We start from the raw sequence: 56,124 nt of genomic DNA on the forward strand, positions 1-56,124 counted from the left end.
CAGTTCCTCGACCTCATTCAGGAAGGCAATATCGGCCTGATGAAGGCGGTCGACAAGTTCGAGTACCGGCGCGGCTACAAGTTCTCGACCTATGCGACATGGTGGATCCGGCAGGCCATCACCCGCAGCATTGCGGATCAGGCGCGCACCATCCGTATTCCGGTGCACATGATCGAGACGATCAACAAGATCGTGCGCACCTCGCGCCAGATGCTGCACGAGATCGGCCGCGAGCCGACCCCGGAAGAGCTGGCCGAGAAGCTCGGCATGCCGCTGGAGAAGGTCCGCAAGGTCCTCAAGATCGCCAAGGAGCCGATTTCGCTCGAAACCCCGATCGGCGACGAGGAAGACTCTCACCTCGGCGACTTCATCGAGGACAAGAACGCGATCCTGCCGATCGACGCGGCGATCCAGTCGAACCTGCGCGAGACCACGACGCGGGTTCTGGCCAGCCTTACCCCACGCGAGGAGCGCGTGCTGCGCATGCGCTTCGGCATCGGCATGAACACTGATCATACGCTGGAAGAGGTCGGCCAGCAGTTCTCGGTGACCCGCGAGCGTATCCGCCAGATCGAGGCCAAGGCGCTGCGAAAGCTGAAGCACCCCTCGCGCTCGCGTAAGCTGCGGTCCTTCCTCGACAACTGAGCGGATTATTACCGCATCATCGGCATTCTTCTACGGCGGGCCTTCGGGTCCGCCGTTTCCATTTCGACGGGCGACTCATTTTGGAACAAGAACGCTGAAGCATCATTGTCCTTGGAGCCTAACAACCAAGGAGAACGATCATGTCGGGTCCTCTGGACGGCAAGCGCATTCTTATTCTGGCGACCAACGGTTTCGAGCAGTCCGAACTCGAAGTGCCCCGCGACCAGTTGCGCGCGGCGGGCGCGCGGGTGGATGTCGTCTCCCCGGAAACGGGAGACATCAAGGGTTGGGACGAGAAGGACTGGGGGCGCCCGGTGCGGGTCGACAAGCCTCTCAGCGAGGCGCGCGAGAGCGATTACGACGCGATCGTCCTGCCGGGCGGGCAGATCAATCCCGACCTGCTGCGCGTCGAGGCTGAGGCCATTCGCCTGATCAAGTCGTTCTTCAATGCTGGCAAGACCGTCGCCGCCATCTGCCATGCGCCGTGGCTGCTGGTAGAGGCAGGGATCGCCAAGGGACGGAAGATGACGTCCTACGCCTCGATCCGTACCGACGTCATCAATGCCGGCGCACAGTGGGAAGACGCGCCGGTGGTGACCGACAAGGGGCTGATCACCTCGCGCAACCCCGGCGATCTCGACGCCTTCTGCGCCAAGATCATCGAGGAAATTCGCGAAGGCCGTCATGAGCGGCGCGCGGCGTGATGCTGGTCTGCTGACGGCATCGGACGGAAAAGGCGGCGCTTGGCCGCCTTTTCTTTTGCCGGTGCATCGGCGTCAGCGTTGCGGCGCTTCAACCAGCAGCCCGACGATACGGCGCACCAGCGGCAACACCGCCAGAAGCGTGGGGAAGGCGACGAGCCACGACAGCGCCCAGGCCGTGGGCCACGTCGCGAGGAACTCCGCGCCGGCCCCGAGGCTGCGCAGGGTCGCAATCGCCGAGACGACGAACGTCATCAGCACAGAGAGCACAAGGGGCATGAGCAAGCCGGCATAGCGAGCCGGCAGCTTGTAGGAGATCGATGAAGGAGAGGGCATGGCCATCCTCATTGGATGGTCTCGGCGTTCCGGATGGCACAGCATCCGCCGGCCGTGACCGGGTTGGATGCGTTGCCTGACGTCGGACGCTTACGGCCGGAGGCGCGGGAGCCGCCAGCGCGCGAAATATAGACGAGGGGCACCGGTCCCGCCAGTGCCCATGTGAGATCATTCCGCCCTAAATCGGCAGGGCCGGATGCGGCGGTCTTGGGCTCATTCGCCCGGAAGCGGGTGGTTGTGCCGGCGCACCTGCTTGGTGCTGATGTCGACATAGGCCAGCGTCCCGGCGAAGCCGCCGAACGCAATGAGCGTGACGGCAAGGAAGATGACGGTTTCCGTGGGCATGGTGTCCTCCTTTGGTATGGAGGAACCTTAGAACCCTCGCACGCAGGCGCCTTGATCCGGATCAAGCGGTGCTCAGGGCAGGCGCATCGCGTCGTCGACCAGAGCGGCGAGGCCGATCAGCGCGAGAAAGCCCAGGAAGAACAGGGCGAACAGCCCGAAGGCGATCCGCCGCGCCAGCGTCGAGAGCGCGGTCAGCCCCAGCGCTCCGGCCAGGAGCGACAGCACCAGCAACCCGACCGCATATTTGAGCATCGTCTTTCTCCTCCTGCCGCACCGATATACGTCGGCACGCGGCGGATGGTTCAGCGATGAGGCGCTGGAGCGTCACGCGCCGTCGGAACGGCCATCCTGCTCGGTGGGATAAGGTTCGTCCCCCGGCGTGGCAGCGGGAGCCGCCGCGGGCTTCAAATGGGTGGCGGGACGCGAGGCGGTGGCCGCCGCCATCCGGGACGGCGTGGCATCGGGCTCGCCCTCAGGCATCGGCACCGTGCCGGTGGCGGCCGAGGCGGCGGTCTCGCCCAGCTTGTCGGCCAGATGCGGCGGCGGGCGATCCCGGAACGTCAGGCTCCACACCACGAACAGCAACAGGAAGGTGTGGGACGCCGCCGTGAACAGGAACAGCGCGCCGGGGCCGTAATGCATCATGCCGAAGGAGGCGACCGAGGGGCCGACCACCGAGCCGATGCCATAGGCCAGCAGCAGGCCGGCTGCGGTCTCCACCGCTTCCGCCGGCAGGGTGCGGTCATAGGCATGGGCGGCAGCGAGGGAATAGGCCGGCAGAGACAGCGCGCCGTAGAACAGAGCCAGGATGCACAGGCCGAGCAGGCCGAACTGGAACACGCCCAGCGCGATGCCCGCGAGCAGGGCGCCGACCATCAGCGCGGCGAGAATGCGCCGGCGGTCCATGCGGTCGGAGATATAGCCGATCGGCCATTGCGCCACCGCGCCGGCGACTACGGCCGCCGACATGAAGGTGGCCGCCCCGTCGGAGGTCAGCCCGCGCCCGATGCCGAAAATCGGGCCGAGCGACCAGAGCGAGCCATTCGTCAGCCCAATGGCGAAGCAGCCCACCACCGCTACCGGCGCCGCCTTCAACAGGTGCCAGATGCGAATTCGCGCGGTTTCGATCGGGGCGGGCTGGCCGGCGCTGGTCATCGCCACCGGCAGGGTGGCCATCGCGAACAGGATGGTCGCGAGCGCGAACAGTTCAAAGCCGCGTACCGGATAGAGCGTGATCATCATCTGGCCGGCGGTGAGCGCCGCGTAGTCGACGATGACGTAAGCGCTCATGACGAAGCCGCGCGTCTGGTTGGTGGCGCGGTCGTTCAGCCAGCTTTCGATGACGAGATAGAGCCCGGCGAAGCAGAAGCCGGTGATCGCGCGCAGCCCGTACCAGACGAAGGGGTCTATGAAGAGCGGATGCGCCATCATCGAGGCCACCACGCCGGCGGTGAGCGCGGCGAAGGCGCGGATATGGCCGGAGCGACGCACCAGATGCGGCACCAGCAGGCAGCCGGTCACGAAACCCAGATAATAGCTCGACCCCAGCAGGCCGAGTTCAACCGCGCTGAAGCCCTCGAAGGCGCCGCGCAAGGGCAGCAGCGTGTTCTGCAGGCCGCTTCCGGTGACCAGGAAGAACACGCCGAGCAACAGCGCGGCGACAGGGCCGAGAGTCTGGGCCATGATGAAACCGGATGGTGTGGACGGGAATCGGCGGGATAGCGCAAATCAGTGCTATCACAACGGTTCGGTTAGACCTGATCCATCGCGATGTCGAGACGGGGAATTGTATGTCGGAACAGCCGGTGAAGCTTGTGTCGAGCCTCCTGAGCGCGGAGGTCAGCCCGCTGGGTGCTGAACTGTCGCGGCTGCGCGACAAGGAGGGGCGGGACCTCTTGTGGAACGGCGATCCGGCGTTCTGGACCGGCCGGGCGCCGTTGCTGTTCCCGATTGTCGGCCGCCTGCCGGGCGATGCGCTGGTGCATGAGGGGCAGTCCTACACGATGCTCCAGCACGGCTTCGCCCGGCGGCGCAGCTTCGCGACGCTGGAGGCTTCGCCGTCGCGCGCTGTGTTCGGGCTGGACTCAGATGAGGAGACGCTCAAGCAGTATCCCTTCGCCTTCGCCCTGCGCGTGACCTACACGCTGGAGGAAGCGACGCTGACCATCTCCGCGACCGTGACCAATTCCGGCACGGTGCCGCTGCCGGCGAGCTTCGGCTTTCACCCGGCCTTCCTGTGGCCGCTGCCCTATGGTGGCACGAAGGCCGAGCATCGCGTGGTGTTCGAGAAGGCGGAGGTTGAAGCGATCCATCGGCCGGTCGGTGGACTGCTTTCGCGCGAGACCGAGCCCAATCCGGCGATGGACGCGGTGATGACGCCCGACGACGCGATGTTCGAGCGCGATGCGCTGATCTTCACCCATCTGCGCTCGCGCCATATCCGCTTCGGCGTGCCGGGCCAGCCGGGGATCGAGGTCGCGTTCCCGGACATGCCGCATCTCGGCCTCTGGTCGAAGCCCGGCGCACCCTTCCTGTGCATCGAGCCGTGGCAGGGCTATGCCTCGGCGGAGGACGGGCCGGTCGCCTTCGCCGACAAGCCGGGCCTCGTCCTCATCGAGCCCGGCGCCGAGCGACGCTTTGCGATGTCGGTGCGCTGGCTGCCGAATTCGGGCGACGATATCGGGGCGTGAGACGCGGCAACGATCAGCCGGCGGCGGAACGGTGCAGCACCCGGTCTCGGCCCTGGCGCTTGGCGGCGTAGAGCGCTGCATCGGCGTCGGCGATCAGCGTCTCGGCCGCAAGGTCTCCGCCGATCTGGGTCGCGATGCCGACACTCACCGTCACGATCCCGCGCGTGGGATGGGGGATGGCGACGGCCTTGAGTTCCGCGCGCAACCGTTCCCCGGCCTCCCGCGCGGCCTCCTCCGTGCCTGAAGGAAAGATGACGGCGAATTCCTCGCCGCCATAGCGCGCGATCACGTCGTCCGTTCGCCGGAAGGCGTGCGGCAGGGTGGTCGCGAGCCGCCGCAGCGCCTCGTCGCCGGCGGGGTGGCCCAGCGTGTCGTTCACCACCTTGAAGTGGTCGATGTCGATCATGGCGAGCGACAGCGGCTCGCTGGTGCGCCGGCAGCGCACCACCGCGCGTTCAAGCGCCTCATCGAAGCCGCGACGATTGGCGAGGCCGGTCAGGGCGTCGATGCGGGTGAGCCGGGTCAAGGCCTGGTTCATCTGCCGCAGTTCGATCTCGTCGACGGCGATGGCGGCGATATCCTCCAGCGCGGCGAGGTCGATCGCCTCGCCATCCGCCGCCGGCTCCCGGCGCAGCACGCAGAGCGAGCCGACCACCAGATCCGGCGTCAGCCGGATCGGCACCCCGGCATAGAAGCGTAGCGGCAGCCGCGGCGCCACGGGATGGCCCTCGAAAGCGCTATCGGTGCGAAAATCCCGGACCACAAGCGGCTGGCCGCTGGAGACGACGTGCTGGCACACCGACTTGCGGCGCTCGATGGACGGGGCAATGTCGGCGGTGGTGACCGACTTCATCCACTGATGGTGCGCGTCGATGAAGCCGATAAACGCGACATCTGCATTGTAGACGCGCTGGGCCAGCCGGGTGAGCCGGTCGAACCGCTCCTCGGGCGGCGTATCCATGATGCCGCAGGCTTCCAGCGCGACCAGCCTTGCCGCCTCGTTCTTCGGGGGCGGGGGAGGGCTCCACATGCGGGTATCCTACGTCTGGAACGAGCGATGCATGGGCCTCTTCACTGTCGCGCCGCCGCCCGCGAATGTTCCGGCAATTCGCCGAGACGATCAACCGTGTGGGCGAGGTCGTCGAGGAAAGTGTCGCACCATTTGTGGATGGTGTTGGCCTCGACCACCGCCATATTGGCCCGCCAGCGCTCCTGCCGCTCCTCCAGCGGCATGGCAAGCGCGAGGTCCAGCATGTCGGCCATGCCCTCGATGTCGTAGGGGTTCACCATGAGTGCCCCGGACAATTCATTGGCCGCGCCCGCGAAGCGCGAAAGCACGAGGACACCCGGGTTCTTCGGGTTCTGGGCGGCGACGTATTCCTTGGCGACGAGGTTCATGCCGTCGCGGAGCGGCGTCACCAGGCCGATGCGCGACGAGCGATAGATCGCCGCCAGCGTCGGCCGAGCCAGAGGCCGGTTGAGGTAGCGCAGCGGCACCCAGTCGAACTCGGCATATTCGCCATTGATCGCGCCGGCCAGTTCCTCCAGTTCGCGCCGCAGGGCGCGATATTCGGCGACCTCGCCGCGGCTCACCGGCGCGACCTGCATCATCGTCACCTTGGAGCGGTGCTCCGGGCGGCTTTTCAGCAACTCGCCAAAGGCGTTGAACTTGTTGGGCAGGCCCTTGGAATAGTCGAGCCGGTCGACGCCGACGGCCAGCGTGCGCCCGGCGAGGCTGCTGTGCAGCCGCTCCATTTCCTCGCCGGTGACGGCCGCCTTGGCATCCTTGACGAAGGCCTCGGTATCGATCCCGATCGGATAGGCGGCGACCCGGAACCGTCGTTCCTTCAGCCCGACCACGCCGCCCGGCGCGATCCAGCCGCGCGCTTCGGAGGAAATATAGGTCAGCAGCGCGCGGACATCGTTCTCGGTCTGCAGGCCGACAAGATCATATTGCGACAGGTCCTCCACCAGGGCGGCATGGGAGGGCAGGGTGAGGAAGACGTCCGGTGTCGGCCACGGGATGTGGTGGAAATAGCCGATCAACCCCTTGAAGCCGAGCTCGCGCAAGGCACTGGCCAGCGGGATGAAGTGATAGTCGTGCACCCACACCACGTCGTCGGGCTTCAGCAGCGGCATCAGCGAGCGCGCGAACGTGTCGTTGACCCGCCGGTAGCCCTCCCAGTCGGTGCGCCGGTAACTCAGGGCGCCGAGCCGGTAATGGCACAGCGGCCACAGCGTGCCATTGGCATAGCCGGCGTAATGAGCGTGCTGTTCCTCCGGGTCGAGGGTCTGGAGCGCGTAGGTCACGCGACCCGAGCGGAAGATCTTCGGCTCGGTGGGCGGGTTGACCTCGGTTTCCCCGCTCCAGCCGAACCACAGCCCGCCCTGACGGCCGAGCGCCTCGCGCAGGGCAACCGCCAGTCCGCCGGCCTTGGCCGCGCGTTCCTTGGGCGATGCCACACGATTTGAAACGATTACGAGCCTCGCCAGAACGCTTCCTCCCAGGTTTTCGACAGGCGCATCGCCGTGTCGATCAGGCCGACCATGGAGTAGGTCTGGGGAATATTGCCCCACAGCTCCAGGGTCTGGTTGTCGATGTCTTCCGACAGCAGGCCCGCCTCGTTGCGGCGCGCCAGCAGGCTGGTGAACATCTCGCGGGCTTCCTCGCGGCGCCCGATCAGATCGAGCGCGCCCGCGTACCAGAACGAACAAATGGTGAAGGAAGTTTCAGGCAGTCCGAAATCATCTTCGCCGGCATAGCGCATGAGGTAGCCGTTGCGCTTGAGTTCGCGGCCGATGGCTTCGACGGTGGCGACATAGCGGGCATCGTCGGGGCGCACGAAGCCCAGTTCCGCCAGCAGCAGCAGGCTGGCATCGAGCTGACCGTCACTGTCGGCGTCGACGAAGCTGCCCATCTTCTCGTTCCAGGCGAAGGAAAGGATGCGCTCGCGGATCTTGCGCGCCTCCTCCGCCCAGTAGGTGGCGCGATCGGGAAGTTCCAGCACGCGGGCGATGCGCTTGAGCCGGTCGCACGCCGCCCAGCTCATCACCGCCGAGAAGGTGTGGATGCGCCGTTTGCCGCGCAGTTCCCACAGGCCGGCATCCGGCTCGAAGGCGAACTCGACCGCGCGTGCGCCGACCCCCTCCAGCAGGCGGAACAGCGCCTCGTCGCCGCGATTGGGCAGGCGGTGGTCGAAGAACATCTGCGCGGCGGCGAGCACCACATGGCCGTAGCCGTCATTCTGGACCTGTTCCGCCGCCTGGTTGCCGACCCGCACCGGCCCCATGCCGCGAAAGCCCGGCAGCGATTCGGCGAAGCGCTCCTCAAGCGGCGTGCCCGGCACGATGGAATAGACCGGCGCGAGCCGACCGGACGGGTCCGAGGCGATCACCGTCGTCAGGTAGCGGATGAAGTCCTCCATCGTGCGGGTGGCGCCCAGCATGTTGAGCGCGCGTACGGTGAAGTAGGAATCCCGCAGCCAGCAATGGCGGTAGTCCCAGTTGCGGATCGAGTGCGGCGCCTCGGGGATCGAGGTGGTGAGCGCGGCGACGATGCCGCCGGTCTCCTCATAGGCGCACAGCTTCAGCGAGATGGCGGCGCGGATCACCGCCTCCTGCCACTCGAAGGGAATGGAGAGATAGCGCACCCATTCCCACCAATAGTCGCGGGTCTTTTCCTCGAAACCGCGCGCGGTCTCGGCAATGCTCGACGCGAAGGGCTCGTCGGGGCCAAGCACCAGCGTCGCCGGCCGGCTCAGCACGAAGGGGCGTTCCTCCGCCACATAGACGATGGGCAGATCCGTCGTGGCGCGGACGGTGAAGTCCTCGCCGGCAAAGCGCATATGGTTGCTGCCGCGCACCGGCTTCGGGCTCTGCGCGCCCCATTGGAAATGCGGGCGCAGGCGGATGGTGACCCGGCAGGTGCCTTCCAGCGGCTCGATGCGGCGCACCAGCATCGAAGGGCGGTAGATGCGGTCGTAGAGCTTGAAGCGCGGGGCGAAGTCGGTCACCCGCAGCTTCGCGCCGTCCGCATTTTCGAGAATGGTCTCGATGATCGCGGTGTTGGGCTGGTAGCGCCGCGTCGCCTTGGTCTGGCCATCGAGCGTCACGTCGAAGAAGCCGCCCGTCGGTTCCTCGCCGCCGAGCAGCGAGGAAAAGATCGGATCGCCGTCGATCCGTGGCCAGCAGCACCAGGCGAGGCGCCCATTCTTGTCGATCAGTGCGGCAATGGTGCCATTGCCGATGGCGGCGAGGTTCAGATCGGCGCTCACGGGGCGACTGTCTCCAGCGATTGGGGAATCCGGGTGAGCCATTCGCGCACATCCTTAGGCGTCGCCAGGCGGAAATCGGCCTGCTGCGTGGCGCGCGGGCCGACCGCGACGGCAAGCCCGCCGCTCGCTCGCGCGGCGCGGAAGCCATCCTCGTCGGTCACGTCGTCGCCGAGGAACACCGGCAGGCGACCCGTGAAGATCGCGGTCTTCATCAGCGTGTCGACCGCCGTGCCCTTGTCGTGGCCGCCCTGGCGGACCTCGATGACGAAGCGGCCCCTGAGGAATTCGACGCTGCCGTCGAGGCCCTGGCCGATATCGGTGACGCGCTGCATGATCTCGTTGGCGGCGTCCGGCACCGCGCGAAAATGTACCGCCAGCGACAACGGCTTGTGCTCGACGAACACGCCGGGCCACGCCGCGAGCTCGCGGTCCAGCGCCTGCTCCAGCGGCTTGCGCCATTTCGGCGTGGGGATGGGGACGGAGGGCGCATCCGGGGCGAGCCGCACTTCCGCGCCGTGCTGGCCGGATGCCGCCAGCCGCGCCGGTGCGAAGCGCTGGTCCATCCAGTCGATGGTGCGGCCGGAGATAAGCGCCACCGCGCCGCCAAGCGCGACCTGAAGGTCGGTCAAAAGTCCGGGCAGGCTGGTGGGGATGGTCACCCCCTCGGGGTGGTCGGCATGTTCGATGAGCGTGCCATCGATATCGAGAAACAGGGCCCAATCGCTCTGGGGGAGTGGTTGCATGCTGTGTCCCGATACCTTCCTCGCTGGCGCCCGTCGCGCCCTGTCCACCATGATCGTGCACGAAAAGGTATCAAGGTAGCCTCTTGCCGCCCACCCTTCCGTTCACCGGTTAACGTGCGAAGCGTCATGGCGTTCCATTACCACGGCAAAAAAATTGGGCGCTCGGCACGAGGCGGCGGTGGGGGCTCAGCCGGGGCCGTCACCGATGCCGGTCGGGTGCAGCCAGATGCCGTCCCGCGTCGTTGCCTTCACCGCGTAGAGCGCCTGGTCCGCGCCGTCGATCAAACGGGTGCGGATCAACGCGACCTCGGCGGTGCGCGGGATGTTCGCGACGCTGGCGACGCCGATGCTTGCGGTGACGATGCCCACGGCGCTGCCGGCATGGGGGATGGCCGCCGTGCGGATCGCGGCCCGAACATTGGTCGCGACCACGATCGCGCCGTCGGAATCGGTGCCGGGCAGCACAATGACGAATTCCTCGCCGCCATAGCGGGCGGCAAGGTCGCCGGGATGGCGGAGCGCGCCGCGCATGGCGTGTGCCACCGCCCGTAGCGCTTCGTCGCCGGCCAGATGCCCGTAGCGGTCGTTATATTCTTTGAAGCGGTCGACATCGACCATCAGCACCGACAGCGGCACACCCGCGCGCCGGCTGCGCCCGATCTCCTGCGGCAGCAGTTCCTCCAGCGCGTGGCGGTTCCACAGCCCCGTCAGCGCGTCGGTCCGCGCGGCCTCGGAAAGCCGGCGATTGGCGTCGCTGAGCTGGGCGTTGGCGGCGGCGAGCCGACATTCGAGCCGCTTCTGCTCGGTGATGTCCGTGAGCGCGACGCAGAGGGCGACAACATGGTCGCCGGTGGCGGGCCGGATCGCCCGCGCCGCCACCAGATGAACCTTGCCGGCAAAGTCCAGCTCATGGTTCGGCACCTGCCCGCCGGCGTCGAAGACCTCGAAATCCCGCTGCATCCGCGCATCGATCTCCGGCCCGCACACGTCGAGCGCGCGGCGCCCGACCAGGCGGGCGCCTGAAAAGCCGATCAGCCGGGCATATTCGCGATTGGCCGCGAGAAAACGTCGGTTGCGGTCGACGAGGCAGGCGGCGACCGGGAAATCCAGACAGAGTGCGCGGAGCTCTTCGGGAGAAATCTGCGACAGCATGTTGCGGGCGGGGTCCGATGCGGATGCGGGTTCAGAGGGTCCGTTTATAGGTATTTTGCCGTACGCGGCTTGACCTATGACAAGGCGTCCGCGACGCGATGCCACCGCGACCGTACCGCTGACCGAGGAGTTGCAACGCTGTGGCCTTGCCGCTGCGGGGCGCGGGGGTTACATAGCGCCCAACCCATTCCCGTTTGGCGGCCCAGCCCGCGCTTGGCCCGAGACGCGCGACCGCGCAGGAACTTCGCACGATGGCTTCGTACCAGTACGTCTACCACATGCATGGCATGTCCAAGGCCTATCCGGGCGGCAAGAAGGTGCTCGACAACGTGCACCTCTCCTTCTACCCGACGGCCAAGATCGGCATTCTCGGGCCCAACGGCTCGGGCAAGTCGACCCTGCTCAAGATCATGGCCGGCCTCGACAAGGACTTCTCCGGCGAGGCCTGGGTCGCGGAAGGCGCCCGCGTGGGTTATCTGCCGCAGGAGCCGCTGCTCGATCCCGCCCTGTCGGTGCGCGAGAACGTCATGCTCGGCGTCGCCAAGCAGAAGGCGATCCTCGACCGCTACAACGAACTCGCCATGAACTATTCGGACGAGACCGCGGACGAAATGACCGCGCTCCAGGACGAAATCGAAGGCCAGGGCCTGTGGGATCTCGACAGCAAGATCGACCAGGCGATGGACGCGCTCGGCTGCCCGGAGGAGGGCTCCGACGTCTCCAAGCTCTCGGGCGGCGAGCGGCGCCGCGTCGCGCTGTGCCAGCTGCTGCTCTCGCAGCCCGAATTGCTGCTGCTCGACGAGCCGACCAACCATCTCGACGCCGAGACCACCAACTGGCTGGAAGGCCATCTGCGCACCTATCCGGGCGCGATCCTCATCGTCACCCATGACCGCTACTTCCTCGACAATGTGACCGGCTGGATCCTCGAACTCGATCGCGGCCGCGGCATTCCCTATGAGGGCAACTATTCCTCGTGGCTTTCGCAGAAGGCCAAGCGCATGGCGCAGGAAAATCGCGAGGACGAGGCCCGCCAGCGCGCGATTGCCTCCGAGGCGGAGTGGATGGGGGCCTCCCCGAAGGCCCGTCAGGCCAAGAACAAGGCGCGTATCCAGCGCTATGACGAACTGGTCAAGAAGGCCTCCGAGAAGGGGCCGACGACCGCGCAGATCGTCATTCCGGTGTCCGAGCGCCTCGGCAACAACGTCATCGAGTTCAACGGCCTGACCAAGTCGTTCGGCGACAAGCTGCTGATCGAGGATCTGTCCTTCAAGCTGCCGCCCGGCGGTATCGTCGGCGTCATCGGCCCCAACGGCGCGGGCAAGACCACGCTGTTCCGCATGATCAACGGCCTGGAAGCCCCGGATGCCGGCGAGATCAAGGTCGGCGACAGCGTGCAGCTCGGCTATGTCGACCAGAACCGCGACGCGCTGAACGACAAGAAGACCGTGTGGGAGGAAATCTCCGGCGGCAACGAGATCCTCTATCTCGGCAAGCGCGAGATCAATTCGCGCGCCTATTGCGGCGCCTTCAACTTCAAGGGCGGCGACCAGCAGAAGAAGGTCGGCATGCTCTCGGGTGGTGAGCGTAACCGCGTGCACCTCGCCCGGATCTTGCAGCAAGGGGCGAATGTCCTGCTCCTTGACGAGCCGACCAACGATCTCGACGTCGAGACGCTGCGCGCGCTGGAAGAGGCGCTGGAAGACTTCGCCGGCTGCGCGGTCATCATCTCGCATGACCGCTTCTTCCTCGACCGTATCGCCACCCACATGCTCGCCTTCGAGGGCGACGGCCATGTCGAGTGGTTCGAGGGCAACTTCCACGACTACGAGGAAGACAAGAAGCGCCGCCTCGGCGTCGACGAAATCGTCCCGCACCGGATGAAGCACAAGAAGCTGACGCGCTGAGGAAAAGCCGGCCGGAGCGATCCGCGCCGGCTTGTGCTTCGCGGGCCGGGGCTGGCGGGATCGGATGATCAAGGCGCTGTCGATCGTGCGGCCGGGCGGAAGCCTGATCGCGACGGGTCGCAAGACCTTGGAAGTGCGCGGCTGGTCGCCGGATCTGCACCCGTCCGAGGATCTGCTGATCGTCGAGAATGGCCGCTTTCTGCATCGCGACGGCGAGGAGGATGAGGACGGCGTCCCGGTCGCCCTCGTCAGGGTCATGCGGGTGCGCCCGTTCACCCTCGACGACATGGCGGCCGCCTGCGCCGGCTCGTTCGAGGAAGGATGGCTGGCGTGGCAGCTCGGCCATGTGCGCCCGCTGCGCACCGACAGGAGGGTGCGCGCGGCGCGGCGCCTCTACGAGGTGGATTTTTCTTCTGTCCCGGACGCGAACAAAGGATAAATTCTCTCCCGGCTGCCGAATGCGGCGGCTTGGCAGTTGTCCCGGCCTCCGTCATGTTCCGCGCGCAACAGGCGAGGCGGCGAGATCATGCGCAGTGCGAATGAAGACTGGAATCCCAACCTCTATCTGAAGTTCGAGGACGAGCGCACCCGCCCGCCGCGCGATCTTCTGGCCCGCATTCCGCTCAGCCATCCCCGCCGTGTGGTGGATATCGGCTGCGGGCCGGGCAATTCCACCGAGCTTCTGGCCGAGCGCTGGCCCGATGCCGACCTCATCGGCATGGACAGTTCGCCCAACATGATCGCCAAGGCGCAGGCCCGCCTGCCGGCCGCCCGCTTCGAGCAGGGCGACATCGCCAGCTGGCAGGCGCCGGAGGGGACCGAGGTGCTGTTCGCCAATGCGGTGTTCCAGTGGCTGCCGGATCATCCGGCGATACTGGAGCGCCTGCTCGCCGGACTGCCCAAAGGCGGCGCTCTCGCCGTGCAGATGCCGGACAATGTGCAAGAGCCCTCGCACCGGCTGATGGTCGAGGCGGCGGAGTCCGGGCCTTGGGCCGACAAGATCGGCCGCGCCACGCGCGAGGAACTGCCGAGCGTGGGCGATTACTACAACCGCCTGAAGCCGCTCTGCCGCCACCTCGACATCTGGCACACCTATTATTACCACCCGCTCGACGGCGCACCGGCGATTGTTGAGTGGTTCAAATCGACCGGGCTGCGCACCTTTCTCGATCCGCTCTCGGCTGAAGAGCGCGAGGCCTATCTCGCCGATTACGGTGCGCGCATCGCACAGGCCTATCCCGAGCGCGTCGACGGCAAGGTCCTGCTGCGCTTCCCGCGCCTGTTCATCGTGGCGGTGCGCTGAGGCCCGTTCGCGGCGCGGGGAGTGCCTCGCGCCGGCAGGCGTGATCGGGCTGGCCGCTCGTTACGGTTCACAGCCTTGCCGGTTTTAGCTATCCCTGAGCCATGGGTATCATGCTTCGCCGCCTCGCCATCCGCTCCGCCGCTCTGCTGGCGCTCGTGCTGGCCCCCGCCGCTGCCCGTGCCGATGCCGGCTTCGATCGCTGGCTCGCCGCGCAATGGCCGGCGGCGCAGGCGATGGGGATTTCCCGCGCCACTTTCGAGCGCGAGACGAAAGGGCTGGAACCCGACTATTCGCTCCCCGACCTCGCCATTCCCGGCAAGCCGAGGAAGCCGGACGGGCAGGCCGAGTTCGTCCAGACCCCCGCGGCCTATGTCTCCGACAAGGCCATCGGCCAACTCGCCGCGCGCGGGCGCAAACTCGCGAGCCAGTACCGTGCCGAGCTTTCCGCCATCGAGAAGCGCTTCGGCGTGCCGGGGTCGGTTCTGCTGGCGATCTGGGCGCGCGAGACCGCTTATGGCGGCGCCAAGCTGAGCCACGACGCGCTGCGCGTGCTGGCGACGCAGGCCTATGTCGGTCGCCGTAAGGACGAGTTCCAGGGCGAATTCCTCGCCGCCCTGAAAATCCTCGACGAAGGGCACGTCGCCCGCGCGCAGATGAAGAGCTCCTGGGCCGGCGCGATGGGGCACACTCAGTTCCTGCCGACCGGCTATCTGAAATACGGCGTCGATCTCGACGGCGACGGCACCGCCAATATCTGGTCCTCCGTGCCGGAAGCGCTGGCCGCGACGGCTAGCCTGCTCAAGGAGAAGGGCTGGCGGGCGGGCAAGCGCTGGGCCTATGAGATCACGGTACCGTCCGGCTTCGACTGCACGCTGGCCGAGCCCGGCTACACGCTGTCCATCGGCGACTGGCTCAAGCGCGGTGTGAAGGTGGCCGATGGCCGGCGCATTCCTGCGTCCGCCTTGAAGGACGAGGCTTCGATCATTATGCCCGCCGGTCCCTATGGGCCGGTATTCCTCACCCCGGCCAATTATTTCGCGCTGAAGAGCTACAATTTCGCGGACCTCTACGTGCTCTATGTCGGCCATCTCGCCGACCGCATCGAGGACGACAAGCCCTTCGCGCAGGGGTGGAAGGACATTTCGCTGGTGAAGACCCGCGACCTCGAATTCATGCAGAAGGAGCTGGCGCGCCGGGGTCTCTATGCCGACAAGATCGACGGCAAGGCCGGCATGCTCACCCGCTCCGCACTCGGCGCCTATCAGAAGGCCAACGGCCTGACGCTGGACTGCTGGCCGGACGCGCAGGTGCTGGAGCACATGAAGCGCGGGGGGTAGCGGCGTGTTCAAGGTCGGGTTTCGCACGGGCCTTCTTCAGGACGAGACGCGGCGCGACTGGTCCGGCAACGGCCCGAGGCCTCTGCGCTGGGCGGCGTGGTACCCGGCACCCGCGGACGCGCAGGTCGGGATGATGGAGCTGCCGCCGCAGCGGCCGCTGTTCCTGATGGGCGTGGTCGCACCCGATGCCGCGCTGGCCGAAGCCGCCGCGCCCTTTCCCGTCGTCCTGCTCTCGCACGGCACGGGCGGCAGCGCGGCGAGCCTTGGCTGGCTGGCCGGTGCGCTCGCCTCCGCCGGCCATGTGGTGATCGGCGTCGACCACCACGGCAACACGTCGAGCGAGCGCCATCGCGCCGAGGGGTTCCTGTGCTGGTGGGAGCGTCCGCGCGACTTGTCCTGTGCGCTGGACCTGCTGGTCGCGCGCGAGCCGTTCGCGGGGCGGCTCGACCTTGGACGGGTGACGGCGGCCGGCTTCTCGCTTGGTGGCTACAGCGTCGTCGCGCTGCTGGGCGCGATCACGCGGATGGACTTGTTCCGCGATTTCGCGACGGCGCGCGGGTTCGGCGACGGGCCGCGCGAGTTTCCCGATCTCGCGCGCCGCGTCGCGCCGCTGCTGGAGGGAAGCGCGGTGTTCCGCACCTCATGGGAGCGGCAGTCAACATCGTGCCGCGACGCGCGGGTCAAGGCGGTGCTGGCCCTGGCGCCGGCGCCGACAGTGCGGGCCTTCACCCTTGAGAGCCTGCGCGCAATCGAGCGGCCAGTGGCGCTGGCAGTGGGCGACGCCGATCGCGAGGCGCCGGCACATGACTGCGCGCACTGGCTTCATCAACACCTGCCCAACGCCACGCTGGAGCGCCTCGGCACGGATATCGGCCATTACGTGCTGCTGGCCGAGGGTACCGCGCTCGGCAAGGAACGCGAGCCCGACATCTGGTGCGACCCGCACGGCGTCGACCGGCGGGCGGTGCAGGCCCGCGTCTCGGCCCTCGCCCTGCACGCGCTGGCGCCCGGCGCCTAACGCGGCATGCGGCTGATGACGCGCGGGTCCTTGCCGGCGCCGATGTCGCGGCCGGAGAGCCAGAACACCTCGCCCTCGCTGTCCTCGGTGTCGAGCCACAGGAAGGGCAGGTGCGGAAATTCGGCCTCCAGCACTTCCTTGCCCGTGCCGATCTCGCAGATGATGCCGCCGCGCGCGGTGAGGTGCGCGGGGGCTTCGGTGAGGATGCGGCGCACGATGTCGAGCCCGTCCGGCCCGCCGTCGAAGGCCAGCGTCGGTTCGTGCCGGTATTCCTGCGGCAGCGACGCCATGGCCTCGGCGTCGACATAGGGCGGGTTGGTGATGATCAGGTCGTAGAGACGGCCCTGCAGCGGGCCGAACAGGTCGCCCTCGATCAGGCTAACCCGGTCCTCCATCGCATGCTCGGCGACGTTCTCGCGGGCGAGCGAGAGGGCCTTGGGCGAGATGTCGACGGCATCGACCTGCGCGTGGGGGAAGATCATGGCGGCGAGGATGGCGAGGCAGCCGGAGCCGGTGCACAGGTCGAGCGCGCGGCCGACCGATTCGACGTCGTCCACCAGCGCGAAGCCCTCGCCGCCGAACAGTTCGCCGGCCAGCAATTCGCCGATGAAGGAGCGCGGCACGATGGCGCGCTCGTCGCTCTTGAACGGCACGCCGCGAATATAGGTGCGGCCGAGCAGATAGGCGGCCGGCTTGCGTGTGGTGCAGCGTGCCTCGATCAGGGCGGCGACATGCTCGCGCTCCTCCCGCGTCAGCCGCGCATCGAGCCAGGGCGAGAGATCGTCGACGGGAAGGCGCAGCGCCTCCAGCACCATGAAGGCGGCTTCGTCCAGCGCGGTGGTGGTGCCGTGGCCGAAGGCGAGGCCCGCCGCGTTGAAGCGGCTTACCGCATGGCGCACGTAGTCGCGCACCGTCTTCAGATCGTCGGTCACCGCCATCGGCCTCTCCCTTGTCGACGAGGCAGCAGCAGCATGACGGCGCGCCGAATGCAAGCACGCGCGTTCAGGAAAGCTGGCGCGGGCGTGGGGGCCTCGTCCCGGAGCAATTCCTTCCCGTTCGGATGTTCCCTCCGAACGGGAAGGGCTCTAAGGAAGATGAGCGAACGATTGCCGCTGGCGGCCGCGCCCCGCGGCCCGCCTCATGAGGAGCGACCCATGGCCGAACGCCCGCGCGCCGAAAAGCCGTCCGACGAAATCACGCTGGTCGTCGACCGGTCGGTGGCGGTGGTGCTGTTCGAATTCCTCTCGCGCACCGTCGATGACGGCGACGGCGAGGTGCTGCTCGACTTCATCGACGACGAGGCGGAAATTCCCGCGCTCTGGGCGCTGCTCGCCGGGCTGGAGAGCGTGCTGACCGAGCCGATGGCCGAGGATTACGAAAAGCGCGTGCTCGCCGCCCGCGAGGCGGTGATGAAGCGTTTCGGCGGCGCGTTTTCCGACCGCGGCGAGGACTGAACCGCGCTTCGGCCTCAGGGTGTGACGGCGGAGGCCGGCGTCGGCACGGTCGCAGGGACGAGCTTGGTTGTGGGCGACACATCCGCCGAGCGCTGCTGGGCCTCGATATTGGCGGTCATCGCCCGGCCGAGATCGCGCGCGAAGCAGTCATAGCCCCAGTCGTTCATGTGGAAGCTGTCCTTCCACAGGAAGGTCTCATAGGCCAGACCGGCGCTTTCGTGCCAGTCGCGCATCAGCGCGTAGCGATGGAACACGCCGACGCCTTCCTCGGCGCCCACCTTGTCCATCAGACGCAGCATGGCGGCGGTGTCGGAATCGGCTGCAACGCGCGGGGCATATTGCGGATCGATGATCAGCATGTCGGCGCCGATCGCGCGCGTGCGCTGCACCGCGTCGCGCAGCAATTGTTCGGCGGCGTTGATGCCGTTCGCGCGAAACAGCGCGTTCACGCCGGCCTGCCACAGCACGAGATTGGGCTGATAGGCGGCGACGTCGCGCTCGAAGCGCGCCAGCATCTCGGGCGCGTCCTGCCCGTTGATGCCGCGATTGACCACAGTGATGGCGGCGCCCGGGAAGCGCTCTTTCAGCACCGCCTGCAGCCGGCTCGGATAGCTGAGTTCGGGCGCTGTCGAGCCCGCGCCGGCGGTCGAGGAGGAGCCAATGGCGACGATGGTCACCGGCTCGCCGGCACGCAGCCGCGCCGCGAGCCGGGCGAGCGGAGCGGTGAGCTTGCTCGTCACCTTGGCGCTGGGGCAGGCGGCGGGCATCAGGCTGGCGGCCGCTGCGGGCGCGGACGTCAGGGCCATCGGGGCGAGCACGGCGAGGCAGGCGGCGAGGAGGAGAGTTTTGTGCATGTCAGCGTGAACCGAGAGTGCGGGCATCGACGCCATCGGTGATCATGCCGACCAGAAGCCGGCCGATGCAGCGATGGACATCCTCGAACAGCGAGGGAGGCGGAGGCGCGGTGTCGAAGTCGAAGATGCCCTCCTGTTCCCAGAAGCGCATGATGTCGTAGCGGTCGAAGAACGGCACCTCGTTGGTGCGGGCGATCCAGCGCAGCGTGTTGTTGTAGGGCGCGACATCGAACGCGAAGGCGGTGCGCGGGCTGTATTGCGGGCCGACCACGATCACGTCGGTGCCGGCGCCATGGGCCAGGTTGATGCCGTGCTCCACGGCATCGGCAAAGGCCCGGCTGTCGGCGCCCAGAATGGTGTCATAGGTCCCGGTCTGCCAGATCATCAGCGCCGGCTTTGCCTTTTCCAGCACCTCCGGCAGGCGCGCGACCACGGTCTCGGCGGTGGCGCGCGGCAGGTTCACCGTGGTGAGCGCGACCTTGCCGTCGGGATAGCGGCTGCGCAGGATCTCCTCGATGAAGCTGGTGAAAGTGCGCGGCAGCCCGTCCTTCTCGGCCGGCGGTGTGGATTTCTTGGAGAGCGTCGCGCTGTTGAGCACGATGATCCGGGTCGGCGTGTTGTCGGACAGCGAGCGGGCCAGCAGCGGCAGGGGGAAGCCGGCGCGCGTCAGCGTCGAGGGCGCGGCGCACACAGGCTCACCTTCGGCCCGGACAGGATCACCGCCCGTCAGGCCGAAGCTTGCCGCTAGGAAAACTGCCAAAATCGTGCGCTTCACGATGAACCGCGTCGTTCAACCAAATTTACGCGCGGCAATTTCGCGCTCGACGCGACCATACCACGACAAGAGGACGGAGAGACCTACCATCAGGACGATGCCGATGACGCTGAGAAAAAGCTGCATCGCCAGCGTCCCGACGATCTCGTTCAATACGAAATGTGCGGCGAAAGAAAGGAACACTCCGAAGCAAAAAACCTCAAGAGAATTCTGCCCGCACAAAATCATCGGCCGCAGCAGCTTCGAGCGCAGCGCGGGCAGGTCTACTGGTATCAATCGTACCACTACGATCGCCAGGGCGAGGAAATGCAGGAGACGCAGCGGCGAGAGGTCGGTTTTGCTGATGGGGTAGATGATGTCGGCGATCAGCGGCGGCACGATACCGTCGAGCGGCGACCACCACCAGCTCACCACCACCAGCAGCGAGACCACGAGATAGAGCGCTGCTAGCATAAGGGCGGCCCGCGACTGCACGATGAAGCCGAGCCGGTCGCTGCCGCCCAGCCCGCACCAGCCGCCGAATACGAACAGGAATTGCCAGGCGAACGGGTTGAAGAACCATTGCCGGTCGTCGGGATAGCCCGTCAGGTTGTAGCCGGTGGTGATGATGAGCAGGTAGAAGGCGAAGGAGGCCGCCAGCGTCAGGTCCGGGCGCTTCTTCAGCGCCCACAGCACCGGCGGGAAGCTGCCGAGCAGCACGATGTAGAGCGGCAGCACGTCCATATTGGCGGGGCGGAACCTCAGCATCAGCGCCTGCACCAGCGCCACGTCCGGCTCGGAGAGGAACTGCAGGGCGCCCATTTCCTCCGCATAGAGCGGGTTGGAGAACGAGCCGATCACATAGGAGATTTCGGCGAGATAGATCACGAACAGGAAGATGAAGGCGACATAGAGCTGCCACGCCCGGCGCAGGATGCGGGCAGAGGTCACCATCACGCCATTGCTGTCGATCTGCCGGCCATAGACCATCGCGGCGGTGTAGCCGGAGATGAACACGAAGATTTCGGTGGCGTCGGAAAAGCCGAAATTCCGGTTGGTGATCCAGTTCACCACATTGTTCGGCACATGGTTCAGGAAGATGAACCACAGGGCCAGCCCACGGAACAGGTCGAGCCGCAGGTCGCGTCCGCTCGGTACCGAGCCACCACCTGAAGGGTGCGCCGGCCGGGGCGGCGAACTGGCCGCGCCGGCCGGAACTTCATGCACGATCGCTTTCGCGGCGGTGGCCTGCCTCACGCAACCTCGCTCAGTGCTTCCTCAGCCCAAGGCCGAGCATCAATATGGTGAAGCCGTTGAAAATGAGGTCGATACCCAGGAAAAGACCCAGTATCCACATCGAATTGATCGGCCACTGCACCGTGATTTCGATGCCGAGGATCATGGCGATCACCGCCGAAAACAGGATCCAGCCCCAGCCCTTCGCCGGCCGCAGCTTGAAGGCGGCGAACAGGCGGAAGATGCCACCGATGATCAGCGAGATGCCGAGCAGCAGCGTCAGTACCGTCGCGGCGAGGTCCGGCTGGGCGAAGGCGAGCGCGCCGGCGGCGAGATAGAGAATGCCGTCGAACAGCCAGAACAGGAACCCGCCCCAGCCCTTCACCGAGAAGGCATGGAAGATCTGCGCGATGCCGCCGACCACCATCATCGCGCCGATGTAATAGACCGAGACCAGAGTGCCGATCACGAGCCCGTAGGAACTGCCGAGCGCGACGGCGCCGGCGATGACCATGATGAGCCCGAGGGCGACGAACCACCCCCATTTGGCGCGCACTTCGTGGAGATGGCTGGCGAGCGAGCCGGCTGGTGTGATGGAACTGGGAGTGGACATCTTGGTCGACCTCGATCTGACTGGCGCCACACCGGCGCAGCTTAACGCCCGGTTCCCCGAGCGGTTCCGGGATACGCCGGTGGCAATGAGGTATCTTAGCGCCGCGGCCTGCGCCATGCAGCCGCAAATCCCGCAACAGGGCGCTTATCGGTCTGGAGAATTGGCATGGCGGAAATGGACGATCTTTTTGGCGTCGCGGCGGAGCCCGCCAGCCGTTTCAAGGCGCGGCTGGCCCGCACGCTGCTGGGCGACGGGGCGGGCTTCATCACGCGTGAGGTCCCCGTGCTTGGGGTGACGCTGGAAGGCGTGCCGGGCGACCGCCATGCCGGTCATGCCCGTCCGGCCGATTCGCGCGTGCCGTGGTACCCGCGCGGCACGTCCATTCGCAATTGCCGGCAGGTGTCGCTGGTCGCGCCGGACGAACTCGCCCGCATCGCCGAGCGGCTCGGGCTTGCCGAGATCCGGCCGGAATGGCTCGGCGCCAATCTCGTTGTCGAGGGAGTCGCCGAGTTCACCCGTCTGCCGCCCGGCACCCGGCTGCATTTCCCCGGCGGGGCGGCGCTCGCGGTGGAGGGCGAGAACGCGCCCTGCCGCCATGCCGGCGCGGCGGTTGCGGCGGGTGCGCCAGATGCCGGCGAGCGTGCGGGGCTGGACCTCGCCTTCATTCAGGCGGCGAAGGGATTGCGCGGGCTGGTGGCGTGGGTCGAGCGCGCGGGCGATCTGGCCGCCGGCGACGAGATCACGGTGCGCGTGCCCGAACAGCGGCTGTGGCGCCGCGCGCGGTAAAGGCGCCGTGGCACCACCCCGCAAATGCAAACGCCGACCGGAGGCGATCCGGTCGGCGTTCTACATCAGGGATAAGGTCGGCCCGCAGGCCGGGCCTGCCGTGCGTCCGGGCCTGCCGTGCGTCAGCGAACCGCGACGCCGGAAGCGGCGGGTGCGCTGACCTGCTGAACCTGCGGCTGTTCATCGATGGGCGCCTCGGCGGTCTTGGCCGGCGCATTGCCCGGCATCACCACCACCTTGGTGCCGACCTTCACCTTTTCGTACAGCGCCTCGACATCCTCGTTCAGCATGCGGATGCAGCCGGAGGACATGAACTGGCCGATGGTGGAGGGCTGGTTGGTGCCGTGGATGCGGTAGATGGTGCCGCCCAGATACATGGTGCGCGCGCCGAGCGGGTTGCCCGGGCCGCCGGCCATAAAGCGCGGCAGGTAGGGCTGGCGCTCGATCATCTCCGCCGGCGGACGCCAGTCGGCCCATTCCGCCTTGCGGCTGATCTTCTCGGTGCCGGCCCAGGTGAAGCCCTCGCGACCGACGCCGATGCCATAGCGCTCGGCCTTGCCGCCGGGCAGCACGTAATAGAGGTAGGTGTTCGGCGTATCGATGATGATGGTGCCGGGCGGCTGAGTGGTCGCGTAATCGACCACCTGACGCTGCAGGTTGGACGGCAGCGCCTTGCGCGGGCCGGTCTCCGGCTGGTCTTCCGGCGGCAGCATGGCGACGCTGGAACCGTTCGCGCCGTAATTATTGTCGAGATTCTGCGGTTGCGCGCCGACCCCGGCGGGCGGGGCGCCGACTGCGGCCCGCGCGGGCGCCGCCTGAGCCGGTGCCGCGCCATAAGCCGGCGTGCCATAGGGCGAGGCCATGCCCGCCGGCGGCTGGCCCGAATAGGCACCCGGCGGATAGCCCTCGGGCTGGGTTGTGGGATTGGAATAAGGCGCATTCGCCACCGCGCCGGTGCCGGGAGCGGTTCCGGCCGGCGGGGCCATGATCATCGGCTGAGCGCCGGCGGGAGCGCCCGGCTGGCTCGTCGACGCATAGGGATCATAGGCGGCAGGCACCTGAGGGTCTTCCACCGGAGCGGAATACGTCGGTTCCGCAGCCGTTTCGGCGGGATAATATTGCGCGCTGGCGACACCGGCCGACGTCAGGACGACGAGTGCAGCTGCGGGAACGAAACCAAGGCGAACGACCATCATATTGCCCGTATGCGAATGTGCTGAAGTGATTGACGCAGGAGATGACGCAGGAACAAGGCGGGTTCAAGACGAGACTGCGCCATAATTGGCGTAGCGCCTCCGGGGATGCGCGAGCCGGCAGGCCGTTGCATTCCTGCAACATAAACGATTATGCCTAAGAAATGGTTCCGCTTAGCCGTTCGTGCGATGCCAGCCGACCACCGCTTCCGGATGGCAGTCCGTCGAGGCGAAGTAAGGCTTGATGTCGAGGAGGGGCGTGCCGTCGAGGCAGTCCAGCCCGCGCACCGAGAGTGTGCCGGCGCCGATCTTGAGCACCTCGACCGCGCTCAGTGCGATCGGGTTCGGGCGGGCGGGACTGCGCAGCGCAAAGGTGCCGCGCCCGCGGCCATATTGCCGGGGCACCTGAACCACGAGGTTTCGCGGCGCGCGGTCCATCCAGTACATCAGCCACAGATGCGTTGTGCCTTCCAGTCCTTCCAGCGCCGGATGGAACGGCGCGTCGAGTTCCACCGTGCAGACCGCATCGGATTCGCGGCCGTTCTTCGGGCATTCCGCGCGGGTCTTCCACGGCGTGCGCAGGCGGCCGATGAAATGCAGGCCGGCGTCGAAGCCTGTCGGCAGGTCCACCGTCACTTCGCCGGGGCGCACACCGAAATCGCCGCTGTCACTGCCGGAACTCACGTCGCCCGCCTCTTGTCTCTGCGCACCACTTGCCTCTGCACGCCACTTGCGCTCTGGTCGAATAAGACATAAAGATATCTTTATATCTCGTGGAGATTTCCCTTGCCCGCCTCGCCGCTCCATTTCGCGCTGCTGCTCGACGGCCTCAAGGCCGCCGGCGAGGACACGCGCCTGCGCCTTCTGGCGCTGATGGGCGAGGGCGAACTCACCGTCTCCGAGCTTACCGAAATCATGGGGCAGTCGCAGCCGCGAATCTCGCGCCATCTCAAGCTGCTGGCCGAGGCCGGGCTTGTCGAGCGGTTTCGCGAGGCGAGCTGGGTGTTCTACCGTCGCGCCACCGACACCGCGGGTGCGGCGTTGACCGCCGCCCTGCTCGACCTGATGGACCTGGACGACGAGGTGCTGCTGCGCGACCGGGAGCGGCTGGAAGCCGTGCGCGCCACCCGCGCCGAGCAGGCGCAGGCCTATTTCCGCGCCCATGCCCATGAATGGGACGCTATCCGCCGGCTTCACGCCCCGGACGACGAGGTGGAGGCCGCCATTGCGAGTGCCCTGTCCTCCGCCCCGATCGGCAGCCTGCTCGATCTCGGCACCGGCACCGGGCGGATTCTCGAACTGTTCGCCGGCCAGATCGAGCGCGGCGTCGGCATCGACCTGTCGTCCGACATGCTGAGCGTCGCCCGCGCCAATCTGGAGCGGGCCGGGGTGCGCAACTGCTCGGTGCGGCAGGGCGATATCTATAATCTCGCACTGCCGCGCGACGCCTTCGACGTGGTCGTCATCCATCAGGTGCTGCATTTCCTTGAGGACGTTCCCCGCGCGCTGAAGGAGGCGGCGCGGGTTCTCAAGCCCGGCGGGCGGGTGCTGGTGGTGGATTTCGACCCGCACGACCTCGAATTCCTGCGTGAGCAGCACGCTCATCGCCGCCTCGGCTTCGCGCCGGAAATCATGGAGAGCTGGCTGTCCCAGGCCGGCCTCTCGCTCGCATCCCATCGCCTGCTCGCGCCCGATACTAATGGAAAGCCGGGCGAGGGTCGGCTCACCGTTTCGCTCTGGCTCGCCCGCGACATGCGCGCGGAGGCTGTGGCCGACAAGACAAGCAAGGAGGTCGCCTGATGTCGTCCGATGACCAGCGCCGCAGCCGCCGCTCCGGCGGGCGGCCCATTTCGGTGTCGTTCGAGTTCTTTCCGCCCAAGACGCCGGAAATGGAAGCCACGCTCTGGAACTCGATCCAGCGCCTCGCCCCTCTGGCTCCGAAATTCGTATCGGTGACCTATGGCGCGGGCGGCTCGACGCGCGAGCGTACCCACGCCACGGTGGAGCGCATCGTGAAGGAAACGCCGCTTTCGCCCGCGGCGCACCTCACCTGCGTCTCCGCCTCGCAGGGCGAGGTCGACGAGGTGGTGCGCGGCTACTGGAACGCCGGCGTGCGCCACATCGTGGCGCTGCGCGGTGATCCGCCGGGCGGCGTCGGGCAAGCCTATGAGCCGCACCCCGACGGCTACAAGACCTCCGCCGACCTCGTGGCCGGTATCCGCCGCAGCGCCAATTTCGAGGTGTCGGTCTCGGCCTATCCCGAGAAGCACCCGGAGAGCCCCAGCTTCGAGCGTGATCTCGACATCCTCAACGCCAAGGTCGATGCCGGAGCGACGCGGGCCATCACCCAGTGCTTCTTCGACAACGACCTCTATTTCGCCTATCTCGACAAGGTGCGGGCCCGCGGCATCGACGTGCCGGTTGTGCCGGGCATCCTGCCGGTGTCCAATTTCAAGCAGGCGAAGAACTTCGCCGAGAAGACCGGCTGCTACATGCCTTCCTGGCTCGCCGGGCGCTTCGAGGGGCTCGACAACGATCCCGAGACCCGCAAGCTGATCTCGGCGGCAGTGGCGGCCGAGCAGGTGTTCGACCTCCTGGACCGAGGCGTGAACGAGTTCCACTTCTACACGCTGAACCGCGCCGATCTCGTCTACGCCATCTGCCACCTTCTGGGCATCCGCGCCCCGCAGGACAAGGGCGCCGGGCAGGGCGCGGGCCAGGCGGCGGCGTGAGTGAGAGGCTGACGAGAGAGCAGTTGACGTGACAGCGGCTATTTCGTCATCCATTTCTGGAATAACGACGTACTGATGAACTTTGATGGGGTTTTGCCGCGCATCCTCGAAGCGGGGCGCGCCAAGGCCTCCACTCCAACCCTCTCCCCCGCGTGGAGAGGGAGCAGGACATGCCCCCATGACCGTCACGCCGACCGAAACGTTCGACGCCCTCAGGGCCGCCGCCTCCCAGCGCATCCTGGTGCTGGACGGGGCCATGGGCACCATGATCCAGCAGCTGAAGCTGGACGAGGCCGGCTATCGCGGTGCGCGCTTTGCGGACTGGCCGCAGGATGTGAAGGGCAATAACGACCTGCTGAATCTCACGGCGCAGGACGCGGTGCGCGACATCCATCTCGCCTATTTCCTCGCCGGCGCGGATATCGTCGAGACCAATACCTTCTCGGGCACCACCATCGCCATGGCCGATTACGGCATGGAGAGCCTGGTCTACGAGATCAATTTCGAGGGCGCGAAGCTCGCCAAGGAGGCCGCGCGCCTCGCGGAGGCGAAGGACGGCCGCCGCCGCTTCGTCGCCGGCGCCATCGGCCCGACCAACCGCACCGCCTCCATCTCGCCGGACGTCAACGATCCCGGCTTCCGCGCCACCTCCTTCGACGAGCTCGCCACGGCCTATGGCGAGCAAGCGGCGGCGCTGCTGGATGGTGGCGCCGACCTGTTGCTGGTCGAAACCATCTTCGACACGCTGAACGCCAAGGCGGCGATCTTCGCCGTCGAGCGGCTGTTCGAGGAGCGGGGCGCCCGCGTGCCGGTGATGATCTCCGGCACCATCACCGACCTGTCGGGCCGCACCCTGTCGGGCCAGACCCCGGCCGCGTTCTGGAATTCGCTCAGCCATGCCCGGCCGTTCTCGATCGGCCTGAACTGCGCGCTGGGCGCCAAGGAGATGCGCGCCCATATCGACGAGCTGTCGCGCCTCGCCGACACGTTTGTCTGCGCCTATCCCAATGCCGGCCTGCCCAACGAGTTCGGCCTCTATGACGAGAGCCCGGAGGCGATGGCGCGGCTGGTCGGCGAGTTCGCCGCCTCCGGCCTCGTCAACGTCGTCGGCGGCTGCTGCGGCACCACGCCGGACCATATCCGCGCCGTCGCGCAGGCGGTCGCCCCGCATGCGCCGCGCGTGATCCCGGACATTGAGCCGCGCCTGCGCCTGTCCGGGCTGGAGGCGTTCGAACTCACGCCGATCATCCCCTTCGTGAACATTGGCGAGCGCACCAACGTCACCGGCTCCGCGCGCTTCCGCAAGCTGATCACCAATGGCGACTACACCGCCGCGCTGGCGGTTGCCCGCGATCAGGTGGAGAACGGCGCGCAGATCATCGACGTCAACATGGACGAGGGCCTGCTCGATTCCGAGAAGGCGATGGTGACCTTCCTCAACCTGCTCGCCGCCGAGCCGGACATCGCCCGCGTGCCGGTCATGGTCGACAGCTCCAAGTGGAGCGTGATCGAGGCCGGGCTGAAGTGCATTCAGGGCAAGGGCATCGTCAACTCCATCTCGATGAAGGAAGGTGTGGAGGCGTTCAAGCACCATGCCCGCCTCGTGCGCGCCTATGGCGCCGCCGTGGTGGTGATGGCCTTCGACGAGCAGGGCCAGGCCGACACCTATGAGCGCAAGGTCGAGATCTGTTCGCGCGCCTATCGCATCCTCGTCGACGAGGTGGGCTTTCCGCCCGAGGACATCATCTTCGATCCGAACGTGTTCGCGGTGGCGACCGGCATCGAGGAACATGCCGGCTATGGCGTCGCCTTCATCGAGGCAACCCGTTCGATCCGCCAGCAATTGCCGCACGCCCATATCTCGGGTGGCGTCTCGAACCTGTCCTTCTCGTTCCGTGGCAATGAGCCGGTGCGCGAGGCGATGCACGCCGTGTTCCTGTACCACGCGATCCACGCCGGCATGGACATGGGCATCGTCAATGCCGGCCAGCTCGCGCCCTATAGCGAGATCGAGCCGGAGCTGCGCGAGGCCTGCGAGGACGTGGTGCTCAACCGCCGCGAGGACGCCACCGAGCGGCTGCTGTCGCTCGCAGAGCGTTTCCGCGGTGGCGCCGGAAAGGAAAAGCGCGAGGCGGATCTGACCTGGCGTACCTGGCCGGTCGAGAAGCGGCTGGAGCACGCCCTCGTCAACGGCATCACCGACTATGTCGACGCCGATACGGAGGAGGCGCGCCTTTCCGTCGCCCGGCCGCTGCACGTCATCGAAGGTCCGCTGATGGCAGGCATGAACGTGGTCGGCGACCTGTTCGGCGCCGGCAAGATGTTCCTGCCGCAGGTGGTGAAGTCGGCCCGCGTGATGAAGCAGGCGGTGGCTTATCTCATGCCCTTCATGGAGCAGGAGAAGCTCGACAACGGCATTACCGAGGATTCCTCCGCCGGTAAGGTGCTGATGGCGACGGTGAAGGGCGATGTCCACGACATCGGCAAGAACATCGTCGGCGTCGTGCTCCAGTGCAACAATTACGAGGTGATCGACCTCGGCGTGATGGTGCCGACCGCGAAGATCCTCGAGGTCGCCAAGGCGCAGAAGGTGGACGTGATCGGCCTTTCGGGCCTGATTACCCCCTCGCTCGACGAGATGGTGCATGTCGCCTCCGAGATGGAGCGCGAGGGCTTCTCCGTGCCGCTGCTGATCGGCGGCGCAACCACCTCGCGCGTCCACACGGCGGTGAAGATCGCCCCGCAATATGTGCGCGGGCAGGCGGTCTATGTCACCGACGCCTCGCGCGCGGTGGGCGTGGTCTCAAGCCTGCTCAACGACAACACCCGGCCGGATTACGTCGCCAATATCCGCGCCGAATATGAGAAGCTCGCCGACGCGCACGCGAAATCCGACCGGAACAAGGTGCGGGTGAAGCTGGCCGATGCGCGCGCCAACGGTGTGGGTCTCGACTTCTCCTCCTATGCCGCGCCGGTTCCCGGATTCCTCGGGACGAAGGTGTTCGAGAGCTACGATCTCGCTGAACTGGTGCCCTATATCGACTGGACGCCGTTCTTCCAGTCCTGGGAACTGGCCGGCCATTACCCGGCGATCCTCGACGACCCGAAGGTCGGCGTGGCCGCTCGCGCGCTCTACGACGACGCGCAGAAGATGCTGGCGCGTATCGTGGACGAGAAGTGGCTGACGGCCCGCGCCGTGGTCGGCTTCTGGCCGGCGAACGCGGCCGGCGATGACATCGCGCTCTACACCGACGAGACCCGCACCACCCAACTCGCCACGCTGCACACGCTGCGCCAGCAGATGGCCAAGCGCGAGGGGAGGGCGAACGTCGCTCTCAGCGATTTCATCGCGCCGGCGGAGAGCGGAGTGAAGGACTATATTGGCGGCTTCTGCGTCTCCACGGGCTTTGGCGAGCATGAGCGCTCGGAAGCCTTCAAGGCGGCGCATGACGATTATTCCTCGATCCTGCTGAAGGCGCTGGCCGACCGCCTCGCCGAGGCCTTTGCCGAGCGCATGCATGAGCGGGTGCGCCGCGAATTCTGGGGCTATGCCGCGGACGAGGCGCTCGACAATGACGCGCTGATCAAGGAGCAGTATCGCGGCATCCGCCCGGCGCCGGGCTATCCGGCCCAGCCCGACCATACCGAGAAGGCAACGCTGTTCTCCCTGCTGGACGCGACGAACAAGATCGGCGTGGAACTCACCGAGAGCTTCGCCATGTGGCCAGGCGCCGCCGTCTCGGGCCTCTATTTCGCGCATCCCGACGCCGCCTATTTCGGGGTCGGGCGCATCGAGCGCGATCAGGTCGAGGACTATGCGGCGCGCAAGGGCATGAGCGTGGAAGAAGCCGAGCGCTGGCTGGCGCCGGTGCTGAACTATGATCCGGTACGCTACAAGTCCGTCGCCGCCGAGTAAGGACCGGGTGTCGCCCCATGAGCGTCATCAGCAGCGATGCATGGTTGGCGGCCAAGCTCGCACTGCTGGTCGTGGTGATCTGGGCGCTGGCCGCCTATATCATCCTGCCGCGGCTATGGACGCATCACGAGCGCCAGCCCAGCATCGCGCATCTGTCGATGGTGACGCAGACGAAGCAGGGCATTCCCGGCGATCCGATCGATGTCGGCCTCGTCGGCACCCGCGAGGACCTGGTGCGGGCGATGTACGAAGCCGGCTGGGGCGCGGCCGATCCGGTGACACTGAAATCAAGCGTCGAGATCGTCGGCTCGGTGGTGCTCGGTCGGCCGGACCCGCAGGCCCCGGTCAGCCCGCTCTACTATGACGGCCGTGTCGAGGATCTTGCCTTCGAGAAGGAACTGGGCCGCAGCGCCGATCGGCGCGACCATGTGCGGTTCTGGAAAGTGCTGGACCGGGGCGCCGAAGGCGCGCCGGTCTGGCTGGGATCGGCGACCTATGACCGGGGCGTAGGGCTGAGCCACTATACCGGCGCGGTGACCCACCATATCGGCCCGAATGTCGACGCGGTGCGCGACCTGCTGATCGGCGATCTCAAGCAGGCCGGCATGGTGCGCACGATCTATCAGGTGACCGGACTCGGTCCGACCCTGTTCGGGCGCAATGGCGGCGGTGATCCCTATTACACCGACGGCGAACTCTGGTTCGCGGTGCTGATGCCGGACGGGCAGAGAAACCCGAACCCCGCCACGGTCATCGCCCCGCCGCCGGCCGTCGGCGCCAAGGATGCGATCTGGAGCGCGGCGGCCGCCCTTGTCGGCGCGGACTGAGGCTCGCTTCAGAACTTGTAGTTCACGCCCAGCTTCAAGGTCTGGACCTTCACATCGACCCGGGTGCCGGCATCGGAATCCCAGTTGATGTCACCGAGATCGGCGTAGAGATATTCCGCCTTCAGCGTCCAGTTGTCGGTGACCGCATATTCGCCGCCACCGCCCACGGTCCAGCCCCACAGCGTCTCGCTGGTTGAGGCCGAGCCGGACAGCGCGGGCTGGTAGGCGCCGTTATAGTAGGTGTCCCAGCGCTCGGACACCTTCACATTCCCCCAGGCGAGGCCGCCGGTTGCATAGGGCAGGAAGCGGTCGAACGCATAGCCGATGCGGCCGCGCACCGTGCCCAAGGCTTCGATCTTGGAATCCAGCGTGCCGAAATCGGTGTCGGTGAGGCCGCCGGAGGTGGTGCTGGCGGTGTAGTCCAGCCGGTCGTCGAGCGAACCGAACTGAAAGTCGGCCTCGATGCCGAGCACCACGTTGTTCACGAGCTGGTAGTTGTAGCCAATCTGGAGGCCGCCAAACCAGCCTTCGGGGTCGGAGCCGCCGGTCGAGCCGTACTGGTCCCAGCCGCCATAATAATAGTCGAGATAGTTGCCCCAGTTGGCCGAGCCCTCGCCCCAGCCATAGCCGGCATTGCCGCCGAGATAGAAGCCGGTCCAGGAGAAGGGCGGGATGATCGCCACCGCGGGCGCTTTCACCGGAAAGGAAAGATCGGCCGCGAAGGCCGGGACGGCAAGCGCGGCGCACGCGGCGCTGCCGAGAAAAAGTGCCCTGATACGCATGCGATACGTCCTTACGACGGTTCTCATGTCGATGACAAAGGTTAAGTCGACAGGCTTAACGAACTATGACCCGCCGACTCCGTGTTCCGCAATGGCGCGCTCCAGGAAGTGGGCGGCGTTGAGCACCGTCTTGTCGCGCGCGAAGCGGCCGATCACCTGCACGCCGATCGGCAGGCCGGTGGCGCCGGTGAGGCCGGCGACATTTATGCAGGGCGTTCCCGCCAGCGTCCAGAGCCGGTTGAACACCGGCGAGCCGGTGGTGGCGTAACCCGCCGGCGCCTCGCCGGGGGCGGAAAAGCTCAGAACCGCGTCGAAGCCGTGCAGCGTATCGGCGAGCGCGTTGCGCGCGCGGCGGGAGGTGCGCCGGGCGGCGTCATATTGCTCGGGCGCGGTGCGTTGCGCCTCCTCAAGATAGGTGGCGAGGGTCGGCGAGAGCTGGTCGCGGTGGCGGTCCCACTCGTCGGCGAAGGCCAGCGCGGCCTCATAGGCCTGCACGATCCCGGAGGCGGCGTCGCCAGCCTCGACTTCGGCGGGTAGCTCCAGTTCGACCACCTGCGCACCGGCGCGGGCGGCGGCGTGCGCGGCCATCTCCAGCGCGGCATGCGCGTCGTCGGAGGCCTGCGCGGCGCGGGCGGTCTTCACAACGGCAAAGCGCGGGGCGGGCGCGTCGGCGTCCAGCGCGAGGTCGCGTCCGGTGAGCGCGCTCATGGCGAAGGCGACGTCGGCGACCCGCGCGGCGAACAGGCCGAGCGTGTCCAGCGACCAGGCGAAGGGCTTGAGCCCCAGCACCGGCAGCAGCTTGAACGAAGGCTTGAAGCCGGTGACACCGCAGAACGAGGCCGGACGGATGATCGAACCGCCGGTCTGCGTGCCCAGCGCCAGCGGCAGCATGCCCGCAGCCACCGCCGCGGCCGAGCCGGCGGAGGAGCCGCCCGGCGTGTGCGAGCTCCGCCGTGGATTGCGTGTCGGCGAGGGCTGCATGAAGGCGAATTCAGTGGTCACGGTCTTGCCGGCGAGCAGGCCGCCCGCCCGCGCCAGCATGCGCACGATGCTGGCATCTGATGTCGGCCTGTAGCCGGCAAACAGTGGCGAGCCACGTTCGGTCGGCAGGTCGGCGGTGTCGATGATGTCCTTGACGCCGACCGGCAGCCCGGCGAGCGGCATCGCGTCGAGCCCGGGGCGGCCGGCCGCCGCGCGCAGGGCGGCAAGGTCGAGCGTGGCGAAGGCGCGGATCTCCGCCTCGCTCGCCTCGATGGCTGCGGCGCAGCGCTCGGCGACATCGGTGGGGGTGAGGCGCCCGGATCGCACATCGCGGGCGAGGGTGGCAGCTTCGAGCATCGCGTTCATGCCTAGGCTCTCGCATGGCGCTTCACATCAGGCAAGCACCGCAGGGGGCAGCGGAAACACGATCTGCCGCCGGACCTGCCGCTTGCGCGCGCGTGTGCTGCGTGGTCGAACAAGGACGCGTACCGAAGCGGAAGGTTCGCTGGGAGTGCGGGTAAGCGATGCGGGATGCCACCTTCCTTCTGATCATTAACGGCTCGATCGGCATTTTCTTCGCTCTTGCCTTCCTCGGACTTTCCTGGCGGTCCGGCATCCGGCTCGGCCTGTGGAGCGCGGGGGCGTTTCTGGCCGCGGCGGCGACGGTGACGACCGAGGCGCTGGCGCCCTCCGCTGTGCCGCCGCGCGTGGCGTCCATTGTCTCGTTTTCGTTCCTGATGCTGGCGCTGACGCTGATCGCGGCGGGCCTTTCCCGCCACTACCGGCCGCAGGCGAATATCTGGCCGCTCTTCCTGCTCGGCGCCCTCGGTCTCGCCTTCCATGTCGGCGTCACCAGCCGGCTGCCGCGCGGTGAGATGTTCTTCGGCCTCGCCTATCAATCGCCCTTCGCCCTCATGATGGTCGTCGCGACGGGCAGCGTGCTGCGCTCCGAACGCCGGGGAGCGGTGGATCGCCTGCTGGCGGTGGTGCTGGTGCTGATCGCGGCGCAGTTCCTGATGAAGGGCGGCGCCGGCTTCATTGTCGAGGACAAGGCGCCCGATGTGCGCGACTATCTGTTCAGCGTCTATGCCCGCTATTCCCAGACCTTCGCCGCCATTCTCTCGCTGATGCTGGGGCTCGCGCTGCTCGGCGTGCTGATCGCGGAGGTGGTGGCGAATGCGACGCTGAGCCTCCAGCGCGACACGCTGTCGGGACTGCTGAACCGTGCCGCCTTCATGCAGCGCGCGACGGCCAGCCTGCGGGCCCTGCCGGCGGGAGCGACCGCGAGCCTCGTGATGATCGACCTCGACTATTTCAAGTCGATCAATGACCGCTTCGGCCATGCTGCCGGCGACGAGGCGATCCGTGCCTTCGGCGCCATTCTCATGGAAGCGGCCACGGGGGCCGAAATCGCCGGCCGCATTGGCGGCGAGGAGTTCTGCCTGCTGATGCCCGGCGCCGATGCTGGCCGCGTGCGCGCGCGCATCCAGAAACTGCAATCCACCTTTCGCGCCCGCCGCTATCGGTTCATTCCGCACGAGACGCGGGTGACGGCGAGCTTCGGCGCCGCATTGATGCGCCCGGGCGAGAGCCTCGACGAGGCGCTGCGGCGCGCCGACAAGGCGCTCTATACCGCCAAGGCCATGGGCCGCGATCGCTTCGTCATGGCCGACACGCCCGGCACGCCCTCCGTGCCGCCGGCATGAGGTCGGCTGTGCAGCGATGCAACACATCGCGCAACATGATGGATCAGCTCAACTAATTTCGTTGGAGCCCTTGCGTCGCGCGCGATATGCGCGGATCGTCATCTTGAGGCTGGGGCGTGGTGCATGAATATCCTGTCGATACAGTCGTGGGTCGCCTACGGCCATGTAGGCAATGCCTCGGCCATGTTCCCGATGCAGCGCCTGGGCCATGAAGTGTGGGGCATCCACACCGTGCAGTTCTCCAATCACACCGGCTATGGCGCCTGGCGCGGCACGGTGTTCGAGGCCGACCTCATCCGCGAACTGGTCGGAGGGCTGGAGGACCGCAACGTGCTGCCGCGCTGCGACGGCGTGCTCTCCGGCTATATGGGCGCGGCCGAGATCGGCGACGCCATTCTCGATACGGTCGGCCGGGTAAAGGCAGCGAACCGCGAGGCGCATTATTGCTGCGATCCGGTGATCGGTGATGTCGGGCGCGGCATCTTCGTGCGGCCCGGCATCCCCGAATTCATGCGCGAGCGCGCGGTGCCGGCGGCCGACCTGATCACGCCCAACCAGTTCGAGCTGGACTATCTGTCCGGCCGCACAACCTCGACCGTGGCGGAGGCGGTGGCGGCCTGCGATGCCGTGCACGCCACCGGCCCGCGCGTCATCCTCGTCACCAGCCTGCATACCGAGGACACTCCGGCCGATTCGATCGACCTGCTGGCTTCCGGGCCGGATGGGCGTTTCCGGGTGCGCACGCCCAAGCTGGACATTTCAGTGAACGGGGCGGGCGATGCCATCGCGGCCCTGTTCTTCGTGCACTGGAAGGCATCGCATTCCACGGCGGAGGCGCTCTCCAAGGCGGCCTCCTCGGCCTATGGCCTGCTCGCCCGCACCGCCGCCGCCGGCTCGCGCGAAATCCTCACCGTGGCCGCGCAGGACGAATTCGTCACGCCGTCCCGCCTCTTCACTCCGGAGAAGCTCTGACCGCCATGGCCCGCCGCTACGTTGTTCTCGACGTCTTCACCGATCGCGCCCTCTCGGGCAATCCGCTGGCCGTCGTGCTGGACGCGGAGGGCCTCGACGGCAACCAGATGCAGGCCATCGCCCGCGAGTTCAATCTCTCGGAGACGGTGTTCGTGCTGAAGCCGGCGGACGAGGCGAACCGCGCCCGGCTGCGCATCTTCACCGTCAATCACGAATTACCCTTCGCCGGCCATCCCACCGTGGGCACGGCGGTGCTGCTGGCGATCCGCGACGGGGTGGAGACCTCGACGGATTTCGTGCTGGAGGAAAATGTCGGCGAGGTGCCCTGCCACATCAATATACGCGGGCCGCGCACCGGCAGCGCCACCTTCACCGTGCCGCGCCTGTCGGAGATCGTCACGGCGGGCGAACTTTCCATCGACGCCTGCGCGCAGGCGCTGGGGCTCGACCGCAGCGATATCGGCTTCGACGGCTACAAGCCGGTGGTCGCGTCCGCCGGCGTGCCCTTCGTGTGCATCCCCCTGGCCTCGCGTTCCGCACTGGCGCGTATCAGCCCGAGCGCGGGCCGGCTGATCGGCGCCTTCGGGGGCGAGGCGGAATCGGTCTACGTGTTCTGCCGCGATGAGGATGGGGAAGGCGACCTGCGCGCCCGCATGTTCGCCGCGAACATGGGAATTGACGAGGACCCGGCGACCGGTTCGGCCGCCGCCGCGCTCGCCGCCGTGCTGTTCGCGGGCGAGCGTCCGGGCGAGGGGTTCCACGTCTTCGACATCCTGCAGGGTGTCGAGATGGGCCGGCCGAGCCTGGTGCGGCTGGGGCTGGAAGTGTCGGGCGGCGCGCTGTCAGCCGTCACCATTGGCGGCGGCGCGGTGGTCGTGTCGGAAGGCACCATCCATGCCTGAGGGCAGGTGCCGGGCGTGAACGCGGCCGTGGCGGCGGACGGCGATATCCGGGTCGTGGCGCTTGCGGGGCTGGCGTTTCGCGTCGATCCCGAGCCCTGGGCGCTGGCCGATGAGCGCCGCGTGGAGATCGAGGCCCATTTCGCGCGGCTGAAGCAGGCCAATCCGCATCTGTGGAACGGCGCGATCCTGATGCTCGGCGCGCATGATCTGGCCGGCGGCGTGCTCAGCGGCCGCTACAAGCGCACTGATTTCGCCTCGCTGCTGTGGTGGCGCGACCATGGCTGTCCCGAGCTGTGCAACGCCTTCGGCATGGGCGCGCTGCGTGGCAGCGACGGCGCCTTCGTGCTCGGCCGCATGGCACCGTGGACCGCCAATGCCGGGCGCATCTATTTCGCCGCCGGCACACCAGACCTTGGCGACATCACCACTGACGGGCGCGTGGACATCGACGGCAGCGTGCTGCGCGAAATCGAGGAGGAGGTCGGGCTGACGGCGGCCGATTTCCTGCCGCCTCCCGAAGGCGGGCGGGCCCTCCACGGCGTCTTCGCCGGCCGCCGCATCGCCCTGATGCGCGAAATCGTGACGCGCCTGCCGGGCGAGGAACTGGCGGCGCGGCTGCGGGAGCACCTCGCCGCGCAGAAGCGTGCCGAACTCGACGCCATCATCCTCGCCCGTTCTCCCGCCGATATCGACCCGGCCATGCCTGATTTCATCCGCGCCTATCTGCACGCGCGCTGGAGCGCTGGCGGCGGCATCGCAGATGTGGACAATGCCGTCATGCCGGCGTGACTTTTCGGACCAAACAGTTCGGAAATGGCATGCCGCTCGCATGAGTGGTCGGCTTCATTGACTTCGCGTGCCAAGAGGCCGCGGTCCTTTGCTCGGGAGAAGTGAAATGGTGGTCAAGTCGTCTGGTTCCGTGCCGCTTTTTTCGTCAGGGGCGATTGATCGGCGGCAGTTGCTGGCGCTCGGCGCCGGGGCTCTGGTGCTGTCGGCGCTCGGCGCCGGCGAGGCCTTCGCCGCCAAGGAAAAGCCGATCAAGGTCGCGGCGATCTATACCGTGCCGGTCGAGCAGCAGTGGGTTTCGCGCATCCACAAGGCGCTGAAGGCGGCCGAGGCGCGCGGCGACATCACCTATAAATTCTCCGAGAATGTCGCCAACACCGACTATGAGCGGGTGATGCGGCAATATTCGCAGGAGGGCGCGGACCTCGTGGTCGGCGAGATCTTCGCGGTGGAGCGTCCCGCCCGTGCGGTGGCGAAGGACTACCCGAACGTCGCCTATCTCATGGGCTCGTCCTTCGGCCCGATCAAGCCGAACCTGTCGGTGTTCGACAATTTCATCCATGAGCCGTCCTTCCTCACCGGCATGGTCGCCGGCAAGATGACCAAGTCCAACATCATCGGACTGGTCGGCGGCTATGCGATCCCCGAGGTGAACCGCCTGATGCAGGCCTTCATGGAAGGCGCGCAGTCGGTGAACCCGCAGGTGAAGTTCATCGTGACCTTCATCAACTCCTGGTACGACCCGCCCAAGGCCAAGGAAGCCGCCTTCGCCCAGATCGACAAGGGCGCGGACGTGCTTTACGCCGAGCGCTTCGGCGTCTCCGATGCCGCCAAGGAGCGCGGCGTGAAGGCGATCGGCAACGTGATCGACACCTCCGCCCAATATCCCGGCACGGTGATCGCCTCCGCGCTCTGGCACATGGAGCCGACCATCGACCGCGCCATCAAGGCGGTGGTGGACGGCAGCTTCACCGCCGAGGATTACGGCCCGTTCAGCTTCATGGCCCATGGCGGCGCAAGCCTCGCCCCGCTCGACCCGAAGGTGGTTCCGCCGGAGGTGATCGAGATGGTTCTCCTGAAGGAGAAGGAGATCAAGGACGGCATGTTCCGCGTGAACGTGAACGACGGCGAGCCGAAGTCCACGCTGTAGTCCGTCACCGTTGCTGCGCGGCGGATATGCGCCGCTCATGTGCCGTCATCCCCGGGCGGGACCCGGGGATCCACGTCGTTATCGGATGAGCCGAGGATGGCCGGGAGACGCCCCGGTCATGCCGGCAGCCACTGGTGGGCTCGCATGAACGACACTTCGCTGCCAGATGCCGCCCCGCATGACACCCGTCCGCTCGTCCTCTCGCTGTCGGGCATCACCAAGCGATTCGGGCCGCTGACGGCGAACGACCATATCGACCTCGACATCCGTGCCGGCGAGATCGTTGCCCTGCTCGGGGAGAACGGCGCGGGAAAAACCACGCTGATGAGCATCCTGTTCGGCCATTACGTCGCCGACGAGGGTACGGTGCATATCGCCGATGCCGACGGCCAGCTGGCGCCACTGCCCGGCGGTTCGGCGGAGGCGGCGCTGAAGGCCGGCATCGGCATGGTGCACCAGCATTTCGCGCTGGCCGAAAACCTGACCGGCTTCGAGAATATCCTGCTCGGCACGCTGCCGCTGTGGAGCCTCGCGCCCAGGCGCGGCGCGGCGCGGTCGAAGATCGAGCGTTTGATGGCCGAATCCGGGCTTGCCGCCGACCTCGACGTGCCGGTGGCGCAGCTTTCGGTCGGCGAGCAGCAGCGCATCGAGATCCTCAAGGCGCTCTATCGCGACGTGCGCGTCCTCATCCTCGACGAGCCGACCGCCGTGCTCACCCCGCAGGAGGCCGACGGGCTGGCGGCGACGGTGCGCGCGCTGGCGGGCAAGGGGCTGGCGGTCATCTTCATCAGCCATAAGCTGCATGAGGTTTTGGCCCTGTGCGAGCGCGTGGTGGTGCTGCGCGGCGGCGCCAAGGTGGCGGACCGGCCGACCGCCGGCTCGAACCGCGCCTCGCTGGCCGAACTGATGGTCGGGCGCGCCATTCCTCCCCGCGAGCGCCCGCCCTCGACGCCGGGCGCGCCGATCCTGAGCCTGCGCGCCGTCGATGTCGGCGCACCCACTCAGCGCGACCGGCTGGAAGGCGCGAGTCTTGAGGTGCGCATGGGTGAGATCGTCGGCATTGCCGGCGTGTCGGGCAACGGGCAGGGCGCGCTGGCGGCGCTGGTCGCCGGGCTGGCCGGGGCGCACGCGGGCGAGGTGACGATCAATGGCGCGCCGGTGACGCGCGCCGATCCCGCCGCCCGGATCGCCGCCCGCGTCGGGCGTATCCCCGAGGACCGGCACCGCGATGGCACCATCGGCGCGCTGAGCGTCGCCGAGAATTACGTGCTGGAGACCATCGCCGCGCCGGAAAACCAGGGCGCGGGCATCCTGAAGCGCGCCGCGATCCGCGTCCGCGCGGCGCAGGCGATCGCGGCCTATGACGTTCGGTGCCCCGGGCCGGACGCGGCGATCCGCGCGCTCTCCGGCGGCAACATGCAGAAGGTGGTGCTGGCTCGCGTGCTCGAGCGCGAGCCGCTGCTGGTTCTGGCCCACCAGCCGACACGCGGCCTCGACATCGGCGCGACGACGGACGTTCACCGCCGGCTGCTGGCGGCGCGGGCGCGGGGCGCGGGGGTGCTGCTGATCTCGGAGGACCTCGACGAGTTGTTCGCGCTCTCCGACCGCATCGCCGTGGTCCATGCCGGTCACCTGTCGCCGGCCATGGAGTCGGAAGGGCTCGACGTGCGCACGGTCGGCCTGATGATGGCCGGCCATGCGGCGGATGAGGCCGCGTGATGGCACAGGTCGGGAAAAAACATCCTTCTAGGCTCGCCGCGCGCGCGCCTCGAAATGACGGTGCGCATGAGATGGCGGGTGGCGCTGGCGTCCGGTGGTTCGAAGGGGAACGGGGCTGGGTTGAGGGGTCGAGCGCCCGCCGGTTCGTGGAGAACCGCCCATGATCCGCTTCATTCCCCGCGAGCGCACGCCGGTCTGGCTCACCGTGGCGGTGCCGGTCGGCGCCGGTCTCGTCGCGCTGCTGCTCACTTCCATCCCGCTCATGCTTGCCGGCGCGCCGGTGCTGGAGGCGCTGGTGTTGATGGCGAAGGGTGCGGCCGGCAACGGATTCGCGCTCGCCGAGACGCTCACCCGCGCCACGCCGCTGATCTTCACCGGCCTCGCCGCCGCGGTGGCGTTCCGGGCCAAGCTGTGGAACATCGGTGCGGAGGGCCAGCTCTATGCCGGCGCGCTGGCCACCGTCGCGGTGGGCGCCGGGCTGATCGAGGCGCCGGCCTATGTACTGGTGCCGCTGGTGCTGATCGCCGCCGCGCTGGCGGGGGCCGCGCTGCTGCTGGTGCCGGTGCTGTTCAAGACCCGCTTCGGCGCGGACGAGGTGGTGGTCACGCTGCTGATGAACTTCATCGTGCTGCTGTTCGTGCAGATGATGCTCGAAGGCCCGATGAAGGACGAGATGGGAATGGGCTGGCCGCAATCGGCCCCCGTGCTCGACGAGGCGACGTTGCCCAAGCTGGTGATGGGGCTGCGGCTGCACTGGGGGCTGGTGCTGGCGGTGCTGGCCGCCAGCGGCCTGCATGTCTTCATCAACCGCACGGTCTGGGGCTTCCGCATCCGTGCCGTGGGCGAGAATGCCCGTGCCGCGCGCTATGCCGGCCTGCCGGTCGGCAAGGCGATGGCGCTGGTCGGGCTCATTTCCGGCGGACTGGCGGGTCTTGCCGGGGCGAGCGAGGTGGCGGGACTCAAGGGGTACCTGACCTCCGACCTCTCGCCCGGATTCGGCTATGCCGGCATCGTTGTGGCGACGCTGGCAAACCTGTCGCCGCTCGGCGTCATCCCCTCGGCCATCTTCATCGCCGGCGTGTTCGTCGGCGCCGACAGCATGAGCCGGGCCATCGGCGTCTCGAACTACCTCGCCGATCTGGTCGTCGCCTTCTCGCTGCTCAGCGTGCTGGTCGGCGGTCTGTTGACGCGCTTCCGCATTCGGTTCGTGCGCCGGGAGACCGCCTGATGTGGGACGCGTTCGACATTCTGCTTCAGGCGAATTTCTGGGCCGCGACTATCCGCATCGCGACGCCGCTGATCTTCGGCGTGCTCGGCGCGCTTTTGTGCGAGCGGGCGGGCGTGCTCAATCTCGGCATTGAGGGCATTTTCGTCGCCGGCGCCATGTCCGGCTGGCTCGCCGTCTATCTCGGCCTGCCGCTATGGGGCGGGGTGCTGATGGCGGCGCTGGTCGGGGCACTGTTCGGTCTCATCCATGGTGTGCTCACCGTGCCGCTCGGCCTGTCGCAGCATGTCACCGGCATAGGGGTGACGCTGCTGGCGACCTCGGTCGCCTATTTCGGCTATCGCGTGGCGTTCCCCAATGTCGGTACCCCGCCACGCATCGAGCCGTTTCCCCCGCTCGACGTGCCGGTGCTCGGTGACCTTCCGTTCATCGGCACGATCCTGAGCCAGCAGAGCGCCTTCACGGTACTGGCTTTCATCTGCGTCGGGCTGGTCGCCTTCGTGCTGGCGCGTACCCCGCTCGGCCTCGCCATCCGGGCGGTGGGCGACAATCCGGAGGCGGTGGAGGCGCAGGGCCTCTCCGTCGTCGGCCTGCGCATCGGTGCGGTGATGGCAGGCTCGGCATTGATGGCGCTGGGCGGGGCGTTCCTCACGCTCTCGGCGTTCAACGCGTTCTATTTCGGCATGATCAACGGGCGCGGCTGGGTGTGCATCGCGCTTACCGTCTTCGCCTCGTGGCGGCCGGGCAAGGCGCTGATCGGCGCGCTGCTGTTCGGGGCGCTGGATGCCTACCAGCTCCGGCTCCAGACCATCACCGGCGGGGCGGTGCCGAGCCAGATCTTCCTGATGCTGCCCTATATTTTCTCCATTGCCGCGCTTGTCTTGGTGGCCCGGCGCGCCGACTATCCGCGCGCGCTGATGAAGCCCTATTTCAAGGGTCAGAGGTGAGTAGGAAGCGGTAATGAGTCTCGACCTTCTCGTGAAAAATGCGCGCCTGGCGGACGGGCGCGAAGGCCTCGACATCGCCTGCGAGGGAGGGCGGATCGTGGCGGTGGAGCGCGGGATCGAGGCCGAGGCGGGCCGCACGCTCGATGCCGGCGGTCGCCTCGTCGCGCCGCCCTTCGTCGACGTGCATTTCCACATGGATGCGACGCTTTCGCTCGGCCTGCCGCGGCTCAACCAGTCAGGAACCCTGCTGGAGGGCATCGCGCTCTGGGGCGAACTGAAGCCGCTGCTGACCCACGAGGCAGTGATCGAGCGCGCTTTGCGCTATTGCGACCTCGCGGTGAGCCAGGGCCTGCTTGCCATCCGCTCTCATGTCGACATCTGCGACGACCGGCTGCTGGCGGTTGAGGCGCTGCTCGACGTGCGGGAAAAGGTGAAGGACTATATCGACCTCCAGCTCGTCGCCTTCCCGCAGGACGGCTATTACCGCTCACCCACCGCGGCCGACAATCTGCGCCGCGCGCTGGACATGGGCGTAGACGTCGTCGGCGGCATTCCCCATTTCGAGCGCACCATGTCCGACGGCGCCGCTTCGCTCAAGGCGCTGTGCGAGATCGCGGCCGAGCGGGGCCTGCGTGTCGACATCCATTGCGACGAGACCGACGATCCGCTCTCGCGCCATATCGAGGCGCTGGCCTATGAAACACAGCGGCTGGGCCTTGGCGGCCGGGTGGCTGGCTCGCACCTCACCTCCATGCACTCCATGGATAATTACTACGTCTCGAAGCTGATTCCGCTGATCGCGGAGGCCGGCGTCCACGCCATCGCCAATCCGCTGATCAACATCATGCTGCAAGGCCGGCACGACACCTATCCCAAGCGGCGCGGCATGACGCGGGTGCCGGAGTTGCGGGCAGCCGGCATCAATGTCGCCTTCGGCCATGACTGCGTGATGGACCCCTGGTACTCGCTCGGCTCCGGCGACATGCTGGAAGTCGCTCATATGGCGCTGCATGTCGGCCAATTGTCTTCGCGCGAGGCCGTGACCTGGTGCTTCGAGGCCGTGACCACCAATCCGGCGCGCATCATGGGCCTGGAAGGCTATGGCGTGGCGCCGGGCTGCAACGCCGACTTTGTGGTGCTGCAGGCCGATGACCCCATCGAGGCGATCCGCCTGAAGGCCGCGCGGCTGTTCGTGGTCCGGCGCGGGCGCATCATCGCCGAGGGCGCGCCGCGGGTAAGCGCGCTCGATCTGCCCGGCCGCCCGGCGCTGGTGGACCCAAGTGCCTATGCGCCTACCTCTTCCTGAACCTTGCCGAATTCGTTGATAGACACATATGGTGGCTTGCCGGATGGTGAGTGTCCCGACCCGAAGCTGTTGAATTCGCCGCCCTATTTCATCTCATGACGTTAGCAGCCGATGGCGACCGATGCGTATGCGCCCGAAATTCGTGACCTGCCGTTGGTCAGCACGGACGGTTTCGATCTGCTGCGCCGCCCGGTCTGGATTCTCGACACCGTACGGATGCGGAAATACTACGCCAACGCGGCGGCGCTGAAACTGTGGCGGGTCCCGGCCGACGGGCTGGACGAGTTTTTCATCCGCGATTTCACCCCGCATTCCACCGCGATCCGCGAGCGGCTGGCGGGAACTCTGGGGCGGGTGGCGAATGGCGAGGTGCTGGTCGAGCGCTGGACCTTCTATCCCAAGGGCGGTGCCTTCACCGTCGATTGCACCCAGAGCGGGGTCCGGCTGCCGAACGGCAATGTCGGCATGCTGGTCGAGGCCGCGGTGCCGGAAGTGGCGCCCGAGGAACTGCGCGGCGTGGAAGCGCTGCGCCACACCGCGGTGATGGTGACGCTGTACAGCGCCAACGGCGCGGTGCTGTTCCGCAATCCGGCCGCAACCCGTGCCTATCCGAATCCAAGCCATGCCTTTCTCGCCAGCTTCGTCGACCCCGGCGAGGGCGAGCGTTTCTGGCGTGCGGCGCTCGGCCATGAGGTCGCCCGCACCGATGCCTTCATGGGGCAGGCCACGACCGGCGAATTCCGTGCCGTCACCAGCCTGGGCGTCCGCTGGCACGGATTGTACTTATGTACCACCACCGATCCGGTGACGGGCCAGCTCTGCCTTCTGGTGAACGAGCGCGACGTCACCGACCGCGTGCAGGCCAACGCCCATGCCGAATATCTCGCCGGGCATGACGTGGTGACCGCACTCGTCAACCGCATAGGCTTCAACCGGCGGCTCGACGGGCTGATGGAGACGCCGCTGTCGTCCGGTGGGCTGCTGGTGATCGATCTCGATGGCTTCAAGCAGATCAACGACACGCATGGCCACGGCGCCGGCGACGTCGTGCTGCGCGAGGTCGGAAAACGGCTTGCCGCCAATGCCCGCGCCGGAGATGTGTGTGCCCGGCTGGGGGGCGACGAGTTCGCCATGATCCTGCCGGGCCTCACCGACCCCAACGTGCTGCGCCGGCGCGCGGAGCAGATCTATCACCAGATCATCCAGCCGATCGAGGCGCCGTCCACGGGCGCCGCCCTGACTGTCGCGGCGAGTTTCGGCACGGCGGCATGGCCGGAAAACGGGGCGACGCCGGACGAGTTGCAGCGCAATGCCGACCTTGCGCTCTATGCCGCCAAGGGCGAGAGCGGCCAGCGCATCAAGCATTTCGACATGGATATGCGCCGGGTCGCCGACGAGCGGCACAAATGCATCGAGGATCTGCGCGCCGGCCTCGAACGCGGCGAGTTCGAGGTCTATTTCCAGCCGCTGGTCGGCTTCGCCGAGCCGAGGCCGATCGGCTTCGAGGCGCTGCTGCGCTGGCGCCACCCGGAGCGCGGGCTGGTGCTTCCGGGCGAGTTCGTCGGTGCGGCCGAGAGCGTCGGCCTGATGGCGCCGATCGGCCGGTTCGTGCTGGAGGCGGCGGTGCGCCAGATGCGCCTCTGGCTGGACATGGGGTTCGATGTGCGGCGCCTCGCCATCAACCTGTCGAGCAATCAGCTTCACATCCGCAACCTGGCCGAGCTGGCGCGCGATGCGGTGGCAAGTGCCGGCGTGCCGGCGGCGCTGGTGGAGTTCGAGGTGCCGGAGACGGTTACGCTCGGACGCGGTGGCGAGGGGGCGGTCGGCGCGCTGTGGGACCTGCGGCGCCTGGGCTTTGCTATCGCGCTCGACGATTTCGGCACCGGCTATGCGTCGCTCACCCATCTGCGCCGGCTGCCGGTGGATACCATCAAGCTCGACCGCTCCTTCATCGTCGATATGAACGCCTCGGTGGCCGACCGCGCGATCGTTCGGGCGCTGATCGGGCTTGGCCATGATCTCGGCCTTCAGGTGCTGGCGGAGGGCATAGAGACCCACGAGCAGTTCGCCGCGGTGGCGGAACTGGGCTGCGATGCCGGACAGGGCTTCCTGTTCGGCTATCCCATGCCCGCTGGCGAGGCCACGGACTGGCTGCGGGCGAATGCGCAGATCGCCGATCGCCGCAAGGTCATCAGTTTCCCGGGATAACCAGCACGGTCGGCTTCATCGGCAGCGTTTCCCGCGAGAGCACGAGTGTCGGGCCGGACTGACGCTTCACCTCGTATTTGCTGTCGCCGAGGCGGCGCAGGAAATTGTTCAAGGTGCTCTCGTTGAAATAATGCATCGGGATCACCAGCGGCGATTCCAGCGCTTTCAGCACCTCGATCATGCCGTCGACATCTATGGTGTAACTGCCATCGACCGGGGCCAGCACCACGTCGATGCGCCCCAGCACGGCGAGGTCGTCCTCCGTCAACGTGTGGTGCAGGTGCCCGAGATGGGCGATGCACAGATCGGCGGCGCGGAAGATGAAGATCGAATTGCCGTTGCGGATCGTGCCGCCTTCCCAGTCGCGGATATTGGTCGGCAGGTTGCCGACCCAGAGATCGTCGACATCGAGATTGTAGCGCACCGGCTCGCCCACCGTGTCGCTCCACCCCTTCAGCACATGCGCGATGCCCGGATCGGGGGCCAGCGAGTAATGGGTGGAGTGCGCGCGGTTCATGGTGGCGACGCGCGGCACGATGTCGGGGCGCACATAGTCGTTGTAGTCGGTGGCGAGCGTCACGCCGCCGGCGGTCTCGATCAGGAAGGTCGAATGGCCGATATAGGTCAGGCTGACATGGTTCGGCGCCACCGAGGCCAGCCGGAGCGAGGCGGGGACGGCGAGCCGCTCCGGCGAGGGAAAGCCCGGAAACGTCGCCACCAGCTTGGGGCAGCGGTCCGCCTGCGCAAGGGCCGGCAGCGGCGCGAGCAAAGGCGCCAGCAGCAGCGCGGCGAGGGTCAACAGGAGACGCGGGGACGCTGGACGCATGCGGGTGCTCCGGGCCGGTGTCGCTCGGGGCATGATCGACGTTACGGCACCGCCGCGCGAGTAACGATTGCGTTGGCGCACAGGCGCGCGAATCGCTGTGCGCGGCTCGCCTCGTCCGCCCGTCCCAGCCCTCCGGCGGCCGGGACGACCTGCAAGGCCATCACCGAATATGCGGGTTGGTGCGCTTCTCGGTGCCGATGGTCGAGGCGCTGCCATGGCCGGGCAGGATGGTGACGTTGTCGCCGAGCGGCAGCAGCTTGGACTTGATGCCGGCGATCAGCGTGTCGTGGTCGCCATAGGGGAAATCGGTGCGCCCGACCGAGCGCTGGAACAGCGTGTCGCCGACCACGGCGAAGCTGCCCGGCTTGTAGACCAGCACGACATGGCCGGGTGTATGGCCCGGCACATGCAGCACGTCGAAGGGGAAGCCGCCAATATCCACGGTGTCGCCCTCGTTCAGCCAGCGGTTCGGGGTGACCGGGCGGCCGGGGATGCCGGTGCGCTCCCCATCGGCCACGAGATTGTCCAGCAGGAACTTGTCGGCCTCGTGCGGTCCCTCGACCGGAACCTTCAGCGTTTCGGCCAGTTCGGCGGCGCCGGCGGCGTGGTCGATATGGCCATGGGTGAGCACGATCTTTTCCGCGTTCACCTCCAGCTCCTCAAGCGCCGCGAGAATGCGCGGCAGGTCGCCGCCGGGATCGATCACCGCGCCCCTCTTGGTGGTCTCGTCCCAGATGATCGAGCAGTTCTGCTGGAACGGGGTGACGGGCACGACGGCGATCTTGAGTTCGGACATTCACATTTCCTCGGCAAGGGGGCGGGCGGAATGTGGTCGAACATATGCCGTCCCGCAAGGCGCCCCGCTTGTGGCGCCCCTGCGCCAATGCTATCCCGCGCCTCATGAGCACCAGGCCCATCGAAAACATCCGCAACTTCTCCATCGTCGCCCATATCGACCATGGGAAGTCGACCCTTGCCGACCGGCTGATCCAGATCACGGGCGGGCTGTCCGAACGCGAGATGTCCGAGCAGGTGCTCGACAACATGGATATCGAGCGCGAGCGCGGCATCACCATCAAGGCGCAGACGGTGCGCCTCGCCTACAAGGCGCATGATGGCAAGACCTACGTGCTCAATCTCATCGACACGCCCGGCCATGTCGACTTCGCCTATGAGGTGAACCGCTCGCTGGCCGCCGTGGAAGGCTCGCTGCTCGTGGTCGACGCCTCGCAGGGCGTCGAGGCGCAGACGCTGGCGAATGTCTACCAGGCGATCGACAATAATCACGAGATCGTCCCGGTCCTCAATAAGGTCGACCTGCCGGCCGCCGAGCCGGACAAGGTGAAGGCGCAGATCGAGGATGTGATCGGCCTCGACGCCTCCAATGCCGTGCTGATTTCGGCCAAGACCGGCCTCGGCATTCCCGATGTGCTGGAAGCCATCGTCACCCGGCTGCCGCCGCCCCAGGGTGACCGCGAGGCCCCGCTCAAGGCGCTGCTGGTCGACAGCTGGTACGACGTCTATCTGGGCGTCGTGGTGCTGGTGCGCATCGTCGACGGCGTGCTGAAGAAGGGCCAGCGCATCAAGATGATGCGGGCGGACGCGGTGTACGAGATCGACCGCGTGGGCGTGTTCACGCCCAAGCTCACCGTCATGGCAGAACTCGGGCCGGGCGAGATCGGCTTCCTGACCGGCTCGATCAAGGAAGTGGCCGATACCCGCGTCGGCGACACCATCACCGAGGAGAAGCGCCCCACCGCCGAACCGCTGCCGGGCTTCAAGCCGGCGCAGCCGGTGGTGTTCTGCGGCCTGTTCCCGGTCGATGCCGCCGATTTCGAGGATCTGCGCTCCGCGATGGGCAAGCTGCGGCTCAACGATGCCAGCTTCTCCTTCGAGATGGAGACATCGGCCGCGCTCGGCTTCGGCTTCCGCTGCGGCTTCCTCGGCCTGCTGCACCTCGAAATCATCCAGGAGCGGCTGGAGCGCGAGTTCAACCTCGACCTGATCGCCACAGCCCCCTCGGTCATCTACGAAATCGAGATGAACGACGGCACGGTGATCGAGATGCACAACCCGGCCGACATGCCGGACGTTGTGAAGATCAAGGAAATCCGCGAGCCGTGGATCCGCGCCACCATTCTCACCCCCGACGATTATCTCGGCGCGGTGCTGAAGCTCTGCCAGGACCGGCGCGGCAACCAGATCGAGCTGACCTATGTCGGTGCGCGCGCCATGGTCACCTATGACCTGCCGCTCAACGAGGTGGTGTTCGATTTCTACGATCGCCTGAAGTCGATCTCCAAGGGCTATGCCTCGTTCGACTACCAGATCACCGACTATCGGCCGGGTGACCTGGTGAAGATGTCGATCCTGGTCAATGCCGAGCCGGTCGACGCGCTCTCCATGCTGGTGCACCGCACCCGCGCGGAATATCGCGGCCGTGCCATGTGCGAGAAGCTGAAGGACCTGATCCCGCAGCACCTGTTCCAGATTCCGATCCAGGCGGCGATCGGCGCCAAGATCATCGCCCGCGAGACCATCAAGGCGCTGCGCAAGGACGTGACCGCCAAATGCTATGGCGGCGACATCACCCGCAAGCGCAAGCTTCTGGAAAAGCAGAAGGAAGGCAAGAAGAAGATGCGCCAGTTCGGCCGGGTGGAGATTCCGCAGGAAGCCTTCATCGCCGCGCTGAAGGTGGATGACTGACGCCTCTTCCGCTGCGTCTTCCGAATCGAAGGCAAGTGTGCTCCCATCGCGCGAGCGGAAAACCGCACGATGGGAGGCAGTCACATGGCCTACAAATTCGAAGTCTACCAGGACAAGGCGGGCGGCTACCGCTTTCGCTTCAAGGCGTCCAACGGCGAGACGATGTTCGCTTCCGAAAGCTACAAGGCCAAGGCATCGGCCATGAGCGCGATCGAATCCATCAAGAAGAATACGCCGGGTGCGGACGTCGTCGAAGTGGCGAAGGACGAGGGCAAGGCCTGACGCCGGCTCACACGTCACCGCGCCGCTTACTTCATTGGCGCCAAGAAAAAGGCCGGGCGCGAGCCCGGCCTTTCCTTATGCACGGCTACCCGCGTCAGATGACGTAGGGCGGCACGTGATAGTAGTCGTTGACCTTGCGGTCCCAATCCGCGTCCTTCCAGTTGCGATCGTCCGCGCTGGAGTGGTGCGGGGCGCCGGAAAGCTGCTCCTCGGTGATGTCGACCACATAGCCGTCCATCCGCTCGTCATATTTCAGCAGCGACCACGGCAGCGGATAATAGTCCTCGCCGAAGCCGAGGAAGCCGCCGAAGCTCATCACCGCATAGGCGGTCTGGCCGGTCAGCTTGTCGATCATCACACGGGCGATCGAGCCGATGCGGTCGCCATTGGGGCGGTACACCGCGGTGCCCTCGACCTTGTCGCTGCCTATCAGCGTCATGGTCTCACGGGTTTCCAGATTCTGCTGCGTGCTGTGCATATCAACCCTCCATGGTTGGTCGAATGTGATTGTAATGACTGGAAAACGTCTGGTGTCGTCGCGAGTTCCATTAAAATTCCGAAAGGAATAATCTTCCGAGAGCGGCGGTATTCATCGACATATTACCGTGTGACGGCCTTCATCAGTCCGTTACCGCTCCGTAATCAGTCTTTCCGCTCTTGGCGGGGAAGCTGCAATGCCGGTATCTTGGCCGCGCGATCAGGAGAATCACGAGATGACCAATGAGCGGGATGCCGTCTCGACCGGGCGCCGCCGCGCGCTGAAGCTGCTCGGCCTCGCGGGCGCGCTGGCCGTGGCGGGCCGCGCCGTGGGGCACGCGCAGGAGACCGAAATTGCCGACATGAAGCCCGGCACCTTCGTCTGGTATCCCGACCGCGCCCCCGAGGGCTTCGTCTCGATCATCGTCTCGCTGCCGGACCAGCGCTGCTACGTCTATCGCAACGGCGTGCGCATCGGCGTGTCGACCTGTTCGACCGGCAAGGCAGGCCATGAAACGCCGGTGGGCATCTTCACCATCCTGCAGAAGGATGCGGACCACCATTCCTCGATCTATGACGATGCCTCCATGCCCTTTACCGAGCGGCTCACCTGGTCGGGCGTCGCGCTGCATGCCGGCGGGCTGCCGGGCTATCCGTCCTCGCATGGCTGCGTGCACCTGCCGCTCGCCTTCGCCAAGCTGCTGTTCGGCGTCACCCATTACGGCACGCCGGTGATCATCGCCGACTCGCATTCCCAGCCGGTGGATGTGCTCCATCCCGGTCTGGTGCTTCCCAAGGACGCGACCACGGCAATCAGCGCCGATCCGACCGCAGATGCGGCGGCGGCCAAGGCGCCGGCGCAGGACGCGGTGTCGCTGGTCATCAGCGGCGCCGACAAGAGCCTCACCGTGCTGAAGGACGGCGCGGTGGTGCTGACCGCCCCGGTCACCATCCGCGATCCGGCGACACCGCTCGGCAATGTGGTCTATGTACTGAAATCGGTGGGCGGCGAGGTGTCGTGGACCTCGATCGCCTATGAGGCCAACAGTGCCGCGGCCGGCAAGGCGACGCAGGCGATCGACCGCATCACGGTGGCGCCCGACATCAACAAGCAGCTCGCCAGCCTGCTGGTGCCGGGCTCCACCATGCTGATCACCGAGTTGTCCGCCGATCCCGGCACGCGCTCGGATCCTAATTTCGTGGTCATGGCCCCGGCCATGAGCTGAAGGAGCGTTTGATGCTCTCCAGCCTGTCGCGCGCGGTTTTGCTGTTTGGCCTTCTGGCCCTCGCCGGCCCCGCCGCGGGGCAGGGCATGCCGATGCCGCTCGCGCGACCGGCGGAGCCGGCGGCGGCCCCGGTCCCGCCCGCACCGGCGCCCTCCGCCGCCGACAAGGTGCCGGCCAAGCAGATCTTCGGCGCCGCGCGCGGGCCGGCCGACCTTTCCAGCCGCGCCATCGGCTTCTATTCCAAGGGGTGCCTGTCGGGAGCGGTGATGCTGCCGGTGAACGGCCAGACCTGGCAGGCGATGCGGCTGTCGCGCAACCGCAACTGGGGGCATCCGCGCCTCGTCGACTTCATCGAGCGCTTCGCGGCCAAGGTGCCGAAGGTCTCGCAATGGCCGGGCATCCTTGTCGGCGACATGGCCCAGCCGCGCGGCGGGCCGATGCTCTCGGGCCATGCCTCGCACCAGATCGGGCTCGACGCCGATATCTGGCTGACCCCGATGCCCCGGCGTGAATTCACCACACAGGAGCGCGAAAAGGTCTCGGCCACCATGGTCGTGCGATCGGACCGGCTCGACGTCGATCCCAGGGTCTGGACCGGCTCGCACATCGCGGTGATCCGCGCGGCGGCGCAGGACCCGGAGGTCGAGCGCGTGCTGGTCAATGCCGCCATCAAGAAGGCGCTGTGCCGCGACGCGACCGGCGACCGTTCCTGGCTGCAGAAGGTGCGGCCCTATTGGGGGCACGACTACCACATGCATGTGCGGCTCTCCTGTCCGAAGGACAGCCCGCAATGCCGCCCGCAGGACCCAGTGGTGCCGGGCGAGGGCTGTAGCGGAGAGGCGCTGGACTGGTGGTTCTCGGACGCCAACCTGCATCCCAAGCCGCCCAAGGAGCCGGTGAAGCCCGCGCCGCCGATGATGCTCGCCGATATGCCGCCGGCCTGCCGCGAAGTGGTGCTGGCGCCCTGAGGCGCCGCTTCTTCAGGCCCGCGCGTCGTCGAGGATCATGCCCGCGGCCTTCTCGGCGATCATGATGGTCGGGGAATTGGTGTTGCCGGAGACGATGGTCGGCATGATCGAGGCATCCGCCACCCGCAGCCCGTCCATGCCGATGACCCGCAGTCGCTCGTCCACCACCGCCATCGGGTCGGAGGGCAGGCCCATCTTGGCGGTGCCGACCGGGTGGAAGATGGTGGTGCCGATATCGCCCGCCGCTCGCGCCAGCGCCTCCTCGCTGTCGCCGACCTGAGGGCCCGGCAGGAATTCCTCGGGCCGGTAGGGGGCGAGGGCGGGGCGGGAGACGATGCGCCGGGCGACGCGCAGGCTGTCGGCGGCGACGCGGCGGTCGTCCTGCGTGGCGAGATAGTTCGGCCTGATGCGCGGGGCCGCGCGGGGATCGGCGCTTGCCAGCTCGATCGCGCCCCGGCTGGTCGGGCGCAGATTGCACACGCTCATGGTGAAGGCCGGGAAGCGGTGCAGCTTCTCGCCGAACTTCGGCAGCGAGAGCGGCTGAACGTGGAATTCGAGGTCGGCCCGCTCGATGTCGGGGCGCGAGCGGGTGAAGATGCCGAGCTGCGAGGGCGCCATGGTCAATGGCCCGCGCTGGAACAGGGCGAAGTCCAGCCCCATCTTCGCCCGGCCGAACAGCGAGTGATATTGCTCGTTCAGCGTCGGCACGCCCTGAACCTTGTAGATCATGCGCAGTTGCAGATGGTCCTGCAGGTTGGCGCCCACGCCCGGCCGCTCCAGTGCGACCGGAATGCCGTGCGCCGCCAGCTCCGCGCCCGGCCCGATTCCGGAGAGCTTCATCAGATGCGGCGAGCCGACCGCGCCGGAGGCGAGGATCACCTCGGCCCGCGCCCGCGCGACGCGCGCGACCCCGCCTTGCGTGTAGGCGACACCCACGGCGCGGCCGTTCTCGATCAGGATTCGGTCGGCCTGGCAGCCGGTCTCCAGCCTGAGATTGGCGCGGCCGAGCACGGGCTTGAGGAAGCCGCGCGCGGCGCTCCAGCGAAAGCCGCGCTTCTGGTTCACCTGGAAATAGGAGGAGCCTTCATTGTCGCCGGTGTTGAAGTCCGGGATCGGGGCGATGCCGTCCTGCCGCGCGGCCTCGCGCACCGTGTCGAGCAGTTCCCAGGTCAGGCGCGGGAATTCCACGCGCCATTCCCCACCCGCGCCATGGGCCGCACTGGCGCCGAGATAGTGGTCCTCGTGCTTCCTGAACACCGGCAGCACATCGTCCCAGCCCCAGCCGGAAAGGCCGAGCTGGCGCCAGTGATCGTAATCGGCGGCCTGTCCGCGCATGTAGATCATGGCGTTGATGGCGGAGGAGCCGCCAATAGTCTTGCCGCGTGGGTAGTTCAGCGCGCGGCCATTGAGGCCGGCTTCAGGCTCGGTCTTGAAGCACCAGTCGGCGCGGGGATTGCCGATGGCGAACAGATAGCCGACCGGGATGTGAAACCAGATCCAGTTGTCGCGCCCACCGGCTTCGAGCACCAGAACCTTGTTTGCGGGGTTGGCTGACAGCCGGTTGGCGAGCACGCAACCGGCCGAGCCGGCGCCGACGATGATGTAATCGAAGCTCTCGGCGGCGTCGGTCGGCATGCGGGCACCCCTTGTCATCTCGTCGCGCGGAAACTGCCGGGAGGGTACCGCCCCGGCAATGTGAAATCGTGCCCAAGCGTTGTTCGCAGGTTCACATCGACCCGGGCGGCATGTGCGTTATTGCGCGAGCTTGTCGGCGAACAGCCCGATGGCGCGGGCATTGTTCACCGCCTTGTTCCAGCCCAGCAGCGCCTGGAAATTGCCGCCGCCCTGATGGTAGTCGGCGCCGCGCTGCCAGCCATAGGCCTTGAGATAGTTGGCGGTGGAGGCAAGCACGTCGACCGGGTTGCCGATCAGGTCGGCATGGCCGTCGCCGCTGAAATCGACGGCGTACTTGACGTAGGAACTCGGCATGAACTGGGTCTGGCCGAGCTCGCCCGCCCAGGCGCCGCGCATCTGGCCGATGGAGAGATCGCCGCGCTGGACGATGCGCAGCGCATCGAGCAACTGGGCGGTGAAGAACTCGGTGCGCCGGCAGTCATAGGCCAGTGTCGCCAGCGAGCGGAACACCGGCATCTTGCCGGAATTGGCGCCGAAATCGGTCTCCATGCCCCAGATCGCCACCAGAATCGTCCCCGGCACACCGAAGCGCTGCTCGATGCGGGCGAGCGGGCCGGCATATTGCTTGAGCATCTGCTTGCCCTTGGCGATGCGGCCCTTGGTGACGCGGTTGGCGACGAACTGCTCGAACGGGACGCTGAAGTGCTTCTGGTTGCGGTCGAGCCCGATGACCTGCGTGCTGTAGGTCACGCCGTCCAGCGCGCGCAGGGCGCTCGCCGAGATGCCGGCGCCAGCGGCCTCGCGCCTGAACTCGCCGAGCCAGCGCTCGAAGCCCGAGGCGTCGTTGCCGCAGGTGGCGGCGATGGCCGGCGCTGCGGCGAGAAGGGTGAAGGCGATGCCGGCAACCCGGCCGAGTTTCCTGAAGGCGTTCATCTGGGTCCGAGCTCCCGCTCCCGGTAAAAGGCGCCTGTTCCCGCGCGCCGCTGCCCGCCATCCTGCGCGCGCTGTTATGAACGCGGCGTTTCCGCGCTCACACGCCGATGCGCCCGAAGCCGGGAAGCTTGATGCCGGGCCGGCGCAGGTCGAGCCCGGCGACGGCGCCGAGTACATTGATCTCCAGCCCCTCGACCCAGGCCAGCGTCAGGCCCGCATAGCCGCCGAGCGATAGCCGCACGCCGGTCTGCGACGGCGCAAGGCCGATCCAGCGCCCATCGGTCGGGAAGTCCTTGCCGATGGCGGTCGGCGGCAAGGTGGCGGCGGTTTCCGGCACGGCGGCCAGCACGGCGGCGACGAAGCTGTTGGAGTTCGGCCCCGGCCAGACGCGGTAATCGCCATAGTCGGCGTAAGGGTAGGCGTCGATGGCCGCGCGCAGCTTCGGGATCAGCGCCTGCGCCGCCTCGCCGCGCGCCTCGAACACCACCTCCGGCTCGTTGCCGTACCAGCGCCCGTCGGGGGCATAGCCGTTGCGGCGGATCGGCGAACCCCAGCCCACCTTGTCGAAGCGTTCATAGCCGCCGCCGGCCTCCTTGATCACGATCCAGCTATGGACCGCGAAGATGCCGCGCCAGCGGCCGACGCGGGCCGCGTAGACCCGGACCATGGCCTCGGGGTTTCGCGCGGCCGGCGGCAGGGTGCCGGTGCTCGACCAGTCGGCCGAGCGCCAGGAGCGGCTGAAGTCACTGGTCTGCCATTGCACCAGCGCATGGGCGCCGAGCGGCAGGGCGAACAGCAGCATGAAACCGAAAAGGGTGAACTGGGCGGTGCGGAGCATTGCTATCACAGTGCGGATGATTTGGCGCAAAACAAGTCGCCGGCAGGCCACCCGCGAAAATGTGTTCACCCGCATGCCGTTAGGGCAGGAAAAACGACCGGGGCGGGATCCTGGAAAAATATCCGCCTTGCGCCGGTCGCGGGGACCGGGTCTCATGGGCCCCTCGCGTGACGCTTGGGGAGTGCCATGGACGGCGGGCCAAGTTTCTTCGGCGACCTGCTCGGCTCGATTGCCGAACGCGGGCGCCAGCTTCTCGACCTCGGTCGCGAGCGGCGGCCGCTTGGCGCCATCCGCGCCGCCGGCCTTGCCGAGCTGTGCGAGCAATTGCTGAGCGGGCGCGGGGAGGCGTCCGGCACCGCGCTGGCGCGGGAAATCCTCATTCTCTACCGCTCATTGAAGACCGCCGAGAAGATCGCCTTCTTCGAGGCGCTGGCCGGTGTGTTCGGGCCGGACAAGGCGCGGCTCGACAAGGCGGTCGCGCGCTATGTCGCCGATCCCACTCCGGCGGCGCTGGCGGAGCTGCACGGGGCGAGCGAGCCGCGCCGGCAGGAACTCATCCGCCGGGTGAACCTCGCTCCGGGCGCAACCGCGCAGTTGGTTGCCATGCGCGCCGAATTGCTGGACATCCTGCGGCGGCGCGCCGATCTCGCCGAGGTCGACCGCGACTTCACCCATCTCTTCGCCTCCTGGTTCAATCGAGGGTTTCTCGTGCTGCGCCGGATCGACTGGTCGA

General features: G+C 67.3%; 53 protein-coding genes (2 of these 53 cut by a window edge). 29 read left to right on the forward strand and 24 right to left on the reverse strand.

Annotated features, from left to right (window positions below):
- On the forward strand, nt 1-645 hold the 3' end of the coding sequence (rpoD, locus tag MKI84_RS05895) for an RNA polymerase sigma factor RpoD (RefSeq protein WP_241617391.1). Its footprint begins 1,353 nt before the window's first position; only the last 645 of its 1,998 coding nucleotides appear in the window; its start codon lies beyond the left edge, outside the window; its stop codon occupies nt 643-645.
- Between the two features lie 140 nt (nt 646-785).
- On the forward strand, nt 786-1,349 hold the full coding sequence (locus tag MKI84_RS05900) for a type 1 glutamine amidotransferase domain-containing protein (RefSeq protein ID WP_241617394.1): 564 nt from the start codon (nt 786-788) through the stop codon (nt 1,347-1,349).
- A gap of 72 nt (nt 1,350-1,421) precedes the next feature.
- Here the strand turns inward: MKI84_RS05900 and MKI84_RS05905 are convergent, their stop codons facing one another.
- From MKI84_RS05905 to MKI84_RS05915, 4 genes are all read right to left on the reverse strand, one after another.
- Nucleotides 1,422-1,682: a DUF2798 domain-containing protein gene (locus MKI84_RS05905; RefSeq protein WP_425353796.1), complete on the reverse strand. Its 261-nt coding sequence runs from the start codon at nt 1,680-1,682 to the stop codon at nt 1,422-1,424.
- Nucleotides 1,683-1,895: 213 nt separating this feature from the next.
- On the reverse strand, nt 1,896-2,027 hold the full coding sequence (locus MKI84_RS20640; RefSeq protein WP_281063197.1) for a hypothetical protein: 132 nt from the start codon (nt 2,025-2,027) through the stop codon (nt 1,896-1,898).
- Nucleotides 2,028-2,099: 72 nt separating this feature from the next.
- Nucleotides 2,100-2,279 (reverse strand): DUF1328 domain-containing protein, encoded by a 180-nt coding sequence (locus MKI84_RS05910; RefSeq protein WP_241617395.1) that lies wholly within the window; start codon nt 2,277-2,279, stop codon nt 2,100-2,102.
- 72 nt (nt 2,280-2,351) lie between these two features.
- Nucleotides 2,352-3,710 (reverse strand): MFS transporter, encoded by a 1,359-nt coding sequence (locus MKI84_RS05915; RefSeq protein WP_241617397.1) that lies wholly within the window; start codon nt 3,708-3,710, stop codon nt 2,352-2,354.
- 107 nt (nt 3,711-3,817) lie between these two features.
- On the opposite strand from MKI84_RS05915, the gene MKI84_RS05920 reads away from it, so the two are divergent.
- The gene (locus tag MKI84_RS05920; RefSeq protein ID WP_241617399.1) at nt 3,818-4,717 is read left to right on the forward strand and encodes an aldose 1-epimerase family protein; all 900 of its coding nucleotides are present in this window, start codon (nt 3,818-3,820) and stop codon (nt 4,715-4,717) included.
- Nucleotides 4,718-4,730: 13 nt separating this feature from the next.
- On the opposite strand, the gene MKI84_RS05925 is transcribed toward MKI84_RS05920, so the two are convergent.
- From MKI84_RS05925 to MKI84_RS05945, 5 genes are all read right to left on the reverse strand, one after another.
- A complete protein-coding gene (locus MKI84_RS05925) occupies nt 4,731-5,747 on the reverse strand; it encodes a GGDEF domain-containing protein (RefSeq protein ID WP_241617401.1) in 1,017 nt (338 codons plus the stop codon).
- 41 nt (nt 5,748-5,788) lie between these two features.
- Nucleotides 5,789-7,210, reverse strand: coding sequence for an alpha,alpha-trehalose-phosphate synthase (UDP-forming) (gene otsA / locus MKI84_RS05930; protein WP_241617583.1), 1,422 nt, complete (start codon nt 7,208-7,210; stop codon nt 5,789-5,791).
- The gene (locus MKI84_RS05935) at nt 7,195-8,991 is read right to left on the reverse strand and encodes a glycoside hydrolase family 15 protein (protein ID WP_241617403.1); all 1,797 of its coding nucleotides are present in this window, start codon (nt 8,989-8,991) and stop codon (nt 7,195-7,197) included. The genes otsA and MKI84_RS05935 overlap by 16 nt, the downstream gene beginning before the upstream one ends.
- Nucleotides 8,988-9,734: a trehalose-phosphatase gene (otsB, locus tag MKI84_RS05940; protein ID WP_241617405.1), complete on the reverse strand. Its 747-nt coding sequence runs from the start codon at nt 9,732-9,734 to the stop codon at nt 8,988-8,990. Before otsB ends, MKI84_RS05935 begins: the two co-directional genes overlap by 4 nt.
- A gap of 186 nt (nt 9,735-9,920) precedes the next feature.
- A complete protein-coding gene (locus MKI84_RS05945; RefSeq protein WP_241617407.1) occupies nt 9,921-10,886 on the reverse strand; it encodes a GGDEF domain-containing protein in 966 nt (321 codons plus the stop codon).
- A 251-nt stretch (nt 10,887-11,137) separates the two neighbouring features.
- On the opposite strand from MKI84_RS05945, the gene ettA reads away from it, so the two are divergent.
- The 5 genes from ettA (at nt 11,138) to MKI84_RS05970 (ending at nt 16,451) form a co-directional block, all read left to right on the forward strand.
- A complete protein-coding gene (gene ettA, locus MKI84_RS05950; RefSeq protein WP_241617410.1) occupies nt 11,138-12,793 on the forward strand; it encodes an energy-dependent translational throttle protein EttA in 1,656 nt (551 codons plus the stop codon).
- A gap of 64 nt (nt 12,794-12,857) precedes the next feature.
- Nucleotides 12,858-13,232 carry an ASCH domain-containing protein gene (locus tag MKI84_RS05955; protein ID WP_241617411.1) on the forward strand — a complete coding sequence of 125 codons (375 nt, stop codon included), beginning with the start codon at nt 12,858-12,860 and terminating at the stop codon, nt 13,230-13,232.
- A gap of 87 nt (nt 13,233-13,319) precedes the next feature.
- Nucleotides 13,320-14,096 (forward strand): trans-aconitate 2-methyltransferase, encoded by a 777-nt coding sequence (gene tam, locus MKI84_RS05960; RefSeq protein WP_241617413.1) that lies wholly within the window; start codon nt 13,320-13,322, stop codon nt 14,094-14,096.
- Between the two features lie 110 nt (nt 14,097-14,206).
- A complete protein-coding gene (locus tag MKI84_RS05965) occupies nt 14,207-15,433 on the forward strand; it encodes a lytic murein transglycosylase (RefSeq protein WP_425353797.1) in 1,227 nt (408 codons plus the stop codon).
- A gap of 4 nt (nt 15,434-15,437) precedes the next feature.
- On the forward strand, nt 15,438-16,451 hold the full coding sequence (locus MKI84_RS05970; protein WP_241617417.1) for an alpha/beta hydrolase family protein: 1,014 nt from the start codon (nt 15,438-15,440) through the stop codon (nt 16,449-16,451).
- On the opposite strand, the gene prmB is transcribed toward MKI84_RS05970, so the two are convergent.
- Nucleotides 16,448-17,389 (reverse strand): 50S ribosomal protein L3 N(5)-glutamine methyltransferase, encoded by a 942-nt coding sequence (prmB, locus tag MKI84_RS05975; protein ID WP_241617418.1) that lies wholly within the window; start codon nt 17,387-17,389, stop codon nt 16,448-16,450. The genes MKI84_RS05970 and prmB overlap by 4 nt on opposite strands.
- Before the next feature lie 216 nt (nt 17,390-17,605).
- Between prmB and MKI84_RS05980 the strand changes: the two genes are divergently transcribed.
- Complete coding sequence (locus MKI84_RS05980; RefSeq protein ID WP_241617420.1) at nt 17,606-17,905, forward strand: hypothetical protein; 300 nt, start codon at nt 17,606-17,608, stop codon at nt 17,903-17,905.
- A 14-nt stretch (nt 17,906-17,919) separates the two neighbouring features.
- On the opposite strand, the gene MKI84_RS05985 is transcribed toward MKI84_RS05980, so the two are convergent.
- The 4 genes from MKI84_RS05985 to MKI84_RS06000 all read right to left on the reverse strand — a co-directional run bounded on the left by MKI84_RS05985 (nt 17,920) and on the right by MKI84_RS06000 (nt 21,362).
- Nucleotides 17,920-18,759 (reverse strand): SGNH/GDSL hydrolase family protein, encoded by an 840-nt coding sequence (locus MKI84_RS05985; protein WP_241617421.1) that lies wholly within the window; start codon nt 18,757-18,759, stop codon nt 17,920-17,922.
- 1 nt (nt 18,760) lies between these two features.
- Nucleotides 18,761-19,450: an SGNH/GDSL hydrolase family protein gene (locus MKI84_RS05990; RefSeq protein ID WP_241617424.1), complete on the reverse strand. Its 690-nt coding sequence runs from the start codon at nt 19,448-19,450 to the stop codon at nt 18,761-18,763.
- Nucleotides 19,451-19,549: 99 nt separating this feature from the next.
- On the reverse strand, nt 19,550-20,770 hold the full coding sequence (locus MKI84_RS05995; RefSeq protein WP_241617427.1) for an OpgC family protein: 1,221 nt from the start codon (nt 20,768-20,770) through the stop codon (nt 19,550-19,552).
- Between the two features lie 10 nt (nt 20,771-20,780).
- On the reverse strand, nt 20,781-21,362 hold the full coding sequence (locus tag MKI84_RS06000; protein ID WP_241617428.1) for an HdeD family acid-resistance protein: 582 nt from the start codon (nt 21,360-21,362) through the stop codon (nt 20,781-20,783).
- A 165-nt stretch (nt 21,363-21,527) separates the two neighbouring features.
- On the opposite strand from MKI84_RS06000, the gene MKI84_RS06005 reads away from it, so the two are divergent.
- The gene (locus MKI84_RS06005) at nt 21,528-22,148 is read left to right on the forward strand and encodes an MOSC domain-containing protein (protein ID WP_241617429.1); all 621 of its coding nucleotides are present in this window, start codon (nt 21,528-21,530) and stop codon (nt 22,146-22,148) included.
- 122 nt (nt 22,149-22,270) lie between these two features.
- On the opposite strand, the gene MKI84_RS06010 is transcribed toward MKI84_RS06005, so the two are convergent.
- Complete coding sequence (locus tag MKI84_RS06010) at nt 22,271-23,206, reverse strand: L,D-transpeptidase (protein ID WP_241617431.1); 936 nt, start codon at nt 23,204-23,206, stop codon at nt 22,271-22,273.
- A 309-nt stretch (nt 23,207-23,515) separates the two neighbouring features.
- The gene (gene tsaA / locus MKI84_RS06015; RefSeq protein ID WP_241617433.1) at nt 23,516-24,025 is read right to left on the reverse strand and encodes a tRNA (N6-threonylcarbamoyladenosine(37)-N6)-methyltransferase TrmO; all 510 of its coding nucleotides are present in this window, start codon (nt 24,023-24,025) and stop codon (nt 23,516-23,518) included.
- A 102-nt stretch (nt 24,026-24,127) separates the two neighbouring features.
- Here tsaA and MKI84_RS06020 point away from each other — a divergent pair, with 102 nt between their 5' ends.
- The 4 genes from MKI84_RS06020 to MKI84_RS06035 all read left to right on the forward strand — a co-directional run bounded on the left by MKI84_RS06020 (nt 24,128) and on the right by MKI84_RS06035 (nt 30,816).
- On the forward strand, nt 24,128-25,141 hold the full coding sequence (locus MKI84_RS06020) for an ArsR/SmtB family transcription factor (protein ID WP_241617436.1): 1,014 nt from the start codon (nt 24,128-24,130) through the stop codon (nt 25,139-25,141).
- Entirely contained in the window at nt 25,141-26,073 is a 933-nt protein-coding gene (gene metF, locus MKI84_RS06025; protein ID WP_241617438.1) for a methylenetetrahydrofolate reductase [NAD(P)H], read from the forward strand. Before MKI84_RS06020 ends, metF begins: the two co-directional genes overlap by 1 nt.
- A 178-nt stretch (nt 26,074-26,251) precedes the next feature.
- Nucleotides 26,252-29,989 carry a methionine synthase gene (metH, locus tag MKI84_RS06030; RefSeq protein WP_241617440.1) on the forward strand — a complete coding sequence of 1,246 codons (3,738 nt, stop codon included), beginning with the start codon at nt 26,252-26,254 and terminating at the stop codon, nt 29,987-29,989.
- Nucleotides 29,990-30,006: 17 nt separating this feature from the next.
- Nucleotides 30,007-30,816, forward strand: a complete 810-nt coding sequence (locus MKI84_RS06035) for an LssY C-terminal domain-containing protein (RefSeq protein WP_241617443.1) — start codon at nt 30,007-30,009, stop codon at nt 30,814-30,816.
- Nucleotides 30,817-30,824: 8 nt separating this feature from the next.
- On the opposite strand, the gene MKI84_RS06040 is transcribed toward MKI84_RS06035, so the two are convergent.
- Nucleotides 30,825-31,598, reverse strand: a complete 774-nt coding sequence (locus MKI84_RS06040) for an outer membrane protein (protein ID WP_241617445.1) — start codon at nt 31,596-31,598, stop codon at nt 30,825-30,827.
- 63 nt (nt 31,599-31,661) lie between these two features.
- Nucleotides 31,662-32,945: an amidase gene (locus tag MKI84_RS06045; RefSeq protein ID WP_241617447.1), complete on the reverse strand. Its 1,284-nt coding sequence runs from the start codon at nt 32,943-32,945 to the stop codon at nt 31,662-31,664.
- 158 nt (nt 32,946-33,103) lie between these two features.
- On the opposite strand from MKI84_RS06045, the gene MKI84_RS06050 reads away from it, so the two are divergent.
- From MKI84_RS06050 to MKI84_RS06095, 10 genes are all read left to right on the forward strand, one after another.
- Nucleotides 33,104-34,285, forward strand: a complete 1,182-nt coding sequence (locus MKI84_RS06050) for a GGDEF domain-containing protein (RefSeq protein ID WP_241617449.1) — start codon at nt 33,104-33,106, stop codon at nt 34,283-34,285.
- Between the two features lie 123 nt (nt 34,286-34,408).
- On the forward strand, nt 34,409-35,257 hold the full coding sequence (pdxY, locus tag MKI84_RS06055) for a pyridoxal kinase PdxY (RefSeq protein WP_241617451.1): 849 nt from the start codon (nt 34,409-34,411) through the stop codon (nt 35,255-35,257).
- A 5-nt stretch (nt 35,258-35,262) separates the two neighbouring features.
- Nucleotides 35,263-36,159 (forward strand): PhzF family phenazine biosynthesis protein, encoded by an 897-nt coding sequence (locus tag MKI84_RS06060; protein ID WP_241617453.1) that lies wholly within the window; start codon nt 35,263-35,265, stop codon nt 36,157-36,159.
- A gap of 15 nt (nt 36,160-36,174) precedes the next feature.
- Nucleotides 36,175-36,948: an NUDIX hydrolase gene (locus tag MKI84_RS06065; protein ID WP_241617455.1), complete on the forward strand. Its 774-nt coding sequence runs from the start codon at nt 36,175-36,177 to the stop codon at nt 36,946-36,948.
- 106 nt (nt 36,949-37,054) lie between these two features.
- On the forward strand, nt 37,055-38,095 hold the full coding sequence (locus MKI84_RS06070; RefSeq protein WP_241617457.1) for a BMP family protein: 1,041 nt from the start codon (nt 37,055-37,057) through the stop codon (nt 38,093-38,095).
- 144 nt (nt 38,096-38,239) lie between these two features.
- Nucleotides 38,240-39,814: an ABC transporter ATP-binding protein gene (locus MKI84_RS06075; RefSeq protein WP_241617459.1), complete on the forward strand. Its 1,575-nt coding sequence runs from the start codon at nt 38,240-38,242 to the stop codon at nt 39,812-39,814.
- A 160-nt stretch (nt 39,815-39,974) separates the two neighbouring features.
- Nucleotides 39,975-41,042, forward strand: a complete 1,068-nt coding sequence (locus MKI84_RS06080) for an ABC transporter permease (protein WP_241617461.1) — start codon at nt 39,975-39,977, stop codon at nt 41,040-41,042.
- On the forward strand, nt 41,042-41,986 hold the full coding sequence (locus MKI84_RS06085; protein WP_241617463.1) for an ABC transporter permease: 945 nt from the start codon (nt 41,042-41,044) through the stop codon (nt 41,984-41,986). The genes MKI84_RS06080 and MKI84_RS06085 overlap by 1 nt, the downstream gene beginning before the upstream one ends.
- Before the next feature lie 13 nt (nt 41,987-41,999).
- A complete protein-coding gene (locus tag MKI84_RS06090; RefSeq protein ID WP_241617466.1) occupies nt 42,000-43,292 on the forward strand; it encodes an amidohydrolase family protein in 1,293 nt (430 codons plus the stop codon).
- A 111-nt stretch (nt 43,293-43,403) separates the two neighbouring features.
- A complete protein-coding gene (locus MKI84_RS06095) occupies nt 43,404-45,500 on the forward strand; it encodes a putative bifunctional diguanylate cyclase/phosphodiesterase (RefSeq protein ID WP_241617467.1) in 2,097 nt (698 codons plus the stop codon).
- Here MKI84_RS06095 and MKI84_RS06100 read toward each other — a convergent pair.
- Both MKI84_RS06100 and MKI84_RS06105 read right to left on the reverse strand, forming a co-directional pair.
- Nucleotides 45,484-46,326, reverse strand: coding sequence for an MBL fold metallo-hydrolase (locus MKI84_RS06100; protein WP_241617469.1), 843 nt, complete (start codon nt 46,324-46,326; stop codon nt 45,484-45,486). The genes MKI84_RS06095 and MKI84_RS06100 overlap by 17 nt on opposite strands.
- Before the next feature lie 160 nt (nt 46,327-46,486).
- The gene (locus tag MKI84_RS06105; RefSeq protein WP_241617471.1) at nt 46,487-47,122 is read right to left on the reverse strand and encodes an MBL fold metallo-hydrolase; all 636 of its coding nucleotides are present in this window, start codon (nt 47,120-47,122) and stop codon (nt 46,487-46,489) included.
- Nucleotides 47,123-47,226: 104 nt separating this feature from the next.
- On the opposite strand from MKI84_RS06105, the gene lepA reads away from it, so the two are divergent.
- Both lepA and MKI84_RS06115 read left to right on the forward strand, forming a co-directional pair.
- Complete coding sequence (gene lepA, locus MKI84_RS06110) at nt 47,227-49,032, forward strand: translation elongation factor 4 (RefSeq protein ID WP_241617473.1); 1,806 nt, start codon at nt 47,227-47,229, stop codon at nt 49,030-49,032.
- Nucleotides 49,033-49,116: 84 nt separating this feature from the next.
- A complete protein-coding gene (locus tag MKI84_RS06115; protein WP_241617475.1) occupies nt 49,117-49,314 on the forward strand; it encodes a YegP family protein in 198 nt (65 codons plus the stop codon).
- Nucleotides 49,315-49,408: 94 nt separating this feature from the next.
- Here MKI84_RS06115 and MKI84_RS06120 read toward each other — a convergent pair whose 3' ends face one another.
- Nucleotides 49,409-49,792: a PRC-barrel domain-containing protein gene (locus MKI84_RS06120; protein ID WP_241617477.1), complete on the reverse strand. Its 384-nt coding sequence runs from the start codon at nt 49,790-49,792 to the stop codon at nt 49,409-49,411.
- Between the two features lie 235 nt (nt 49,793-50,027).
- Between MKI84_RS06120 and MKI84_RS06125 the strand changes: the two genes are divergently transcribed.
- Both MKI84_RS06125 and mepA read left to right on the forward strand, forming a co-directional pair.
- Nucleotides 50,028-51,017: a L,D-transpeptidase gene (locus MKI84_RS06125; RefSeq protein ID WP_241617479.1), complete on the forward strand. Its 990-nt coding sequence runs from the start codon at nt 50,028-50,030 to the stop codon at nt 51,015-51,017.
- A gap of 11 nt (nt 51,018-51,028) precedes the next feature.
- Complete coding sequence (gene mepA, locus MKI84_RS06130; protein WP_425353798.1) at nt 51,029-51,985, forward strand: penicillin-insensitive murein endopeptidase; 957 nt, start codon at nt 51,029-51,031, stop codon at nt 51,983-51,985.
- Nucleotides 51,986-51,997: 12 nt separating this feature from the next.
- On the opposite strand, the gene MKI84_RS06135 is transcribed toward mepA, so the two are convergent.
- From MKI84_RS06135 to MKI84_RS06145, 3 genes are all read right to left on the reverse strand, one after another.
- The gene (locus MKI84_RS06135; protein ID WP_241617481.1) at nt 51,998-53,620 is read right to left on the reverse strand and encodes a GMC family oxidoreductase; all 1,623 of its coding nucleotides are present in this window, start codon (nt 53,618-53,620) and stop codon (nt 51,998-52,000) included.
- A gap of 117 nt (nt 53,621-53,737) precedes the next feature.
- Nucleotides 53,738-54,553, reverse strand: coding sequence for a lytic murein transglycosylase (locus MKI84_RS06140; protein ID WP_241617483.1), 816 nt, complete (start codon nt 54,551-54,553; stop codon nt 53,738-53,740).
- A gap of 97 nt (nt 54,554-54,650) precedes the next feature.
- Nucleotides 54,651-55,391, reverse strand: coding sequence for a DUF3750 domain-containing protein (locus MKI84_RS06145; RefSeq protein ID WP_241617485.1), 741 nt, complete (start codon nt 55,389-55,391; stop codon nt 54,651-54,653).
- Nucleotides 55,392-55,577: 186 nt separating this feature from the next.
- Between MKI84_RS06145 and MKI84_RS06150 the strand changes: the two genes are divergently transcribed.
- Nucleotides 55,578-56,124, forward strand: partial view of a malonyl-CoA decarboxylase gene (locus MKI84_RS06150; protein WP_241617487.1) — the start only. 833 nt of this gene lie beyond the right edge of the window; 547 of the gene's 1,380 nt are visible here — the first part of the coding sequence; its start codon is at nt 55,578-55,580; its stop codon lies beyond the right edge, outside the window.

This window comes from Ancylobacter gelatini (assembly GCF_022601675.1).
GTDB lineage: Bacteria > Pseudomonadota > Alphaproteobacteria > Rhizobiales > Xanthobacteraceae > Ancylobacter > Ancylobacter gelatini.

Bases quoted from the DNA above. Each gene is read 5' to 3' on its own strand.
- MKI84_RS05900 (WP_241617394.1), top strand. From the start codon at position 786: ATGTCGGGTCCTCTGGACGGCAAGCGCATTCTTATTCTGGCGACCAAC.
- MKI84_RS05905 (WP_425353796.1), bottom strand. From the start codon at position 1,682: ATGCCCTCTCCTTCATCGATCTCCTACAAGCTGCCGGCTCGCTATGCC.
- MKI84_RS20640 (WP_281063197.1), bottom strand. From the start codon at position 2,027: ATGCCCACGGAAACCGTCATCTTCCTTGCCGTCACGCTCATTGCGTTC.
- MKI84_RS05910 (WP_241617395.1), bottom strand. From the start codon at position 2,279: ATGCTCAAATATGCGGTCGGGTTGCTGGTGCTGTCGCTCCTGGCCGGA.
- MKI84_RS05915 (WP_241617397.1), bottom strand. From the start codon at position 3,710: ATGGCCCAGACTCTCGGCCCTGTCGCCGCGCTGTTGCTCGGCGTGTTC.
- MKI84_RS05920 (WP_241617399.1), top strand. From the start codon at position 3,818: ATGTCGGAACAGCCGGTGAAGCTTGTGTCGAGCCTCCTGAGCGCGGAG.
- MKI84_RS05925 (WP_241617401.1), bottom strand. From the start codon at position 5,747: ATGTGGAGCCCTCCCCCGCCCCCGAAGAACGAGGCGGCAAGGCTGGTC.
- otsB (WP_241617405.1), bottom strand. From the start codon at position 9,734: ATGCAACCACTCCCCCAGAGCGATTGGGCCCTGTTTCTCGATATCGAT.
- MKI84_RS05945 (WP_241617407.1), bottom strand. From the start codon at position 10,886: ATGCTGTCGCAGATTTCTCCCGAAGAGCTCCGCGCACTCTGTCTGGAT.
- ettA (WP_241617410.1), top strand. From the start codon at position 11,138: ATGGCTTCGTACCAGTACGTCTACCACATGCATGGCATGTCCAAGGCC.
- MKI84_RS05955 (WP_241617411.1), top strand. From the start codon at position 12,858: ATGATCAAGGCGCTGTCGATCGTGCGGCCGGGCGGAAGCCTGATCGCG.
- tam (WP_241617413.1), top strand. From the start codon at position 13,320: ATGCGCAGTGCGAATGAAGACTGGAATCCCAACCTCTATCTGAAGTTC.
- MKI84_RS05965 (WP_425353797.1), top strand. From the start codon at position 14,207: ATGCTTCGCCGCCTCGCCATCCGCTCCGCCGCTCTGCTGGCGCTCGTG.
- prmB (WP_241617418.1), bottom strand. From the start codon at position 17,389: ATGGCGGTGACCGACGATCTGAAGACGGTGCGCGACTACGTGCGCCAT.
- MKI84_RS05980 (WP_241617420.1), top strand. From the start codon at position 17,606: ATGGCCGAACGCCCGCGCGCCGAAAAGCCGTCCGACGAAATCACGCTG.
- MKI84_RS05985 (WP_241617421.1), bottom strand. From the start codon at position 18,759: ATGCACAAAACTCTCCTCCTCGCCGCCTGCCTCGCCGTGCTCGCCCCG.
- MKI84_RS06000 (WP_241617428.1), bottom strand. From the start codon at position 21,362: ATGTCCACTCCCAGTTCCATCACACCAGCCGGCTCGCTCGCCAGCCAT.
- MKI84_RS06005 (WP_241617429.1), top strand. From the start codon at position 21,528: ATGGCGGAAATGGACGATCTTTTTGGCGTCGCGGCGGAGCCCGCCAGC.
- metF (WP_241617438.1), top strand. From the start codon at position 25,141: ATGTCGTCCGATGACCAGCGCCGCAGCCGCCGCTCCGGCGGGCGGCCC.
- metH (WP_241617440.1), top strand. From the start codon at position 26,252: ATGACCGTCACGCCGACCGAAACGTTCGACGCCCTCAGGGCCGCCGCC.
- MKI84_RS06035 (WP_241617443.1), top strand. From the start codon at position 30,007: ATGAGCGTCATCAGCAGCGATGCATGGTTGGCGGCCAAGCTCGCACTG.
- MKI84_RS06040 (WP_241617445.1), bottom strand. From the start codon at position 31,598: ATGCGTATCAGGGCACTTTTTCTCGGCAGCGCCGCGTGCGCCGCGCTT.
- MKI84_RS06045 (WP_241617447.1), bottom strand. From the start codon at position 32,945: ATGAACGCGATGCTCGAAGCTGCCACCCTCGCCCGCGATGTGCGATCC.
- MKI84_RS06050 (WP_241617449.1), top strand. From the start codon at position 33,104: ATGCGGGATGCCACCTTCCTTCTGATCATTAACGGCTCGATCGGCATT.
- pdxY (WP_241617451.1), top strand. From the start codon at position 34,409: ATGAATATCCTGTCGATACAGTCGTGGGTCGCCTACGGCCATGTAGGC.
- MKI84_RS06060 (WP_241617453.1), top strand. From the start codon at position 35,263: ATGGCCCGCCGCTACGTTGTTCTCGACGTCTTCACCGATCGCGCCCTC.
- MKI84_RS06070 (WP_241617457.1), top strand. From the start codon at position 37,055: ATGGTGGTCAAGTCGTCTGGTTCCGTGCCGCTTTTTTCGTCAGGGGCG.
- MKI84_RS06075 (WP_241617459.1), top strand. From the start codon at position 38,240: ATGAACGACACTTCGCTGCCAGATGCCGCCCCGCATGACACCCGTCCG.
- MKI84_RS06080 (WP_241617461.1), top strand. From the start codon at position 39,975: ATGATCCGCTTCATTCCCCGCGAGCGCACGCCGGTCTGGCTCACCGTG.
- MKI84_RS06085 (WP_241617463.1), top strand. From the start codon at position 41,042: ATGTGGGACGCGTTCGACATTCTGCTTCAGGCGAATTTCTGGGCCGCG.
- MKI84_RS06090 (WP_241617466.1), top strand. From the start codon at position 42,000: ATGAGTCTCGACCTTCTCGTGAAAAATGCGCGCCTGGCGGACGGGCGC.
- MKI84_RS06095 (WP_241617467.1), top strand. From the start codon at position 43,404: ATGGCGACCGATGCGTATGCGCCCGAAATTCGTGACCTGCCGTTGGTC.
- MKI84_RS06100 (WP_241617469.1), bottom strand. From the start codon at position 46,326: ATGCGTCCAGCGTCCCCGCGTCTCCTGTTGACCCTCGCCGCGCTGCTG.
- MKI84_RS06105 (WP_241617471.1), bottom strand. From the start codon at position 47,122: ATGTCCGAACTCAAGATCGCCGTCGTGCCCGTCACCCCGTTCCAGCAG.
- lepA (WP_241617473.1), top strand. From the start codon at position 47,227: ATGAGCACCAGGCCCATCGAAAACATCCGCAACTTCTCCATCGTCGCC.
- MKI84_RS06115 (WP_241617475.1), top strand. From the start codon at position 49,117: ATGGCCTACAAATTCGAAGTCTACCAGGACAAGGCGGGCGGCTACCGC.
- MKI84_RS06120 (WP_241617477.1), bottom strand. From the start codon at position 49,792: ATGCACAGCACGCAGCAGAATCTGGAAACCCGTGAGACCATGACGCTG.
- MKI84_RS06125 (WP_241617479.1), top strand. From the start codon at position 50,028: ATGACCAATGAGCGGGATGCCGTCTCGACCGGGCGCCGCCGCGCGCTG.
- mepA (WP_425353798.1), top strand. From the start codon at position 51,029: ATGCTCTCCAGCCTGTCGCGCGCGGTTTTGCTGTTTGGCCTTCTGGCC.
- MKI84_RS06135 (WP_241617481.1), bottom strand. From the start codon at position 53,620: ATGCCGACCGACGCCGCCGAGAGCTTCGATTACATCATCGTCGGCGCC.
- MKI84_RS06140 (WP_241617483.1), bottom strand. From the start codon at position 54,553: ATGAACGCCTTCAGGAAACTCGGCCGGGTTGCCGGCATCGCCTTCACC.
- MKI84_RS06145 (WP_241617485.1), bottom strand. From the start codon at position 55,391: ATGCTCCGCACCGCCCAGTTCACCCTTTTCGGTTTCATGCTGCTGTTC.